Origin of the sequence: Nocardia harenae NBRC 108248 (genome assembly GCF_001612885.1) — a bacterium.
In the GTDB taxonomy this organism is placed as follows: domain Bacteria; phylum Actinomycetota; class Actinomycetes; order Mycobacteriales; family Mycobacteriaceae; genus Nocardia; species Nocardia harenae.
The window spans coordinates 55893-112113 of sequence record NZ_BDBH01000001.1 but is presented as its reverse complement, the minus strand read 5'-3'; the positions used below and the strand labels follow the sequence as shown (position 1 = coordinate 112113).

Sequence of the window (56221 nt, the reverse complement as noted above, 5' to 3'; positions counted from 1 at the left end):
CGGAATTCCGGCCACCCGGTCCAGGTACGCGGCGAGCACGCTGCCATCGGCGGGGGCGACCGCGGCGCGCGGGATCGGCTCGGTGACGGCCTGGATGGCCCGCTCGATCTCGGCGTCGGCCGGGGCCACCAGCTGGGCGCCACCCTCCAGGTACACCTTGTAGCCGTTGTCGCCGGGTGGGTTGTGCGATGCGGTGATCTGCACCCCGGCCACCGCGCCGGTCGCGCGCACCGCGTGCGCCAGCACGGGGGTGGGCAGCGGCTCTGGCAGCAGCGTCACCGGGAATCCGGCGGCGGCGAAGATCTCCGCGGTCACGGTGGCGAACTCCGCCGACCCGTGCCGCGCGTCCCGGCCGACCACCACCCGCCCGCCGCCCAGGCAGCGCTCGCGCAGCCAGGCGGCGAGCCCGGCGGTGGCGCGCGCGACGGTGACCGCGTTCATGCCGTCCGGCCCGTCCCGCAGCGGGCCGCGCAGCCCGGCCGTGCCGAAGCGCAGCATCTAGAGCCGCTCCAGGATGCCGCGCAGCAGCTTGCCGAGCCGCGGCGCGGCGGCATTGCCCTCGGCCAGCACCTCCGCGTGCGAGAGGTTGGCCCCGGTGACCCCGGCGGCCAGATTGGTGACCAGCGAGATGCCGAGCACCCGGACGCCGAGCGCCCGCGCGGCGATCGCCTCCAGCACGGTCGACATGCCCACCAGGTCCGCCCCGATGGTGCGCAGCATCCTGATCTCGGCGGGCGTCTCGTACTGCGGGCCGATGAGCCCGGCGTACACCCCGTCGGCCAGCGCCGGGTCGACCTCGCGGGCCAGCGCGCGCAGCTCGGGGTCATAGGCGTCCACCAGGTCGACGAAGGCCGGGCCGGTGAGCGGGGTGCGGGCGGTGAGGTTGATGTGGTCGGCGATGAGCACCGGCTCACCGACGGCCATGCCGTCCCTGATCCCGCCCGCGGCATTGGTGAGCAGCACGATCTCCGCGCCCGCCGCGACGGCGGCGGTCAGCGGAACCACCACCTCGGCGGGGGAGTAGCCCTCGTAGAGGTGCTGGCGGCCCATGAGCAGCAGCACGTCGGTGCCGCCGACCGGCACCGAGTGCACGGTGCCGACGTGGCCCTGCGCGGTCGGGGTGCCGAAGCCGGGTAGCTCCGGCATCGGCACCGACGCCCGCGGCGTGCCGATCTCCGCGGCCGCCTCCTGCCAGCCCGACCCGAGCACCACCGCGACGCGGTGGCGCGCTACCCCTGTCCGCTCGGCGATCGTCGCGGCGGCCTCTTCGGCAAGCATGGGGTCACGATAGTCGTGGGCGGTACGGGCTTCGCGCGGGTGTGGCCCCGGTCACCGACCGGCCTCGGCTACCCGTCGGTAGGATCGCCCGGCTACGCTGCCCGCATGCCGTATCTGGAGCGCCGGGGTGACGTGTTCGTGCTGTACCTGGGATCGGAGGAGCAGCACGCGGCGGACGAGGAGAACCGCTTCCACCCGGACGTCCTCGCCCGGCTGAACGCGCTGCTGGACGAGGTCGAGGGCGCCGAGGGCCCGGCAGCGCTGGTCACCACCGCCACCGGCAAGTTCTTCAGCAACGGCCTGCACACCGAGTGGCTCTTCGCGAATCCCGGCGAGATGCACGGCTACCTGGACAGCGTGCACGCGCTCTACGCGCGGCTGCTCACCTTCCCGCTGCCCACCGTCGCCGCGGTGAACGGCCACGCCTTCGGCGCGGGGGCCATGCTCGCCACCTCGCACGACTTCCGTGTCATGCGCGCCGACCGCGGGTACTGGTCGCTGCCGGAGATCCACCTCGGCATGCCCTTCACCGTCGCGATGAACGCGCTGCTCACGCACCGGCTCACCAATCAGGTCGCGGTCAAGGCCATGACCACCGGGCACCGCTTCGGCGCCGACGAGGCCATCTCGGCCGGGATCGTCGATGCCAAGGCGGGGGCGGACAGCCTGCTCGATGTGGCGGTCGAGCAGGCCGCCGGGCTCGCCGCCAATCGCAAGCCCAACCTCGCCGTCATCAAGCGCGCCCTGCACGGCGCGGTCCTGCCGGGGCTGACCACCCCCACCACTCCCGAGAACCTCGCCTTCGGTGTTTGATTGTCGCGCCTTCGGCGCGACGGGTTGCGCGCCCTTCGGGGGCTCGCCGCCGCGCGGTCGAGACTCGCGCCTGCGGCGCGTGCGCTTCGACCGCTCGGAGACGAGCCGGGCGCGCAACCGTGGTGCTCACGTTGGGTTGAACGGGCAGTAACCACCGGGGTAATGCCAGACTGGTCGGCATGCCCGCGATCGAGATGCCGACCGATGGCTCCGTCGCGCGGGTACACGCGGCGGTCGAGGCCGCGAAGGACGGGTTGATCGGGCTCTCGCACGCCCTGCACGCGGAGCCGGAGCTCGCCTTCGAGGAGTTCCGCGCCGCCGCGCGGACCATCGAGCCGCTGCGCGAGCGCGGCTTCGCGGTCACCACCGGCGTCGCCGGGCTGCCCACCGCCTTCCGCGCGGTGTACGGCAGCGGCGAGCTGACCGTCGGGCTGTGCGCGGAGTACGACGCGCTGCCCGAGATCGGCCACGCCTGCGGGCACAACATCATCGCCGCCGCCTCGGTCGGCGCGGGGCTCGCGCTCGCCGATGTCGCCGACGAGCTCGGGCTCACCGTGGTCGTGCTCGGCACCCCGGCCGAGGAGAGCGGCGGCGGCAAGGTGATCATGCTCGACCACGGCGTCTTCGACGACCTGGCGCTGGCCATGATGGTGCACCCGGGCCCGTTCGACGTGGCAGGCGCGCGCTCGCTGGCGCTCAGCGACCTCTCGGTGCTCTTCCACGGCCGCGCGGCGCACGCCAGCGCGGCGCCGGAGCGCGGCCGCAATGCCGGCGACGCCGCCACCGTCGCCCAGGTGGCGCTCGGGCTGCTGCGCCAGCACCTCGCGCCCGGCCAGCAACTGCACGGTATAGTCAACGACGGTGGCGTGGCCCCCAATATCGTGCCCGGACGTGCGGAATTGCTGTATTACCTACGCGCAGCGGATTCCGCATCCCTCGACGATCTGACGCGACGGGCGTCCGATTGCTTCGCGGCGGGCGCCCTTGCGACCGGCTGCACCCACGAGATCCGGACGCTCGCGCCGACGTACACCGAGCTCACGCCCGATCCGGCCCTGCTCGCGGTCTACCGCGAGCAGATCACCGGGCTCGGGCGGACGCCGCTGCCGCCGGAGTTCGAGGCGCAGCGGCCCCTCGGCAGCACCGACATGGGCAACGTCACCAATATCGTCCCGGGCATCCACCCGGTGATCGGCATCGAGGCAGGCGGTGCGGTGACGCACCAGCCGGAGTTCGCCGCGGCGAGCGTCACCGCCTCCGCCGATCGCGCGGTGCTGGACGGCGCGGTCGCGCTGGCGTGTACCGCCGTGGCCGTCGCCCGCGATGAGCAACACAGGAGCAGTCTGTTGCAGCGATTCGTTCGACGACAGGAGGACATTCGGTGAGCACGAGCGGTCATCTGGTGCGGTCGGGCCGGCACGTGGTTGACACGTGGCTGGCCGAGCACCAGGTGGACCTGGTCCAGTGGCGCAGGCACATCCACGCGAACCCGGAGCTGTCCAGGACCGAGTTCGCGACCACGGAGTTCGTCGCCGCGTGGCTGACCAAGGCGGGGCTGGCGCCCCGGGTCCTCCCCGGCGGCACCGGGCTGATCTGCGACATCGGCCCGGACGGGCCGCGGATCGGGCTGCGCGCCGACATGGACGCGCTCCCGCTGCAGGAGTTCACCGGGCTGCCGTTCTCCTCCACCGTGCCCGGCGTCGCGCACGCCTGCGGGCACGACGCGCACACCGCCATTCTGCTCGGCGCCGCGCTGGCGCTGGCCGATGCCGACCTGCCGGTCGGGGTGCGGTTCATCTTCCAGCCCGCCGAGGAGGTCATGCCCGGCGGGGCGATCGACGTGGTCGCGGCCGGTGCCATGCAGGGCGTCGAGCGGATCTTCGCGCTGCACTGCGACCCGCGGCTGGAGGTCGGGCGGGTCGGGATCCGGGTCGGGGCGATCACCTCGGCCGCCGACACCGTCGAGCTGGTGCTCGACTCACCCGGCGGCCACACCTCGCGGCCGCACCTCACCAGCGACCTGGTCTATGCCATCGGCACCGTCATCACCGGGCTGCCCGGCATGCTCAGCCGCCGGATCGACCCGCGCACCAGCACCGTCATGGTGTGGGGCGCGGTGAGCGCGGGCAAGGCGCCGAACGCCATTCCGCAGACCGGCATGCTCACCGGCACCGTGCGCACCGGCGACCACGCCACCTGGGAGCTGCTGGAGCCGCTGGTGCGCGAGATCGTGGACGCGCTGCTCGCCCCCACCGGGGTGCGCTACCAGCTCAACTACAAGCGCGGCGTGCCGCCGGTGGTGAACGACGAGCGCTCCACCCGGATATTCGAGGCCGCCATCGGCGAGCTCGGCCCCGGCGCGCTCGCCGACACCCCGCAGTCCGGCGGCGGCGAGGACTTCTCCTGGTACCTGGAGGAGGTGCCCGGCGCCATGGCGCGGCTCGGCGTCTGGTCCGGCCAGGGCGAGCAGCTCGACCTGCACCAGCCCACCTTCGACATCGATGAGCGCGCGCTCGCCGTCGGCGTGCGAGTGCTCACCGATATCGTGCTGCGGGCCGGGCGCTAGACCGAGAAGTTGCCGGGGCCCGGCCCCACGTTGCGGCTGTTCCTGGTCCGCAGCGCGTGCACGTAGTCGCCGGGGGCGCCCGCCTTCTCCGCCGCGTCGGCCATCACGCCGAGGTAGCGCGCGGAGGGCAGGCCGCCCTCGTAGGCGTCCAGCACGTAGAGCCAGGCGAGTACCGGCTGCGAGCCGCTGCCCGCGGTGGGGGTGACGCGCAGCCGGATCTTCTTGTGGATGCCGAAGTCCGAGCCCTCCCAGCGGTCCAGCCGGTCCTCGTCCTCCGGGGAGACGTCGTAGAGCACGACGAAGACCCGCTCGCCGGGCTCCTCGACGACCGTGGCCAGCGGCCCCTCCCAGCCGATGTCGTCACCGGCGAAGGTCAGCCGCCACCCCTCCAACCAGCCCGTTCCCGACATCGGGGAGTGCGGACAGCGCTCGAGCATCTGTGTGGAGTCCATGTTGGATCCGTAGGCGGCGTATATCGGCACCCGAAGAGCGTATCCAATGATTGCGCCGCGGCCACCGGCTCCCGCCGGACCGGCGCACCACCCGGCGCGGCGGGCGCGCCACGCGGGCTGGCGAGCCGGTCCGAGCTCGGCCGATTACGGTTGACCCGGACGTCCGGAGATCCCGGGACCCGCACGAGCGAGAGGTGACCCATGACCCGCATCGCGATCATCGGCGGCGGCCCGGCCGGCTACGAGGCCGCGCTGGTGGCGGCGCAGCACGGCGCGGCGGTGACGCTGATCGACTCGGACGGCATCGGCGGCGCCTGCGTGCTCTGGGACTGCGTCCCCTCCAAGACCTTCATCGCCTCCACCGGCATCCGCACCGACCTGCGCCGCGCGCGCGACCTCGGCATCACGCTCGACCCGGACCAGGCCGGGGTGCGGTTGCCCGAGGTGAACCAGCGCGTCAAGGCGCTGGCGCTGGCGCAGTCGTCGGACATCCGCGCCAAGCTGCGGGCCGCCGGGGTCACGGTGCTGCCCGGGTACGGCTCGCTGCTGGAGCCGGTCGGCCGGGCCGAGCACCGGGTGCTGGTCAGCGACGGCGACGGCGCCGAGCAGACGGTGGACGCCGAGGTGGTGCTGATCGCGACCGGCGCGAGCCCGCGGGTGCTGCCCGGCGCCGAGCCCGACGGCGAGCGCATCCTGACCTGGCGCCAGCTCTACGACCTGGCCGAGCTGCCGGAGACGCTGGTCGTGGTCGGCTCCGGCGTCACCGGCGCCGAGTTCGTCTCCGCCTACACCGAACTCGGGGTCCGGGTGACGCTGGTCTCCAGCCGCGACCGGGTGCTGCCCGGCGAGGACGCCGACGCCGCGCTGGTGCTGGAGGACGCGCTCGCCGAGCGCGGCGTCGAGCTGGTCAAGCACGCGCGCGCGGACGCCGTGGAGCGCACCGCCGACGGCATCGTGGTCACGCTCTCGGACGGGCGAACGGTCGCCGGGTCGCACGCGCTCATGACCGTCGGCTCCACCCCGAACACCGGCGGGCTGGGGCTGGAGAACGTCGGCATCGAGCTCGACCGCGGCGGCTACCTGCGGGTGGACCGGGTCTCCCGGACCGCCGTCACCGGGATCTACGCGGCGGGCGACTGCACCGGGCTGCTCCCGCTCGCCTCGGTCGCCGCCATGCAGGGCCGGATCGCGATGTACCACGCGCTGGGCGAGGGCGTCAGCCCGATCCGGCTCAAGACCGTCTCCTCCGCGGTGTTCACCCGGCCGGAGATCGCCACCGTCGGGGTCAGCCAGACCGCGATCGACAATGGCGAGACGCCGGCCCGCACGGTCATGCTTCCGCTGAACACCAATCCGAGGGCCAAGATGTCGGGGCTGCGCCGCGGCTTCGTGAAGATCTTCTGCCGGCCCGCCACCGGCGTGGTGATCGGCGGCGTGGTGGTGGCGCCGATCGCCTCGGAGCTCATCCTGCCGATCGCGCTCGCGGTGCAGAACAACCTCACCGTGAACGACCTGGCCCAGACCTTCTCGGTCTATCCCTCGCTCACCGGATCGGTCATCGAGGCGGCGCGACAGCTCATGCGGCACGACGATCTGGACTGAGCGGCAGGCGAAAAGCAGGTGTCACCTGCGTGAACGCTGTTGTGCGGCAGCGCGGTTGAGGCGGCGGGCAGCGTACTCTCCACATTGCCCCTGTCGGACAACTGTGGTTCACTCCGTTGCGGAGACGTGATCGGCGGGTTGGTCGCGGGCGTTTCGGGGTTTGGGGGGTTTCCTCCGGGAACGGCCGTGTGCCTCCCGCACGGAAAGGGATAAGCGAAAAGTGAAACATCGTAAGCCGACCCGGGCGCAGCGAGCGATGGCGAGCACCTCGCTGCCGCTGGCGACAGCGGCAGCCGTGGCAACTTTCTTCGCGGCGCCGGCGGGGGCAGTACCGAACGATCAGCCGACAACTCCGGCGACGCCCGCCCCGGTCCAGCCGGGTACCAACACGACGCCCGAGCAGCAGCCGCAGACGCCGCAGCAGGGCCCCACCCAGCCCGGCACCGGCCCGCAGAGCGAGCAGCCGGAGACACCGGAGACGCCGGAGAGCAGGCCGACGCCGAGCCAGCCGGGTGTGACCACGCCCGAGCCGGATCAGGCCATGCCGGAGAAGAGGGATCCCAAGCTCAACCGGCCGACCCAGCCCGGTGTGACGACGCCGCGCGTCGCGCCGCTGCCGGTGCCCGGCCAGGAGGGCCAGCCCGCGCCGGGCCAGGCCGCGCCGGGCGCGGCGGCGCCGGACCAGGCCGCGCCGGGCACCCCGCAGCAGCCGGACGCCCAGGATCAGCCCGCCGCCACGCCGTCCACCCCGGGCGGCGGCACCCAGGCCGACCCGGGCACCGCGCCGCAGAGCCAGGCGCCGCAGGCCGACTCGTCGCCCTCGCAGACCCTGGTGCAGCCGCGCTGGGAGGCGCCGCGGGTGGATGCCGCCCCGGCCGCGCCGGTGGTCGAGATGACCGGCCCGCACGCCGAGGTCGGCGCCGCGGTGGACGGCGGCGCGCTGCTGCCCGGCTACGTGGCCAACACCCACCACTTCAGCAACGAGGCCGGGTACGTCGGCACCGTCGGCTACTCCACCCCGACCGGCTCCGGCGAGGCCGGGGTGTCGGTGGAGTTCGTGGACAGCAATACGATCCACGTCTCCAGCTTCACCGGTGGGGAGGGGCTGGCGGACGCGAAATCCAGCGTCGTGCTCGACACCACGCAGGTGAACCTGGCCAAGGCGGCGGTCGAGGACTGGATCAAGGCCCAGCCGGGCGGCACCGCCGCGCTGGATGCGGCCGCGCAGGTTAAACTTCCGCCGATCGTGCCGCCGGGCGATACCGCGCCGACGACGGTCAACGTGGGTGGCGTCACCACGCAGTGGGGTGGTTCACTCCAGTACTGACACGTACCGATTGACGGGGTGGGGCGGTCGTTCGCGGCCGCCCCATTTCGTGCGTTCGAGAGGATTGGTGTGGGCTCCGAGGGTGATGCCAGAGGCAGCGATTCCGGCCGCGGGGCCGGCTTCGGCCCGCCGGTGGACGGGAGCGACGGCGCCGGTGAGAACGGCGTCGGCGCTTCCGGTTTCGGGCCTCCGGTAGCGGGCGGCCAGGACGAGCCGACCACCAGGTCGGGCAGCGCCTTCGGCGCCCCGATCGGGCCGGGGCACATCCCGGGCTGGCAGCCGCCCGCCGGGTCGCGTCCCGAGGTCGGCTGGCGCCCGGCGGGCGGGCTGCTGCCTGCGGGCGGGAGCACCGACGCCGCCCCGCCGCCCGCGGGGATGTCCGCGCCGTTCGGCACGAGCGTCACCGGCGCCGACCCGGAGCCCCCGACGGTGCGGCACCAGGTGGCCCCCGCGTCCGCTCCCGCGCGGACGCCCGCTCCCGCTGCCCCCGCGCAGCCGGATGCCGAGCCGCCGCAGTGGTGGAACCAGTCGGACGAGGCGGGCGGGGTGCCCAAGCCGCCGCCGGTCGCCGATGGCGGCCTGGCCTGGAACGACGACCCCATCGCGCGCCGGCTCGCGCCCGGCGGCTCGGCGGTGGCCGAGCGGGTGCCCGCCCCCAACCGCGGCACCCTCTACGGCGCGCTCGCGGCCGCGGTGGCGCTGCTGATCGCGGTGGTGGTGATCGTGGTGACGGTGCGCGGCGGTGGCGACGACGATCCGGCGGTGGCCGCCCCGGTACCGAGCACCGCCGCGCTGAGCTGCCCGGCCAGCGAGGACGGCACGGTGACGGTCGGCAACGGCACCGGCTCCACCGAGGACGGCGCGGGCGCCATCCTCGGCTTCCAGTACGCCTTCTATGTCGAGCGCAACGGCGAGCGGGCGCGCAGGTACGTCGACCCGGACGCCGCCAACATCTCCTCGGCCCAGGTCATCCAGAGCGCCATCGACGAACAGATCCCGGTGGGCACCACGCACTGCCTGCGCGTCACCGAGCTCGCCACCGACACCTTCGAGGTCGACCTCACCGAGCACCGCCCGGACGGCGCGACCACCGTCTACCAGCAGACCGTCGCCACCGTCGTGAAGGACGGCAGGCACCTGGTGCACTCCATCGACAACCGCCCGTAGCTCTCACCATGTGAGAAGTAGTTTCATATTCTGGTAATCCGTGCGAAGGTGGGGGTACATCGCACGGAGGTATCGCCATGTCGCCAACCGCTCCGCCGCTGGCCGGGAAGCTCGCCGGGCTGCGCAGCTCCGCTATTCGTGACCTGCTGGAACTCACCGAGCGGCCGGATGTGCTCAGCCTGGCGGGCGGGCTGCCGGACGCCGAGCTGATGCCGAGGGAGCGGATCGCGGCGGCGACCGACGCGGCGCTCACCGACGCGCGCAGCCTGCAGTACACCGGCTCGCCGGGCTGGGGCCCGCTGCGCGAGGTGCTCGCCGCGCGCGAGTCGGCCAAGCTGGGCCGGGCGGTGCCGACCGCCGAGGTCTTCGTGACGCACGGCTCGCAGCAGGCGCTCGCGCTGCTGGCCGAGGTGCTGCTCGACCCGGGCGCGCTGGTGGTGGTCGAGGACCCGGCCTACGTCGGCGCGCTGCAGGTGTTCCGCGCGGCGGGTGCGCGGATCGCGGCGATTCCGCTGGACGACGATGGCATGCGGCTGGACCTGCTCGCCGAGCTGCTCGCCCGCGGCGAGCGCCCGGCCGTGGTGCACACGGTGAGCACCTTCCACAACCCGGGCGGGGTCACCATGAGCGCCGCGCGCCGGGCCGAGCTCGCGGAACTGGCCGCCGCGCACGGCTTCTGGGTGATCGAGGACGACCCCTACGGCGAGCTCTGGTTCGACGGCCCGCCGCCGGCGCCGGTGGCCGCGCACGGCGCGAACGTCATCCGGCTCTCCAGCGCCTCCAAGATCCTGGCGCCGGCGCTGCGGGTGGGGTGGATGGTCGCGCCGGTCCGGGTGGCGCGCGCGGTGGAGCTGCTCAAGCAGGGCGCCGACCTCTGCGGCTCGGCGCTCACCCAGCAGGTCGCGGCCGAGCTGCTCGCCGACGCGGGCTGGCTGGCCGGGCACGTCGACCGGGTGCGCGCGGCCTACGGGCAGCGGGCCAAGGCGCTGGTCGGCGCGGTGCGCGACGAGTTCGGCGCCCGAATGCGCTGCACCGACGCGGCGGGCGGGATGTTCGTCTGGGCCGAGTTCACCGACGGCACCGACACCGGGGCGCTGCTGCCTGCCGCGGTCGACCGGGGCGTCGCCTTCGTGCCGGGCGCGGCCTTCGCGGTCGAGGCGGGGTACCGCTCGGCGCTGCGCATGTGCTTCACCACCTCGGACGCGGCCACGCTCACCGAGGCGGTGGCGCGGCTGGGCCGCGCGGCCGGCGTCGCCGCGGAGTGACCCGCTCACCGAGGCGGTGGCCCGGGCTGCTCAGTCGACCCAGCCGTAGGTGCGCTCGACCGCCTTGTTCCAGGCGGTGAGGTGCCCGGCCCGCTCGTCTTCGCCCATGGCCGGGTGCCAGGTGGTGTCGGCCGACCAGTTCGCCCTGATCTCGTCGGTGCCGGACCAGTACCCCACCGCCAGCCCGGCCGCGTAGGCGGCGCCGAGCGCGGTGGTCTCGGCCACCACCGGGCGCACCACCGGAACGTCCAGGATGTCGGACTGGAACTGCATGAGCAGGTCGTTGCGCACCATGCCGCCGTCCACCTTGAGCGTGGTGAGCTCCAGCCCGAGCCGCTGCGACTCGGCGTCGGCGCGCATGGCGTCCACCACCTCCCTGGTCTGGAAGGCGGTCGACTCCAGCACCGCCCGCGCCAGGTGCGCGCGGTTCACGAAGCGGGTGAGCCCGGCGATCACGCCGCGCGCGTCCGGCCGCCAGCGCGGCGCGAAGAGCCCGGAGAAGGCGGGCACGATGTAGGCGCCGCCATTGTCGGCGACGCTGCGCGCCAGCGGCTCGATCTCGTCGGCGGTGGCGATGATGCCGAGGTTGTCCCGGAACCACTGCACCAGCGAGCCGGTGACCGCGATCGACCCCTCCAGCGCGTACACCGCGTCCTGCTCGCCGAGCCGGTAGCAGACCGTGGTGAGCAGCCCGTGCGTGCTCACCACCGGCGTGGTTCCGGTGTTCAGCAGCATGAAATTGCCGGTGCCGTAGGTGTTCTTGGCCTCGCCCGGCTCCAGGCAGGCCTGGCCGAAGGTGGCGGCCTGCTGGTCGCCGAGGATGCCCGCGATCGGGACACCGGCCAGCGGACCGGATTCCGGCACCCCGTACACCTCCGACGAGCTGCGGATGGCAGGCAGCATCGCGGCCGGAATGCCGAAGTCAGCGCAGATTCCGGGGTCCCACTCCAGCGTGCGGAGGTCCATGAGCATGGTGCGCGAGGCATTGGTGACGTCGGTGATGTGCTCGCCGGTCAGGTTCCACAGCACCCAGCTGTCGATGGTGCCGAAGCACAGCTCGCCCGCCTCGGCGCGGGCCCGCGCGCCCTCGACATTGTCCAGGATCCAGCGCAGCTTGGGCCCGGCGAAGTAGGTGGAGAGCGGCAGCCCGGTACGCTCCCGGTAGCGGTCCGGCCCGGCCTCGCCGCCGAGCTCGACGCAGAGCTTGTCGGTGCGGGTGTCCTGCCAGACGATGGCGTTGTGGATCGGCTTCCCGGTCGCGCGCTCCCAGACCACGGTGGTCTCGCGCTGGTTGGTGATGCCGACGGCGGCCAGGTCGCCCGGGCCGAGCTCGAGCTCGCGGAGCACCTCGGTGACCACGAATTCGATATTGCGCCAGAGCGTTTCGGCATCGTGCTCGACCCAGCCGGGGTGCGGGAAGAGCTGCTCGTGCTCGCGCTGGGCCACCCCGATCACCGCGCCGCCGCGGTCGAAGACGATGCACCGGCTCGATGTCGTTCCCTGATCGATGGCGGCCACGTAGCGACGCATCCCCGCAGGCTACTGGATGCGCGGCGCGCCGCGCATCACATCGCGAGGGGCGGCGGGGATGGCTAGGGTGGGTCTTGTTACCGGTGGGTAGTGGCCTGAGCCGGGTGGCGCGGCACCGCCGGGGCGCCGCGAACTATTCGCCGCGCTCGCATAGCCTGAACCCGCAGGCAGCGGGTAACACCGCCCGCAGGACGACGCCGGCCGAAGGAGTCGAGCATGACCATCACCCCGGATTCGCAGTTCCTCGGCCCCGACCAGCGCCGGGACGCCTGGGAGCGGCTGGGCAAGGACCACTTCGACATCGTCGTGATCGGCGGCGGCATCGTCGGCGCAGGCATCGCCCTCGACGCCGCGACCCGCGGGCTGCGGGTGGCGCTGGTGGAGGCGCGCGACCTGGCCTCCGGCACCTCCAGCCGCTCCTCCAAGATGTTTCACGGCGGGCTGCGGTACCTGGAGCAGCTGGAGTTCGGGCTGGTGCGCGAGGCGCTGCGGGAGCGCGAGCTCTCGCTCGCCACCCTGGCCCCGCACCTGGTGAAGCCGCTGCGCTTCCTCTACCCGCTCACCAACCGGGGCTGGGAGCGGCCGTACGTGGCCGCCGGGCTCATGCTCTACGACTCCATGGGCGGCGCGAAATCCGTTCCCGGCCAGCGCCACCTGACCCGCGCAGGCGCGCTGCGGCTGGCGCCGGGGCTGCGCCGCTCCGCGCTGATCGGCGGGGTCAGCTACTACGACACCGTGGTGGACGACGCCAGGCACACAATGACCGTCGCCCGCACCGCCGCGCACTACGGCGCGGTGCTGCGCACCTCCACCCAGGTGGTCGGCTTCCTGCGCGAGGCCGACCGGGTGGTCGGGGTGCGGGTGCGCGACACCGAGGACGGCCGCACCGCCGAGATCCACGCGCACGTGGTGATCAACGCGACCGGGGTGTGGACCGACGAGGTGCAGGCGCTCTCCCGCAACCGCGGCCGGTTCCACGTGCGGGCCTCCAAGGGCGTGCACATCGTGGTGCCGCGGGACCGGATCATCAGCGACACCGCCATCATCCTGCGCACCGCCACCTCCGTGCTCTTCGTCATCCCGTGGGGCGCGCACTGGATCATCGGCACCACCGACTCCGACTGGAACCTCGACCTGGCGCACCCCTCGGCGACCAAGGCCGATATCGACTACCTGCTGGAACGGGTGAACGAGGTGCTGGTCACCCGGCTCACACACGCCGATATCGACGGCGTCTACGCCGGGCTGCGCCCGCTGCTGGCCGGCGAGAGCGACGAGACCTCCAAGCTCTCCCGCGAGCACGCGGTGGCCCGCACCGCGCCCGGGCTGGTCGGGATCGCGGGCGGCAAGTACACCACCTACCGGGTGATGGCCGCCGACGCCGTCGACGCGGCGGCCGAGGACATCCCGGCCCGGGTCTCGCCCTCGATCACCGAGAAGGTGCCGCTGCTCGGCGCCGACGGCTACTTCGCGCTGGTCAACCAGACCGTGCAGCTGGCGGAGGCGTACGGCGTGCACCCGTACCGGATCAAGCACCTGCTCGACCGCTACGGCTCGCTGATCGACGAGGTGCTCGCGCTCGCCGACGGCAAACCCGAGCTGCTGCAGCCGATCACCGACGCCCCCGCCTACCTCCAGGTCGAGGCGGTCTACGCGGTCGCCGCCGAGGGCGCGCTGCACCTCGACGACATCCTGGCCCGGCGCACCCGCATCTCCATCGAGTACCCGCACCGCGGCGCCGCCTGCGCCGAGCAGGTGGCCCGCCTGGTCGCCCCGATCCTCGGCTGGGACGAGGCCGAGGTCGACCGGGAGATCAGCACCTACCAGGCCCGCGTGGACGCCGAGATCCGCTCCCAGACCCAGCCCGACGACGGCTCCGCCGACGCACTGCGCGCCGCCGCGCCCGAGCCGCGCGGGGAGATCCTGGAGCCGGTGCCGAGCGAGGGGTGAGCCGAACCTGCCGGTTCGCGCGCGGAGCGGGTCGACGGCCACGGCGGTTCCGATCCCGGGCGCCCGGCACGGCCACGCTCCTCATCGAGTAGCTGCGCGGTGAATGGGTCCCGTCGACCTCTGCTCGCCTCGTACGAGCAGAGGGTGGGTTTCCTTCCGGGGGCTGGTCAGGGTTGGGGCAGGGTGATGAGTTCGATGGCGGTTCCGCGGGGGGCGCCGTGGCTGGTGTCGGTGAAGGTGAGGTCGCCGCTGCAGCCGGGGATGTGGAAGGCGCTGTTGATGTTGTTCAGGGCGATGAGGACGTTGCCGCGTTGGGGGAGGTGGCGGTCGTTGCCTGCGCTGGACATGCGGGTGGCCAGGGCGGTGGCGAAGACCGCGTCGTGGGTCAGGCAGGTGTAGGCGTCGGTTTCGGCCAGCGGGAAGCCTTGGGCGGTGACGGCGTCGGCGTAGGGCTGGTAGGCCGGTGGCGCGGCGACGGTGGCGTGGGGGCGGGTGTGGGGGTTGGTGACCCCGGCGTAGACGATGGTGAGGTTGGCTTCGCGCAGTGTGTGGGGGTCGAGGCGTTCGACGGCGGTCAGGGCGGCGGCGCCGGTCATGATGGTCAGCGGCCGGTTGCGGCAGATCCGGTCTTTCATGGCGTTGATCAGTTCGGGCAGGTCGGCGACGCGCCCGGCGAAGAGCACGACCTGGACGTCGGATTGGCCGGCGTCGGTGTGGCAGATGTTGACGATGGGGTCGCGGAACATCTGTGGGCGGGCTGTGTCGGTGGGGATGCTGACCCCGATGAATCCCTGCGCGGGGCGGGCGTCGATCCAGGAGGCGAAGCGCTGCTCGAAGGCTTGTTTCAGGGCTGCGGTGTAGAGATCGCCGCGTTGTTCGGAGTTGGTGTCCCACATCGTGATCGCCTGGGTGAGGCCGGGGTTGGCGGTGAGGTGGCCTGCCATGGCCTCGACGTATTGGCTGGTGGTGGGTGAGACGCGGAACATTCCGGGGATGTCGGTGCTGTTGAACTGGTCGGCGGAGGTGATCGCGCCCATCATCGGGATCTCGGCGCGGCTCAGCTCCATGGCCGCGTCCCGGGTGAGCGCGAGGCTGGTGCCCAGGACCACGACCGCCACCAGCCGCCGCGGCGCGGCTTCGGCGCGGGCGATGATCTGGGTGACCGGGAGCTGCCATTGGTCCTGGTAGCTGCCGGTGTTGGCGAGCAGCAGCCGGATCCGGGGCAGCGGGTCACCGACCAGGGTGGTGGTGTTGGCGCGGTGCTGGGCCACCGCGGCGCCGATCAGCATCTGGCGCACCTGGTCGGTGTCGAGCTGGCCGGGCGGGTCCGAGCGGGTCAGCGGCCCGAGCAGCGCGATCTCGACGTAGTCGTCGCCGACCTGCTGGTTCTGCTCTCCGATCCGGGCCGCGATCTCACTCACCCGCGGATCCAAGCCGGGGAAGGCGGTGTCGGTGAGGCCCACGCACTGCTCCTGCACCAGGCTCAGGCCGCCGGTCCCGCAGCGGGGCGGCTCGGTGGGCGCGGGCGGCGCGGGCCACCACGCCCACACCGCCAGCGCGCACACCACGACCAGCACCGTGATGATTTCCGTGGCCAGCAGCGGATTGCGCAACCGTTCACCGGCGCGGTGCATCACCCGCACCGCCGGGCTCGGTGCCGGAGCCCGCTGCGCCTGGCATGCACGCTGGTGCTCGTGTTCCCACTGCCGCAGCTGCGCTGCCAGGGCCTCGGGATCGAGGTCCGGGGTGCTGCGCTTCAAGCTCTCGGTCACCACGTGGCTGAACAGGCCCCACGCCGGCATGTCGGGACGGTCGGGATCGGCGGCCTTGGACAGGGTCGACTTGCCGATATTCGACGCTTGGGCCACCGCGGCGTCGGTGGAACCGGTGGTCTGGAGCAGCTCCCGCACCCGAGTCTTGAACCGGCGCATCCGGGGATGGACCCAGTCCTTCTTCGCGGTGGTCATCGCTGCTCCCCGCGCACCCCGCCGGGCAGCAGGCGAGCCGCGGTCTCCGCGCCCGCCAACCCCGCCGCGGCCACCACCGCCACCGCGGTCTCGGGAGCGATCCCCCGCACGACCAGGACCACCACCGCGACCATCACGACCAGCAGCACCAGCAGCCTGTGCGGTGCGCGATCCCGATCCCCCGCCCTCCGCGAGGACATCTTCTGCCCCATCGACCTACCTCTTTCGGTTCCCCTTCGGCCCGGACACGCCGGATGAACATCGACCCCGACTGCCGACCGGCCCTCGACCGGATCGCCTGCAAGCGAACCGGTCACCACCCAGCAGCGGGAACAACGTCAGCGTGGCAGCCGGATCCCAAGCCCGCCAAGAGAACCGGCGGTGACGATCGAACCCGAAACCCCTCTCCCCGATTCCCGCCCCGCCCCGCCTCCGCACGAAACGACCCCCACCCTTCGGCGGGGCGCCCGCGTCGGGCCCCCGCTCGGGCGCCCGAGCTCCGGAAACACCACGGGTTGCCCCATCACCTCACGGAAACCAGCAGCTCAGCCCCGAGAAACGCTGCGGAAAGCCCGCGGAAACACCCAGCCGGTAGACGGCCCCGGCCCACCACCGCGACGCGGGAACCGGCAGCCCGACCACGGTGCCGCGTCACGGCCCCCGCCCATTCCCCTTCCGGCTCGGACACGCCGCGACGCGAGCGGGTCCCCGCTGAAACGAGGGACCCACTCCCCGGACTGCTCACCCCGAGTCCCCGCCCCGCAATCCAGCACGCCCGTCGCCCGTGGATCCGACCTCCGACAAGGGGTTCGGGTAGTAGCTGCCGAAATCGGGCAGATATGGGGTAGAGACCCTGCTCAGAACGGTGCGGTGGTCACCGATGCGGACCACGGATATCGGGGCCCGCAGGGGTGGGCATCAGAGGATTTCGAGATCGGGCGGCGCGGCGAGGTCGCGGTACGGGGCGGCGTTCGCGGTGAGGACCGGGTAGCCGGTGGCCCGAGCTTCCCAGGCGATGTGGGCGAGTTCGGGGCCGATGTGGGCGAGGGCGCTGCGCCCGAGGAGCACGAGGCCGGGCACGATGGCTTGGCTCAGCGCGATGACGGTGAATCCGGCTGCGTCGAAGTCGGCGGGGTCGGCACCGGCCAGGGCCGCGGTGTAGAGGCTGGCGGCCGGGATGACCAGGGGGCGGTGCTCGCGCACGCTCATCTCGATCAAGACCTGGCCGTAGATGCTGCGGGGGAGGGCCAGCAGCGCGGAGGCGTCGAGGATGGTCCCGGCTGCGGCGGGTCTCACGCGGCGCCGGGACCGCGCAGCCGGTCGTCGGCGCGGTCGAACAGCGCCCGGGCGCGGGCCTCGGCGTCGGCGCGGTCGGTGGCGGAGGGCTCGCCGTGCTCGGTGCGCCAGCGCGCGATCACCTCGGTGACGGTGCTGCGGGTCTCCCCGGAACCGGCCGCGGCGGCGATGTAGGCCGACACCGAGCGGGCCTGCCCGGCCGCGACGGCCTTCTCGGCCCGGGCCAGCAGTTCCTCGGGCAGGGTCAGGGAGACCTTCCGCGTGCTCATGCCGATTATCCTACCTTTGTCGCCTATGGGTCCGGAGTGGCCGCCGCTATCGCGCGCGATGTCGCCCGCCTCGGCGAGCCGGTCCGCGGCGGCGGAATCCGTCACGATGCCGCGGGCTCGGGCTGGCAGCGCGGGCAGAACCAGATGCCGCGCTCGCGCTGGGCGATTCGGTCGTTCTCCGGGCCGGTGTCGCCGAGCACCCGGCGCACGATGCGGGTGCCGCAGCGGCGGCAGCCCCAGTTGTGCCGGTTGTAGGCGAGCGGCACGTAGCGGTCGTGCGCGGCCTTGCTCAGGATGCGCTGGGCCTCGTTCACCATGGCCAGCAGATCGCCTGCCGCGCGCACCGGGGTCGCCGGGTGCACCTTGCGCAGGTAGCAGACCTCGCTGCGGTAGATATTGCCGATGCCGGCCAGGTTGCGCTGGTCCAGCAGGGCGACGCCGATGGCCTGCTCGGGGTAGCGCGCCAGCCTGCGCACCGCCTCGGCGGGGTCCCAGTTGGGGCCGAGCAGGTCGGGGCCGAGGTGGTCGATCACGGTGTGCTCGTCGGAGAGCGGGAGCACCTCGACCTTGCCGAGCGAGAAGCCGACCGCCTCCACGTCCTCGGTGCCGAGGACCAGCCTGGCGGTGGCCCTGGGCTGGGTCCAGCGCTGCCCGCAGCGGTAGGTGCGCCACAGCCCCTCCATCTTGAGGTGGGTGTGGATGGAGGCGGTGGGGGTGCGGACGAAGAGGTGCTTGCCGTAGGAGCCGACGCTCTCGACCGGCTGGCCGCGCAGGTCGACGGTGGCGTAGCGCGGGACGCGGAAATCGCTGCGGGTGAGGATCTTCCCGGCCAGCGCGGTGCGCAGCCGGGCGGCGGCGCGGTAGACGGTGTCACCCTCGGGCACCGCTGGCCTCCCTTCGCCGCATGCCCGTCCCGGGCTCAGCTGCCACGGTCATGGCGCGCGCCGAGGTCACCGGCGCGTGGCTGCCCGGCCCCGACCGCTGCCGGTCGGCCCGCGCTGCCTGCTGCCGGTCGTCGCGCACCATCCGCTGCCGACCGCCCGGCGTCGGCCGCTGCTGCCCGATCCGGCGGCTCCGCATCCCCGTCACCGGCCGAACTCCGGGCGGCGCACCGCGCGTTGCGGCCGCTCCTCCCGGCGCGCCGCGCCGCGGCGCAGCCGGAGCCCGCCGGGGGTGGCGGCGAAGCCGGCGGCGGTGAGGAAGCCGGCGAAGGTGTGGCCGTGCACGGTCTCGCCGTCGACCCGGTCGATGACCAGCGCCTCCACCCCGCCCCCCTGCACCAGCTCGGCCAGCGCGTTCGCGGCGGCCTGCCTGGCATCGGGATCCTCGGTGAAGGTGAGCAGCGTCTTCCCGCCGCGCTCCAGGTAGGCCACCAGCTCGCCGTCGAGCAGCACCACCATGGCGCCCGCCTTGCGGCCCGGCCGGTGTCCGCCGTCGACCTCGCCCTTCGGCCATGGCAGCGCCGCGCCGTACGGATTCGCGGGGTCGGTGGCGGCCAGCGCGAGCGCGGTGGCGGTGCTGCGCCTGCCGTCGTCGGGTTCGTGCGCGCGCAGCCGGTCGACCACGTCGGTGGTGGAGAACTGCGCGCCGCCCAGCGAATCGACGAAGTAGCCGCGGCGGCAGCGGCCCCGGTCCTCGAACTCGGTGAGCACCCGGTACATGAGCGCGAAACCGCCCGGCACCCCCTCGTTCTGCACCGAGCCGCGGGTCAGCACGCCGTACCGCTCCAGCAGCTGATCGGCGGTGGCGTGCGCGCGCACGGTGTTGTCGGCGGCCCGCTCGGGCAGCAGCGACCAGCGCCCGGCCACCGTCGGCGGGCCGCTGCGGAGCGGCAGCGCGGGGCGCGGCAGGTAGGCGCGGGCGCGCGGCGCCCGGCGCGGGCTGCGGTGCGCGGTGGTGGCGCGCGTCGTGCCGCCGAGCAGCGCGCGGACCGGGGCGAAGGTGTCGCCGGAGACCAGCCCGGCCCAGACCAGGTCCCAGAGCGCCGCGGCGACGGCAGCGTCGTCGAGCAGCCCGGTGGCGTCGGAGAGCTGCCGGAAGAAGTAGGCGCCGCCGCTCTGCGGCATCGCCCCGTCCACCGCGCCGAGCGCGGTGAGCAGCCGCAGGTGCGGTTCGGTGAACTCCGGTTCGTCGGCGGGGGGCAGGGTGAGCGGCGCCTGCTCGGCCAGGTGCAGCGCCACCCAGCCGTCCTTGCCGGTGATCGAGCCGTGCCCGGACCACAGCACCTCGCCGGTGGCCGTGAGCTCGTCCAGCATGGCGGGCGCGTAATCGCGCACCCGAGCAGGCAGCACCAGCGATTCCCACGCCGACGCCGGGATCGGCACCCCCGCCAGCTGCTCGACCACGGTGGCGACGCCGTCCACCCCGCGCAGCGTGCGGGTGCGCACGTGCTGCCAGGCGGGCAGGAAGCGGCCGAAGGCGGCGGTCGGCACCGGCTCCACCTCGTGCCGCGCGGCCGCGAGCGAGCGCCGCCGCAGCCGCCGCAGCACCTGGGTGTCGCACCACTCCGATCCCGCGGCCGTCGGCGTGAATTCGCCCTCGACCACCCGCTTCTCGGTGCCGAGGCGGTGCAGCGCGGCGGCAGCCACCGCGCTGCCGAGGCCGAACCTGGCCGCCACCGCCGCGGTGTCGAAGGGGCCGTGCGTGCGGGCGAAGCGGCCGACCAGATCGCCGAGCGGGTCCGGCACCTGCTCCACGAAGGCGGCCGGGGTGCCGATGGGCAGCGGAACGCCGAGCGCGTCGCGCAGCCGCGCCGCGTCCTCCACCGCGACCCACCAGGTGCGCCCCGCGAAGCTCACCTCGAGCGCCCGCCTGGCCACCCGCAGCTCGGCGAACCAGTCGAGCGGGTCGGCGGTGCAGCGCGCGGCGGCCTCGTCGGCGGTGAGCGGCCCGAGCAGCCGCAGCAGGTCGGCCAGCCCCTCCAGATCCCGCGCGTGCCGCTCCGGGGTGAGCCGCTGCAGCTCGAGCTCGATCTGCTCCAGCACCGCGGCGTCCAGCAGCTCGCGCAGCTCCACCCGGCCGAGCAGCTCGGCGAGCAGCCCGGAGTCCAGCGAGAGCGCGGCGGCCCTGCGCTCGGCCAGCGGATTGTCGCCCTCGTACATGAACTGGCCGATGTAGTCGAAGAGCAGCGCGTTGGCGAACGGCGACGGGGTCGGCGTCTCCACCTCGACCAGCCGGACCTGCCTGCGCGCCACCCGCCCCAGCAGCTCGGTGAGCGCCGGCAGGTCGTAGACGTCGCGCAGGCACTCCCGCGCGGTTTCCAGCAGGATCGGGAAGTCGGGGAACTTGCGCGCCACATCGAGCAGCTGCGCCGAGCGCTGCCGCTGCTGCCAGAGCGGCGCGCGCTTGCCCGGGTCGCGGCGCGGCAGCAGCAGCGCCCTGGCCGCGCACTCGCGGAAGCGCGAGGCGAAGAGCGCCGAGGTGCCGACCTGCTCGGTGACGATCTCGTCGATCTCGTCCGGCTCGAAGACGAAGAGCTCGCTGCCCGGCGGCTCGTCGGTGGTGTCCGGCAGCCGGACCACGATGCCGTCGTCCGACGCGGTCGGCGCGGCGTCCACCTCGAACCGCTCGCGCAGCCGCGCCCCGATGGCCAGCGCCCAGGCCGCGTGCACCGGCATCCCGTACGGCGAGTGCAGCACCAGCCGCCAGTCGCCCAGCTCGTCCCGGAATCGCTCCACCACCAGCGTCTTGTCGGTGGGCAGGCGGCCGGTGGCGGTGCGCTGCTCGGTGAGCAGCGCGGCGAGGTTGTCCCTGGCGAAGTCGTCCAGCCCGGCCGCGCCGGTGAGCTGCTCCAGCCCGCCGTCGTCCAGGTGCCTGCCCGCGCTGCGCACGAACTCGCCGACCGCCTCGCCCAGCTCGGCCGGGCGGCCGAGCCCGTCGCCGTGCCAGAACGGCAGCCGCCCCGGCTGGCCGAAGGCCGGCGTCACCAGCACCCGGTCATAGGTGATCTCCTCGATCCGCCAGCTGGTGGCGCCGAGCGCGAAGACATCGCCGACCCGCGACTCGTAGACCATCTCCTCGTCCAGCTCGCCGACCCGGCTCGCCTTCTCGCCGACCATGTACACCGCGAACATGCCGCGGTCCGGGATGGCGCCGCCGGAGGTCACGGCGAGCCGCTGCGCACCGGGGCGGCCGGTGAGCGTGCCCGCGTCCCGATCCCAGACCAGCCGCGGCCGCAGCTCGGCGAACTCGTCCGATGGATAGCGCCCGGCCAGCAGGTCGAGCACCGACTCGTAGGCCGAGCGCGGCAGCCCGCCGTAGCTGCCCGTGCCGCGCACCAGCTCGAACCAGGCGTCCACGTCGATGGGTTCCAGCGCGCAGGCGGCGACGGTCTGCTGGGCCAGGATGTCGAGCGGGTGCGCGGGCATGCGCAGCGCCTCGATCTGCCCGGAGAGCATGCGGTGCGCGGTGACCGCGGTGTGCACCACGTCGGTGCGGTGCTTGGGGAAGAGCACCCCGCGCGAGACCTCGCCCACCTGGTGCCCGGCCCGCCCGACCCGCTGCAGCCCGCTCGCCACCGAGGGCGGCGCCTCCACCTGGACCACCAGGTCGACCGCGCCCATATCGATGCCGAGTTCCAGGCTGCTGGTGGCGACCACGCAGCGCAGCCTGCCGCTCTTGAGATCATCCTCGATGAGCGCCCGCTGCTCCTTGCTCACCGAGCCGTGGTGCGCCCGCGCGAGCAGCTGCCCGGCGCCGTGCACCACCTCGGTCGAGGCGCCGAGCTGGGCGGGCGGGCCGTGCGCGGTGTCGACGGGCTCGCCGAGCCGCTCGGCGTAGGTCTCGTTCAGCCGGGCGGTGAGCCGCTCGGCCAGCCGCCGGGAATTGGCGAAGACGATGGCGGAGCGGTGCTCGAGCACCAGGTCGACGATGGCCGCGTCCACGTGCGGCCAGATCGAGCCGGGCTGGTCGGACTCGCCGTCGGCATCCGGCTCGGTCATATCCGCGATCGGGACCCGCACCGAGAGGTCGAAGGTCTTCGGCGCAGGCGGCGCCACGATGGTGATCGGGGCCGGGCCGACCAGGAAGCGTCCGACCTCCTCCGGCGGGCGCACGGTGGCGGAGAGCCCGATGCGCTGGGCCGGGCGCTCGGCCAGCGCGTCCAGCCGGGCCAGCGAGAGCGCCAGGTGCGCGCCGCGCTTGCCGCCCGCGATGGCGTGCACCTCGTCCACGATCACGGTGTGCACCTCGCGCAGCGTCTCCCTGGCCGCCGAGGTGAGCATGAGGAAGAGCGACTCCGGGGTGGTGATCAGGATGTCCGGCGGGGTGCGCTGCATGGTGCGGCGCTCGCCCGCCGGGGTGTCGCCGGAGCGCACGCCGACGGTGATCTCCGGCGGGTCCAGCCCCAGCTTGGCCGCGGTGCGGGCGACCCCGGCGAGCGGGGCGCGCAGGTTGCGCTCGACATCCACCGCGAGCGCCTTGAGCGGGGAGACGTAGAGCACCGAGGTGCCCGCCGGGGGCTCGCCGCGCTTGCGTACCTTCTCGGCCGGGTCGCGGGTGGCCAGCCGGTCGATGGCCCAGAGGAACGCGGAGAGCGTCTTGCCCGAGCCGGTCGGGGCGATGACCAGGGTGTGCGCGCCCTCGGCGATCGATTCCCAGGCACCCAGCTGCGCGGCCGTCGGCGCCGGGAAGGCGCCGTCGAACCACTGCCTGGTCGCGGGGGAGAACCGATCCATGGCCCCAGTGTGCACCGGGGTACCGACAGGGTGGTTAACCTGCCGGTATGGCGGGGATGGTGCGGCTCGATCTGGTGAGCCACGGGATCACCGGGGCATTGCGGGCGGGGCTGTTCCCGGACGACGAGCCGCTGGTCGATTCCTGGGCCGCCGAGCCGATCGCGCGCCCGCCCGCGGTGGTGCTCAGCGGGCCGGAGCGGCGGACCCGGCAGACCGCCCGGCTGCTCGGTGTACGGGCCGAGGTCGATCCGGCGCTGCGGGATCTGGACGCCGGGGAGTGGCGGGGGCTGGACATGGGCGAGCTGCCGCCCGAGCAGCTGCACGCCTGGCTCACCGACCCGGCCTTCGACGGGCACGGGGGTGAATCGGTGGTCGCGGTGCTCGCGCGGGTCGGGGAGTGGATGCGCGGTGTCGCCGCGGCCGGGGAGCCGGTGCTCGCGGTGACGCACCCCGCTGTGGTGCGCGCGGCCGTCGCGGTCGCGCTTGCCGCGCCGCCTCCCGCGTTCTGGCGGGTGGACGTTCCGCCCGGCTCCCGCACCCGGCTGCACTTCCGGGGCGCGTGGACCCTGCGCCTCCCGGTGTGATCCGCCCCGGCGCGAGCCGTCACTCGAAGCGAATCCCCTGCGCCAGCGGCAACTCCGCGGAGTAGTTCACCGTATTGGTGGCCCGCCGCATGTACGCCTTCCAGGAGTCCGACCCGGACTCCCGCCCGCCCCCGGTCTGCTTCTCCCCGCCGAAGGCGCCGCCGATCTCCGCCCCGGAGGTGCCGATATTGACATTGGCGATCCCGCAGTCCGACCCGTCGGCGGCCAGGAACCGCTCCGCCTCGCGCTGGTCGCCGGTGAAGATCGCCGACGAGAGTCCCTGCGGCACCGCGTTGTGCAGCTCGATGGCGGTGTCCAGGTCGTCGTAGGTGAGCACGTAGAGGATCGGCGCGAAGGTCTCCTCCCGGACGATGGCGGTCTGCGCGGGCATCCGCACCACCGCGGGCCGCACGTAGTAGGCATCCGGCCCGAAGCCGTCCACCCGGGTGCCGCCGCAGACGATCTCGCCCCCGTCGGCCACCGCGCGCTCCAGCGCCGCCGTCATGGCGCGGTACCCGCGCTCGTGGATCAGCGGCCCGACCAGCACGCCGGGCTCGGCGGGGTCACCGACCCGCAGCTGCTCGTAGGCGGCCGCCAGCCTGCCGACCAGCTCGTCCGCGATCGAGCGGTGCGCGATCAGCCTGCGCAGCGAGGTGCAGCGCTGCCCGGCGGTGCCCGCCGCCGCGAAGACGATGCCGCGCACCGCGAGCTCGAGATCGGCCGACGGGGTGACCACGGCGGCATTGTTGCCGCCCAGCTCCAGCAGGCAGCGGCCGAACCGCGCGGCCACCCGCGGCGCGACCGCCCTCCCCATCGGCACCGATCCGGTGGCGCTGAGCAGCGCGACCCTGGCATCGTCCACCAGCACCGCGCCGTTCTCCGCGCCGCCGAGCACCAGCTGGTGCACCTCGGGATCCGCGCCGACCTCGGCGGCGGCCCGGCGCAGCAGGGTGTGGCAGGCGAGCGCGGTGAGCGGGGTCAGCTCGGAGGGCTTCCAGACCACGGTGTCGCCGCAGACCAGCGCGAGCGCGGTATTCCATGCCCACACCGCGACCGGGAAGTTGAACGCCGAGATCACCCCGACCACCCCGAGCGGATGCCAGGTCTCCATCAGCCGGTGCCCCGGCCGCTCCGACGGCATGGTGCGCCCGTACAGCTGCCGGGAGAGCCCGACCGCGAATTCGCAGACGTCGATCATCTCCTGCACCTCGCCGACCGCCTCCGCCGGAATCTTCCCTGCCTCCAGCGTGACCAGCCCGCCCAGCTCCTCCCGGTGGGTCACCAGAAGTTCGCCGAGCCGCCGCACCACGGCCGCGCGCACCGGCGCGGGCACCGTGCGCCAGCTCCGGAAGGCGTGTGCGGCGCGCTCGATCGCGGCCTCGGTCTCGGCGGGCGAATCGGTGCGCACGCCGAACAGCACGGCGCCGGTGATCGGGGTGCGGGCGCCGAGCTCACCCGGCTCCGGCGCGGGCACGCCGAGCGCGGCGAGCAGGCCGAGCGCGCGGGCGGCGATCGGATCGGTGGTGACGGTATTTGTCACGGGGTCCTCCCTGGAGAGCGGGAATGCGAACATCGTTGGGTCCGAACGCGATGCGGCCGGTGCGGCGGGCCTGCCCGACCGGAACTTCGGCGCACCTGCGCGGTTCCGCTGGGTTAGCCTTCGGTGATGGCGGATTCACCTGCACGACCCGTTCTCGACGACATCGATCGTCTGCTGATCCGTGAGCTGATGGCCGACGGACGGGCCACGCTGTCGAATCTCGCGGAGAAGGCCAGCCTCTCGGTCTCGGCGGTGCAGTCGCGGGTGCGCAGGCTGGAGGCGCGCGGCGTGATCCGCGGGTACACCGCCAAGGTCGATCCGGAGGCGCTCGGGCAGCTCCTCTCCGCATTCGTCGCCATCACCCCTCTCGATCCATCGCAGCCGGACGACGCGCCCGCGCTGCTGCAGAGCATCCCCGGAATCGAGGCATGCCACTCGGTTGCCGGCGACGAGAGCTACGTCCTCACCGTCCGGGTGGCCTCGCCGCGGCACCTGGAGCAGTTGTTGCAGGAGATCCGGGCGACGGCCAATGTTCGCACCCGGAGCACCATCATTCTGCAGACATTCTATGACAAGTAGGCTTGCGCAGTAATTAATACTGATCTGTGTGGAGATTCCGCAAATTTTCCTTACAGTTGAGGGGTGACCCTCGAACTCGAACGCCCCGGCATCGCTCCGGCCGACGTCCGCGAGCTGCTCGCGGGCAGCATCCTCGCCGATGGCTTCGACCTCGTGCTCGACCTGCGGCGCTCCGCGGGTAGGCGGCTCGTCGACGAACGGGACGGCACCGCCTACCTGGACATGTTCGGCTTCTTCGCCTCCAGCGCGCTCGGCATGAACCACCCCGCGCTCGCCGCCGACCCGGACTTCCGCGCCGAACTGCTTGCGGCGGCGCTGAACAAGCCGAGCAACTCCGACATCTACACCGTCGCCATGGCCCGCTTCGTGCAGACCTTCGTCCGGGTGCTCGGCGACCCGCGGCTGCCGCACCTGTTCTTCGTCGACGGCGGCGCGCTGGCGGTGGAGAACGCGCTGAAGACCGCCTTCGACTGGAAGAGCAGGCACAACGAGGCGCAGGGGCGCGCCGCCCCCGGCTCGCGGGTGCTGCACCTGACCGGCGCCTTCCACGGCCGCTCCGGCTACACGCTCTCGCTCACCAATACCGATCCGGTGAAGACCGAACGCTTCCCCAAGTTCGACTGGCCGCGCATCGAGGCGCCGTACCTGCGTACCGGCCGCGATGTGCGGGCCGCCGAGGAGCGGGCGCTGGCCGCCGCGCGGCGCGCCTTCACGGAGTACCCGCACGACATCGCCTGCTTCCTCGCCGAGCCCATCCAGGGCGAGGGCGGGGACCGGCACTTCCGCCCCGAATTCCTGCTGGCCGTGCAGGAGCTGTGCCGGGAGCACGATGCCCTGTTCGTGCTGGACGAGGTGCAGACCGGGGTGGGGATCACCGGAAGCACCTGGGCGTACCAGCAATTGGGGTTGACGCCGGATGTGGTGGCGTTCGGGAAGAAGACCCAGGTCTGCGGGATCATGGCAGGCGGGCGGGTTACCGAGGTGCCGGAGAACGTGTTTCGGGTCGGCTCGCGGCTGAACTCCACGTGGGGCGGGAACCTCGCGGACATGGTGCGGGCGCGGCGGATTCTCGAGGTGATCGAGTCGGAGGGGCTGGTCGAGCGGGCCGGGGTTGTCGGGGCGCATCTGCTCGATCGGCTGCGCGGATTGGTTCCGCTGGTGAGCGAGCCGCGCGGGCGCGGGCTGTTCTGCGCGGTCGACCTGCGCTCCGGGGAGTTCCGGGACGAGGTGGTGCGGGTGCTGCGCGAGCGCGAGCACGTGCTGGTACTCGGGACCGGGGAGCGCGGGATTCGCTTCCGTGCGCCGCTCACCGTGACCGTGGCGGAGCTGGACGAGGCCGTTGACGCGCTGGGACGGGTGCTGGTGCAGCTGGGCTGAAAGGGTGGCCGAGCGGTTCGGCGCGTGGACCGGAGCCCGAAGCTGAGCGGGTGCCGATCGCGGGAGCGGCGGGTGCCTGTCGAGTGGGGCGCCTCGGCGACGTGCGCCGTCCTCCTCAGCGCACCCGCAGGTCCAGTGCGCCCTCGGTGAAGCGGGTGACCGCGGCCCTGGCGGTGGCCAGCGCCTCCTCGAAGCCCGGCCGCGCCCAGCCCGCCACCACGGCGGTTCCGTCCGCGGCGGGTGTCACCCCGATCTCGGCGACCAGCTCGGCGGTCGTCGGCTCGCACACCGCCCAGGAGAGGTGGGTGCCGTCGGCCCACTGCGCGGCGCGATCGCTCACATGCGCGGGGTCGGTGACGCCGCCCGCGCGCAGGGCCGGGCGGTCATCGATCCGGTCGTCGGCGCGGAGCGCGCGCAGGTACCAGGAGCCCGCGTTGATCTCGACGGGTTCCATCAGCGCGTGCCGTGCCGGGGCGGGGTTCGCATGGGGCAAGGGTAGGGGGTCGGCCGGGTCACAGGAATCGGCACTGGGCGGCGCGCCGGTCCGGGGTTACGCTGCGTTCGGGGGTGGGGATCGGATTCCCGAGCTCCGATGCCGCCTTTCGACGGCGACGGGAGGTACGTGATGGGACCCGTGCGAGCGGGCTGCGACCGGCTGCCCGGCGGGCACCGCTGATGGCGGCCGCGCGCTTCGGCCGCTACCGGCTGGACCGGCTGCTCGGCAGCGGCGGCATGGGCCAGGTCTGGCTCGCGCACGACACCGAGGCGGGCAGGCGCTGCGCGCTGAAGCTGCTCTCCGCCGAACTCACCGCCGACGAGACCTACCGGCGCCGCTTCGAGCGCGAGGCGCGGGTGATCGCCGGGCTGGACAGCCCGCACATCGTGCCCATCCACTCGCACGGTGCCGTCGACGGGCGGCTCTTCATCGAGATGGCGTATGTCGACGGCACCGATCTGGGCGCCAGGCTGGCGTCCGGGGGGCCGCTGCCGGCCGGGGTCGCCGTCGCGGTGATCGCGCAGGTGGCGCGGGCGCTCGACTGCGCGCACGCGGCCGGGCTGGTGCACCGGGATGTCAAGCCATCCAATATCGTCGTGCGGCCCGACGGGTTCGCGGTGCTCATCGACTTCGGGATCGCGCACGGGGTCGGGCACACCCAGATGACCACCGCCGGGATGGCGATCGGCACCTGGGCGTACATGGCGCCGGAGCGGTTCTCCGGGCACGCCGACGCCCGCGCGGATGTGTACGCGCTGGCCTGCGTGTTCTACGAGTGCCTCACCGGGAAGCGGCCGTTCGGGGACACCGATCCGGCGCGGCAGATGCACGGGCACCTGATGACGGTGCCGCCGAGCGTCGCCGAGGTGCCCGGGGTGCCCGCGGAGTTCGACGCGGTGCTCGCGCGCGGGCTGGCGAAGGAGCCGGGCGACCGGTATCCCTCGGCCGGGGAGTTCGCCGCCGCGGCACTGCGGTTGCTGCCCGGTTCGGGCGGGCCGATGCCCACGCTGTCCATGCCCGTTCCCGGGCCGGAGCCGACGCTGGTCGCCACGCGGTACGAGACCGGGCACGCCGGAGTTGCGGTCGGCGGTGTCCGGGCGGGTTCGGCCGGTGGTGCAGGGCAGGCCGGAGTCGTGGGTGCGGCGGCCGCTGTCGCCGCACGCCCCCGGGTGGCGCCGCGCAGTGCCGCACCCGTACCGCCCAGTGCCGCACCCGTGCCGCGCGGTGCCGCCGCACCCGCGCCGCGCAGTGCGGCACCCGCGCCGCCGCGGCCGGTGCCCGCTGTCGTGCCTCGGCCCGCCGCGGCCGGATACCCGGTGCCCGGCCGCGCGGTAGCCCACGCAGGCAGCCGCCCCGCCCCGGCGCCGGACCGCAAGTGGTACCTGCGCCGCCCGGCGCCGGGCGCGACGCGCCCACCGGCGGCACCCGCCACCCGGGCACGCCCCTTTCAGGACTACGCCCGCTCGTTCCGCCCGGCCGGCTGGAACGCGGTGCGGCCCCGCCGCCCGGCGCACGGCCCGGTCTGGCCATCCCGCGGCGGCGGCGCCCCGGCGTACCCGGCACCCCCGGCCAGGGCCCCGCGCCGCAGGCGCAAGCGCGGCGGCCTGCTGCGCCGCCTGATCCTGGCGACCATCGTGATCGTCGTCGCCCCGTTCGCGGTCGCCGCGGGCTGCCTGGCACTGATCGCCGCCGGTACCCCGGACGATGCCGAGCGCACCCCGCCCGCGGTGCAGGAGTCGCTCGGCCCGGCCCGGGACGGCAAGTTCGAGTTCCTGGTCACGAAGGTGGAGTCCGGGGTGGCGCGGATCGGGCTGGAGACGGCCTCCGGCGCGTACACCGTGGTCCGCATGGACGTCCGCAATATCTCGGACGAGCCCAAGTGGTACACCCCGTTCGGGCAGAAGCTGATCGACAGCACCGGGCAGGCGCACGACCAGGACGCCACCGCCACCGCCTGGCACAGCACCCAGCAGGGGTACGGCCACTCCTTCGAGCTGGCGCCCGCCGCCTCCGGCTCCACCATCCTGGTCTTCGACCTGCCCGACGGCACCGCCCCCGCCTACCTGGAGCTGCACGACTTCGCGTTCTCCGGCGGCGTCACCGTCGGGCTCTGAGACCAGGCATCGACGCGCGCGAGGGCGGCGTGCACGGCGCGCCGCCCTCCGGGGCCGGGGGCCGAAGCCCCCGGCCTTACTCCTACTTGATCTCCGCCAGCACAGTGCCCTGGGTAATGGCAGCCCCGGCCGCGACAGCGAGCCCGGTCACCACCCCCGCCTTGTGCGCATTGACCGGATTCTCCATCTTCATCGCCTCGAGCACGGCGATCAGATCCCCGGCCTCGACCGACTGCCCCTCCTCGACCGCGACCTTCACCACGGTCCCCTGCATGGGCGCGGTCACCGCGTCACCGGAGGCGGCGCCGCCCCCGGCCCCGCCCCGCTTGCGCGGCTTGGGCTTCTTGCGGATGACGCCGTTACCGCCGGCGGGAGTGCCGCCACCGCCGATGGAGAAGCTCCCGGGCAGCGAGACCTCGACCCGGCGCCCGCCGACCTCGACGACCACCTTCTGCCGCGGCTCCTCCTCGTCCTCCTCGGCGGGGGCGCCGGGGGTGTAGGGCTCGACGGTGTTGTTCCACTCGTTCTCGATCCACTTGGTGTAGACGTCGAACGAGGTGCCGTCGCCGATGAAGGCGGGGTCGTCGATCACCGCGCGGTGGAACGGGATGACCGTGGCCAGCCCCTCGACCTGGTATTCGGCCAGCGCCCGGCGGGCCCGCTCCAGCGCCTGGGTGCGGTTCTCGCCGGTGACGATGAGCTTGGCCAGCATCGAGTCGAACTGGCCGCCGATCACGCTGCCCGCCACCACGCCGGAGTCGACGCGCACGCCGGGGCCGGTGGGCTCGCGGTACACCGCGACCGGGCCGGGGGCGGGCAGGAAGCCGCGCCCGGCGTCCTCGCCGTTGATCCGGAACTCGATGGCGTGGCCGCGCGGGGTCGGGTCCTCGGTGATCTCCAGCGCGTCGCCGTTGGCGATGCGGAACTGCTGGCGCACCAGGTCGATGCCCGCGGTCTCCTCGGTGACCGGGTGCTCCACCTGCAGGCGGGTGTTCACCTCGAGGAAGGAGACGGTCTCGCCCTGCACCAGGTACTCCACGGTGCCTGCGCCGTAGTACCCGGCCTCCCTGCAGATCCGCTTGGCGGACTCGTGGATCTCCGCGCGCACGGCGTCCGAGAGGAACGGCGCCGGGGCCTCCTCGACCAGCTTCTGGAAGCGGCGCTGCAGCGAGCAGTCGCGGGTGCCCGCGACCACGACATTGCCGTGCGTGTCCGCGATGACCTGCGCCTCGACGTGCCGCGCCTTGTCCAGGTACTGCTCGACGAAGCACTCGCCGCGGCCGAAGGCGGCAATCGCCTCGCGGGTCGCCGACTCGAACAGCTCGGGAATCTCCTCGATGGTGTGCGCGACCTTCATGCCGCGCCCGCCGCCGCCGTACGCGGCCTTGATGGCCACCGGCACGCCGTGCTTCTGCGCGAACTCCACGACCTCGTCGGCGTTCTTGACCGGGTCCTTGGTGCCCGCCGCCATCGGCGCGTTGGCGCGCTCGGCGATGTGCCGCGCGGTGACCTTGTCGCCGAGGTCGCGGATGGACTGCGGCGAGGGGCCGATCCAGATCAGCCCGGCGTCGAGGACGGCCTGGGCGAAGTCGGCGTTCTCCGAGAGGAAGCCGTAGCCGGGGTGGATGGCGTCGGCGCCGGAGCGGGCCGCCGCGTCCAGGATCTTGTCGAACACCAGGTACGACTCGGCCGAGGTCTGGCCACCGAGGGCGAAGGCCTCGTCGGCGAGCTTCACGAAGGGCGCGTCGGCGTCGGGTTCCGCGTAGACAGCGACGCTGCCGAGGCCGGCATCCTTGGCCGCCCGGATAACGCGCACCGCGATCTCGCCTCGATTGGCGACGAGTACCTTCGAGATCCGCGCGCTGGCATGGCTGGGCACTGAGCCTCCTGTGTGCATTCTTCTGGTCGCTTCGCGGGGTAGGGTTCTTTTCGCTCCCGTGGGTCGCAACCTACGTTCTCGGGCGAGTGTAGGCAGTGTGCCAACACGGGCGGAACCCGGCCAGCCCTACTGGACGGTAGGCCGCAGATCACAATCTCCCCGCTTTCCCCGCGCGGACCGCCGTTCGTGCACGCGACGGGCTTTCGAGTGCCATCGGCCGAGGTCGGAAAGGTCTCTGGATTATCGCTGGGCGCTGGCCGGAAGGGTATGCGTCAGCGGCGATTACGGCGGGCTCCGGCGAGCGGGGCAGCCCCTGGCTCGGCACCGCGTGCCACCGGCATCCGGACCGCGCTGCCCCACTCCAGCCAGGAGCCGTCGTAGTTGCGCACCGTGCGGACGCCGAGCAGCTTCGCCAGCACGAACCAGGTGTGCCCGGCGCGCTCGCCGACCCTGCTGTACACCACCACGTCGTCGGCGCCCGCCACCGCGGCGTAGGCGCGGTCCAGCTCCGCGCGCGGCCGGAAGCGGCCGTCGAGGCCGATCGCGTCGGTCCACGGGATGTTCACCGCGGTGGGGATGTGGCCGCCGCGCGGCGCGGTCTCCCGCGAGCGGTCCGGCTCGTGCGGGTCCTCGCCCGCGTACTCGGCGGGCGAGCGCACGTCGAGCAGGGGCAGCCCGAGGTGGCGAAGCACGTCGTCGCGGAAGGCGCGGGCGGTGCCGTCGTCGCGCTCCACCGCCGGGTAGCCGACGGCGGGAATGATCGGGGCGTCGAAGGTGGTGTCCCTGGCCTCGGAGATCCAGCTGTCCCGGCCGCCGTCGAGCAGCCGGACGTCGGGGTGGCCGAAGAGCCCGAAGAGCCAGGCGGTGTGCGCGGCCGGCGCGTTGCCGCGGTCGCCGTACAGCACCACGGTGTCGTCCCGCGCGATGCCCTTGGCGCGCATGAGCTCGGTGAACCGGGCGCCGTCGAGGTAGTCGCGGCTCCGTTCGTCGCCGAGCTCGGCGCGCCCGTCGATCTTGACCGCGCCCGGGATGTGCCCGATGTCGTAGAGCTGCGGGTCCTCGTTCACCTCGACGATCCGCAGGCCGCGCGCCCCGAGGTTTGCCGACAGCCATTCAGTGGTTACCAAGTGTTTCGGGTGTGCGAACGAAGCGAAGGCCGGGTTCGGGTCCGGGGCGAGTGGCACGATCTGTTCCCTCCACACTCGATCGAGAAGTGGTAACGGTGAGGTGGTCGCGCGCGGTGAAACCCGTGTGGGTCGGTGAACTCGTTTCAGATCACGATCGGATGAATGGTGATTTCGCCGCACCCCCATCCGATAAAGTCTCCCGGGAGGAGGGGTGAGCTATGTCCGATTCTTGGCCGCGGCGGCGACTGCTCGCGATCCTACGTGGCGCGGAGGAGCCCCTCGACGCCCAGGAGCTGGCCCGGATCACCGGCCAGCACGTAACCACGGTTCGTTTCCACCTGGATGTGCTCACCCGGGAGTCCCTGGTCCGGCAGTTCCAGCAGCCGCCGCGCGGCCGCGGCAGGCCGCGGATCGGCTACTCCGCGGTACAGCGATCGGTGGGCTACCAGGATCTCGCGCAGGCGCTCGCCGATCAGCTCGGCCCTGACCGCAGGGCCCGCACCGAGGCCGGGATCGCGGCCGGCCGCGCCTGGGGCGCCAAGCTGGACGCCGGCGAGGAGCGGGTGGAGACGCTGGACGGCGCCAAGGACCTCTCCATGACGCTCTCCTCGGAGCTCGGCTTCGCGCCGGAGCGCGACCCCGGCGCCGACACCGCGGAGCAGGTGCAGATCCGGCTCACCGCCTGCCCGCTGCGCGAGCTCGCGCGCACGCACTCCGATGTGGTGTGCGGCGTGCACGTCGGGCTGCTGCAGGAGGTGCTCGACCGCGGCGGCGCGCGCGACCGGGTGAAGGTGCGGATGCGGCCGTTCGTCGAGCCGGAGCTCTGCCTGGCCCGGCTGGAGCTGGTGCGCGGCCGCCCGGAGCCGAGCGCGCGCTCGGAGGAGCCGCGCGAGGTGCCGACGCTGCCCATCGTGGACAGCCCCGTCGTGGCCGAGCCGCTGATCGCCCCGCCCTCAGCCGGGCGGATCCCCCCACAGCTGCGCAATGGAGAGACCGACGTCGTGAAGGAGTCGGCGAAGCAGTGGTAGCCCGATCCCGATGACGCTGGAGGGATCGCCCTCCAGCCGCTCCACGAACCAGCCGCCGCGGCCGTCCAGGGTGAAGGCCCCGGCCACCTGCAGCGGCTCGCCGGTGGCGATATAGGCATCCAGGTCGGCCGGGTCGGGGTCGGCGAAGTGCACCGTCGTGGTGCTGCAGTCGACCGCCGACGCGGTGACCGCGCCGTCGATCAGCCGCAGCACGCAGTGCCCGGTGAGCAGGTCGGCGCTGCGCCCCGCCACCGCCTTCCAGCGCTCGCGGGCCACCTCGGGGGCGTACGGCTTGCCCTGCAGCTCACCGTCGACCAGCAGCATGGAATCGCAGCCGACCACGACGCAATCCGCGGGCAGCTCGCCCGCTGCCACGATGGCGTTCGCCTTGGCCTCGGCCAGCTTCTCCACCACCGTGCTCGGCGCGGAGTCCGGCGGCAGCGCGGCGGCCACCGCGTCCTCGTCCACATCGGAGATCCGGACGACCGGCTCGATGCCCGCGGCGCGAAGCACCGCCCGGCGGGCTGGTGACGCCGAGGCCAGGACCAGAACGGGCACGGTCAGTCGCGGCCGTACGCCAGCGCCGGGAAGGCGTAGGGCGAGAACGGCGCGGCGCCGCGGTGCAGCAGGGCGGGCCTGCCCCACCGGTCGAGCGGCCCCTGCTCGCCCGGCGCGGCCGCACCGGCGGCCGCGGCCGCGGTGAAGACGCAGACCAGCGCGGCGATATCGGCGTCCGAGGGGTTGCCGCGCTCGACCCGGATCAGCGGGGCGGTGCTCGCCTCGGCCGCGGCGGGCTCAACGCTCGCCGCCTCGGCATCGTCGGTGATCGAACCGGCCGTGAGGTCCAGTTCGACGGCGGACAACACCTCGTCTTCTGCCACGGTCGTCACAGTGCAGATCCTCTCTCTACCTCGGGCGGGTGCACCCTTCCTGGGCATACCCGGCCGAGCGCCGGCGGCACCGGCGAATGTGAAGGCAGCTGCCTCCGCATCCACCAGTGTGCGGTCTCATCGTTACCAGTGTGCGCGGCCTACGAAGGGTATCGCGCGATCAGAGCGGGATGTTGCCGTGCTTCTTGGGCGGCAGGCTGACCATCTTGCGCTCCAGCAGCCGCAGCGCGGAGACGATCTGGCCGCGGGTGTGCGAGGGCGGGATGACCGCGTCCACGTAGCCGCGCTCGGCCGCCACGTACGGATTCACGAGCGTGTCCTCGTACTCGTTCTGCAGCTCAATCCGCAGCGCATCGACGTCGGCGCCCTCCTTCGCGGCGTCCTGGAGCTTCTTCCGGTAGACGAAGCCGATCGCGCCGGAGGCGCCCATGACGGCGATCTGCGCGGTCGGCCAGGCCAGGTTCACATCGGCGCCGAGGTGCTTGGAGCCCATGACGTCGTAGGCGCCGCCGTAGGCCTTGCGGGTGATGATGGTGATCTTCCCCACAGTGGCCTCGCCGTAGGCGTAGAGCAGTTTGGCGCCGCGCCGGATGATGCCGTTGTACTCCTGGCCGGTGCCGGGCAGGAAGCCGGGGACGTCGACCAGGGTGATGATCGGGACGTTGAAGGCGTCGCAGGTGCGGACGAAGCGCGCCGCCTTCTCCGAGGCGTCGATGTCGAGGCAGCCGGCGAACTGGGTGGGCTGGTTGGCGACGATGCCGACGCTGCGGCCGTCGACCCGGCCGAAGCCGACGATGATGTTCATCGCGCGCTCGGCCTGCACCTCGAGGAACTCGTCGTCGTCGAGCAGGCGGCGGATGACCTCGTGCATGTCGTACGGCTGGTTCGGCGAGTCCGGGATCAGGGTGTCGAGCTCCAGATCCTCCTCGGTGAGCGACTCCTCGATGGCGCCGGTCACCGGGTCGGTCGCGGGGAAGCGCGGTGCCTCGGCGCGGTTGTTGCTCGGCAGGTAGGAGAGCAGGTCCTTGACGTAGTCCAGCGCGTCCTGCTCGCCGGAGGCGACGTAGTGCGCGACACCGGACTTCACCATGTGCGTGTGCGCGCCGCCCAGATCCTCCATGGTGACGTCCTCGCCGGTGACCGTCTTGATGACGTCGGGGCCGGTGACGAACATCTGGCTGGTCTGATCGACCATGACCACGAAGTCGGTGAGCGCGGGGGAGTAGACGTGCCCGCCCGCGGCCGGGCCCATGATCAGCGAGATCTGCGGGATCACGCCGGAGGCCTGGATATTGCGGTGGAAGATCTCGCCGTAGAGGCCGAGCGAGACGACGCCCTCCTGGATGCGCGCGCCCGCGCCCTCGTTGATGCCGACCAGGGGGCGGCCGGTCTTCAGCGCGAGATCCATGACCTTGACGATCTTCTCGCCGTACACCTCGCCGAGGCTGCCGCCGAAGACGGTGACGTCCTGGCTGAAGATGCAGACGTCGCGGCCGTCGATGGTGCCGTAGCCGGTGACGACGCCGTCGCCGAGCGGGCGGTTCTTGTCCAGCCCGAAGTTCACGCTCCGGTGCCTGGCCAGGGCGTCGAGCTCGACGAACGAGCCCTCGTCCAGCAGCGCGAGGATGCGCTCGCGGGCCGTCATCTTGCCCTTGGCGTGCACCTTGTCCACGGCGGCCTCGCCCACCGGGTGCTTGGCCTCGTCCAGCCGGTTGCGCAGGTCAGCGAGCTTCCCGGCGGTGGTGTGGATATCGGGTTCGCCCGCCGATCCGGATGCGGGCTGCTGCTGGACACTCGTCATGGGTTCGGAGTGTAACCAGTGCCACCGGTACCGGGTAACACCTCCTCCGCTACTCATCGGTAGAAAAGCCCTGGTCGCCGTCGGATTTCTGGAGTTGTCCACAGCTGGCGCAAGGGGTCTGCCCACCCCGGAATCGCAGGTAGCGGGGTGCGGCCGAGTAGCCTGCCGCTGTGCAGCGGACACCCCTTGACGCCGAGCGGCTGCGCCGCGAACTCACGCCCCCCTTCACCCGGCTGGATGTGGTCGAGACCACCGGCTCGACCAATGCCGACCTGATCGCGCGGGCCGTCGCCGAGCCGGGCGCCGACCGGCAGGTGCTGCTCGCGGAGCTGCAGGAGAGCGGCCGCGGCAGGCACGCGCGGGCGTGGAGCAGCCCGCCGCGCACCCAGATCTCGGTCTCGGTCCTGGTCCGGCTCGACGGGGTGAACCCCGAGGTGCTCGGCTGGCTGCCGTTGCTCACCGGGATCGCCGTGGTGGACGCCGTGCGCACCGCGGCCGGGGTGCCCGCTGAGCTCAAGTGGCCGAACGACGTGCTGGTCGGGGGACGCAAGCTGGCAGGCATCCTGGCCGAGGTGGCCGTCGCGGGTCCCGACCCGGCGGTGGTGGTCGGCGTCGGGCTCAATGCCGAGCTCACCGCGGACGAGCTGCCGGTGCCGCACGCGACCTCGCTGGTGCTGGAGGGCGCCACCGTCGACCGCACCACCATGGCCGCCGCGCTGCTCACCGCCTTCGCCGCGCGCTGCACGGCCTGGCGGGACTCGGCATGGGACACCGCCGCGCTGGCCGCCGCCTACCGTGAGCGCTGCGGCACCCTCGGCGCCCGGGTGCGCGCCGAGCTGCCCGGTGGCCGGGCGCTGGTCGGGATCGCCACCGACATCGATGCGGCGGGCAGGCTGCTGGTCGGCTCCGAGGCGGTCTCCGCGGGCGACGTCACGCACCTGCGCCCCGACGCCTGACGGCGGCGATCGGCGAATCGCGCTGCGGCCGTTCCGTCCCCGGCGCGCGGTACTCTGCCGCCATGGGTTATCCGGAGGACGTGCTGGCCCCCGACGAGCACCTGCTGCTGCATCGCCACCCGCACTGGAAGATGTTGTTCTGGCCGATCGTCATCCTGGTGGCCGGTACCGCGCTCGCCGGGTTCGGCGGCGGCGTGATCTCCCGCAATGTCACCGACGAGACGGTGAGCCTCGGCTTGCTCGCGGTGGTGCTGGTGGTGTGGGTGGTGCTGCTCGCCTGGCGCGTGATCGGCCCGATCATCAGCTGGAAGTCCACGCACTTCATCGTCACCGACCGGCGGGTGCTGGTGCGGCAGGGCGTGCTCACGCACTCCGGCATCGATATCCCCATGAGCCGGATCTCCAGCGTGCAGTTCCGGCACGGCCTCTTCGACCGGCTGCTCGGCACCGGCACCCTGATCATCGGCTCCTCCTCCGACGAGCCGCTGGAGTACGACGACATCCCGGCGGTGCAGCAGGTGCACTCGCTCCTCTACCACCAGGTCTTCGAGGTGGAGCACCGGCACGAGCGCTGGGACAACTGAGCCGGGCCCGCGCCCGTAATCTGGGCGCATGACGGCGGTACTGCTCGGAGAGGACGACGAGGCGATCGCGGCGCCGCTCTCGCGCGCACTCGGCCGCGAGGGCTACACGGTGACCGTGGAGAGCTTCGGCCCCGCGGTGCTGCGCCGTGCCCTCGAGGGCGGCCACGACCTGCTCATCCTCGACCTCGGGCTGCCCGGCATGGACGGGCTCGAGGTGTGCAGGCAGGTGCGGGCCAGCGGTGCCGAGCTGGCGGTGCTCATGCTCACCGCGCGCACCGACGAGGTGGACTTCGTGGTCGGGCTGGACGCGGGCGCCGACGACTACGTCGGCAAGCCGTTCCGGCTGGCCGAGCTGCTCGCCAGGGTGCGCGCGCTGCTGCGCCGCAGCGGCCTCGGCGACGACGCGGTGGAGGTCGGCGGCATCCGGCTGGAGCCGGCCGCGCGCCGGGTGCTGGTGAACGGCGTCGAGGTCGGGCTGGCGAACAAGGAGTACGAGCTGCTCAAGGTGCTGATCGACCGGGCGGGGCAGGTGGTGGCGCGGGAGACCATCCTGCGCGAGGTCTGGGGCGATGCCGAGCTGCGCGGCTCCAAGACGCTCGACATGCACATGTCCTGGCTGCGCCGGAAGATCGGCGACGAGGGGCCGATGGCCGAGCGCCGGATCGTCACCGTGCGCGGTGTCGGCTTCCGGCTGAACACCGACTGACGTGCGGCGCCGCATCCTGCGCTCGATGCTCACCGTGCTGACGCTCACCACGGTGGTGCTCGGGTTGCCGCTGGTCTACACCGCGTGGCTGTGGGTGGAGGACATCACCCGCAACGACCTGCGCGACCGGCTGGACCGGATGGCGACCGAGATCATCGCGCAGGAGCAGGAGTCCGGGATCGTCCCCGGCGAGCTGGATACCAGGGCGGTGGGGACGCTGGTGCCGGACGGCGGCAAGCTCACCATCGTCTACCCGGCCCCGCTGGACAGCGCCGTTCGCATGGACATCGGGGTGGACCGGGTGAACGACCCGCTGGTCGAGTCGCTCTCCATGGGCGAGCGCGGCTCGTTGCGGCTGGAGGTGCCGTCCGGGCCCATGCACTCCATCCAGCGGCAGGCGGTCGGCGCGGTGGCGCTGGCGGTCCTGGCCTCGCTGACCGCGGCGGTGACGGTCGCGGTGGTCACCGCGCGCCGGGTCGCCGACCCGCTCAGCGATGTCGCCGCGCGCGCCGCCCGGCTGGCCGAGGGCGATTTCCGGCCGGACAACCGGCGGCACGGCATCGCCGAGCTGGACCGGGTCTCCGACGTGCTGGACGCCGCCACCGTGGAGATCGCCCGGCGGCTGCAGCGCGAGCACGCGCTGGTAGCCGATGTCTCGCACCAGCTGCGCAGCCGGCTCACCGCGGTCCGGCTGCGGCTGGACGAGCTCTCGGTGCACGCCGACCCGGACGTGGTGCAGGAGGCCGAGGCGGCGATGGCCCAGGTGGACCGGCTCACCGGCGCCATCGACGACCTGGTCCGCGCCTCCAGGGACGACGACGCCGCCGACCGCGACCCGGTGCCGGTGATGGACGAGCTGCGCGGCGTGATCGCGGAGTGGGCACACCCGTTCCGGGATGCGGGGCGGCTGCTCACGCTGCTCGGCGACGAATCGCTGCGCGCCCCGATCACCGGCTCCCGGCTGCGCGAGGCGCTGGCGGTGCTGCTGGACAACGCGCTCAACCACGGCGACGGCACCTGCACCGTCTCGGTGCGGCTGGTGCACGGCGGCAGGGCCAGGGTGCCGCTGGTCTGCGTGGAGGTGGCCGATCAGGGCGACGGGGTCAGCGACGAGCTGGCGCCGCACATCTTCGACCGCGGCTTCTCCGGGGCGGGCTCGACCGGGGTCGGGCTGGCGCTGGCGCGGGCGCTGGTCGAGGCCGACGGCGGCCGGCTGGAATTGCAGCGCAGGCGCCCGGCGCTGTTCGCGCTCTTTCTCGGCGCGCCGACGCCGAATCGGGTCCCCGCCGGGGCAGGCGCGGAACCGCGCTGACGGTCAGGGGCGCACCGTCGGCGGCTCGGTGCTGCCCAGATTCTCGACCTCGATGAGCTCCTCCAGCTCCTCGATGATCACGTCCACTTCGTCCGGGAAAACCCAGCGCCGCATCGCCCAGAAGCGGAACGCCATCTGCAGCAGATTGCCGATCAGGAACGCGCTCACGAAGTCGGCGATGTTCTCGGTGGCGAAGCTCACGTCCGGCTGGCGCAGATGGAAGACGTAGCTGGAAATCCACAGCGGAATATTGCTCAGCGCCACCCCGACGCCGCTGACCGCGAAGAACAGCAGCGCCTCGTGGTGCTTCTCCCGCCCGCCGCGGTTCTTGAACGACCACTCCCGATTGAGAATGTAGGAGGCGATCACCGCGATCACGCCGGAAATGATCTTCGCCGTCACCGGCTTCTCCGCGAGCACCGTCCACTTCAGCAGGTAGAAAATGCCGCTGTCGATCACGAAGGTGGTGGCGCCGACGATCGCGAACTTGATCAGCTCACGGTTACGGAGCGCCAGCTCCCGTGCGGTGGGCGGGAGTGCGCGGACCACGTCGTCGACGATAGACACAAGGCCCGAGTGTAGCGCCGGGTCGCGCGCGCCGATTTCGCGCTCCATGACAACATTGTCCGACGTGAGCGCACGTTCCTTCGATCCAGCGGCGATGCCGACCGTCACCATGGTCGGTGGCGGGCAACTCGCGCGGATGACGCACCAGGCCGCGATCGCCCTCGGGCAGCGGCTGCGGGTACTGGCCGAGCGGGCGGACGACCCGGCCGCACAGGTCAGTCCGGACGTGGTCTTCGGCAGCCATGCCGACCCGGTTGCGCTGCGCAGGGCCGCGGTCGGGTCGCACGCGCTGACCTTCGACCACGAGCACGTGCCGACCGAGCACCTGGAGGCGCTGGTCGCCGAGGGCGTCAATGTGCAGCCGCCGCCCGCGGCGCTGCGCTACGCCCAGGACAAGCTGGCCATGCGGACCAAGCTCGCCGAGCTCGGACTGCCGGTGCCCGCCTTCACCGCGGTGGCGACGGCGGCCGACGCCGAGCGGTTCGGGGACGAGCACGGCTGGCCGGTGGTGCTGAAGGCGATCCGCGGCGGTTACGACGGCCGCGGGGTCTGGATGCCCGCCGAAGCCGACGAGGCGCGCACCGTCGTCGGGGAGCAGCGGGCCCGCGGGGTGCCGCTGCTGGCCGAGGCCAGGGTGGCGTGGGTGCGCGAGCTCTCCGCCATGGTGGCCCGCTCGCCGTTCGGGCAGGCCGCCACCTGGCCGGTGGTGGAGACGGTGCAGCGCAACGGGCAGTGCGCGGTGGTGCTCGCGCCCGCGCCGGGGTTGTCCGAGGAGCTCGCCGCCAGGGCCGAGACGCTGGCGCTGCACCTGGCCGCCGAGCTCGGCGTGGTCGGCGTGATGGCGGTCGAGCTGTTCGAGACCGCCGACGGCGAACTGCTGGTGAACGAGCTCGCCATGCGCCCGCACAACAGCGGGCACTGGGGCATGGACGGCGCCCGCACCGGCCAGTTCGAGCAGCACCTGCGCGCCGTGCTCGACTACCCGCTCGGCGACACCACCCCGCTCGCGCCGGTCACCGTGATGGCGAACATCCTCGGTGCGCCCGCGGCGCCCGCCATGGCGATGGACGAGCGGCTGCACCATCTCTTCGCCCGGCTCCCGGAGGCCAAGGTGCACCTCTACGGCAAGGGCGAGCGGCCGGATCGCAAGATCGGCCACGTGAACATCCTCGGCGACGACGTCGCCGTGGTGCGGGAGCAGGCGGAGCGGGCGGCGCACTGGATGTCGCACGCGGTATGGACCGACGGATGGGATCCGCATGAGTGAACCGCAGGTCGGCCTGATCATGGGCAGCGACTCGGACTGGCCGGTCATGGAGGCCGCCGCCGAGGCGCTCGCCGAGTTCGGCATCCGCTTCGAGGTGGGCGTGGTCTCCGCGCACCGCACCCCGCAGCGCATGCTCGACTACGCCGGTTCCGCGGCCGAGCGCGGAATCAAGGTGATCATCGCGGGCGCGGGCGGTGCCGCCCACCTGCCCGGCATGGTCGCCTCCGCCACCCCGCTCCCGGTGATCGGCGTCCCGGTGCCGCTGAAGTACCTCGACGGCATGGACTCCCTGCTCTCCATCGTGCAGATGCCTGCGGGCGTCCCGGTCGCCACCGTCTCCATCGGCGGCGCCCGCAATGCCGGGCTGCTCGCCGCCCGCATCCTCGGCGCCGCCGATCCGGCCCTGCGCGCCCGCATGGAGACCTTCCAGGCGAATCTCGAGAAACTCGTCCTCGGCAAGGACGAAGCGCTGCGCGCCAAGCTGCTCGGCTGAGCTTCTCGATACGCTCGAGTCCGTGACCATCGACGAATCCGCGCGAATCCGCGCAGGCGCCGACACGGCTCGATTCCGGCTGGCCGTGGTGGAGCAGGCGCTGCTGCTATTCGCCGAGAAGGGGTACGAGGCCACGACCGTGGACGAGATCGCCGAGGCGGCGGGGATCTCGCGGCGGACCTTCTTCCGGCAGTTCCGGTCCAAGGAGGACGTGATCTTCGCCGACCACGAGTCGCAGCTGGCGCAGGCCGCGGCCTTCCTGGACGGCTCGGACGGCGACCCGTGGGAGCTGGTCTGCTCCGCGGTGGTGCAGGTGTTCGAGCGGTTCACCCAGTGGCGGGAGATCGCGGCGCGGCGGTACCGGGTGGTGCGGCAGGTGCCCGCGCTGCGCGAGCGCGAGATCGTCACGGTGTTCCGGTACGAGCGGCTCTTCACCGACTTCCTGCGCGAGCGGCTGCCCGAGGTGCCCGATCTGAGCCGGGTGCAGTTCACCGCCGCCGTCACCGCCACGCACAACTACCTGCTGCGCCGCATGGTGCGCGGCGAGTCCGACGCGGGCGCCGCCGACCTGCGCCAGGAGCTGGCGGCGATCCCGCGCGGGGCGCCGGGCGAGGAGATGGTGGTCGCGGTGTTCCCGCGCGGCATGGCGCCGCGCCGGGTGGCCGACCTGGTGACCCGGCAACTCGGTAGCCTGTGACTCGGGTCACCATTTGCGGCTCTGCCTGGCACTGAGTGCCACTCGCAGCGGTCAGGTGACCGAGAAGCGCTCTATACTGAGAGACAAGCGTGGCACGCAGTGCCGTGGGCACCGACAACCAGGAGTGGAGCCGTCATGGCGGGTAACCCCGATTTCGACCTGTTCAAGCTGGAGGACTTCCACGACGAGCTGCGTGCGGCCATCCGCGCGCTGTCGGAGAAGGAGATCAGCCCGCACGCCAAGGACGTGGACGAGCGGGCCCGCTTCCCCGAGGAGGCGTTGACCGCGCTCAATGCCTCCGGTTTCAACGCGGTGCACGTGCCCGAGCAGTTCGGCGGCCAGGGCGCCGACTCGGTGGCCACCTGCATCGTGATCGAGGAGGTCGCCCGGGTCTGCGGCTCCTCCTCGCTCATCCCGGCGGTGAACAAGCTCGGCACCATGGGGCTCATCCTGAACGGCTCGGACGAGCTCAAGCAGCAGGTGCTGCCGGACATCGTGAACGGCGAGATGGCCTCCTACGCGCTCTCCGAGCGCGAGGCCGGCTCGGACGCCGCCGCCATGCGCACCCGCGCCAAGCGGGACGGCGACGACTGGGTGCTGAACGGCTCCAAGTGCTGGATCACCAACGGCGGCAAGTCCTCCTGGTACACCGTCATGGCGGTGACCGACGCCGAGAAGGGCGCCAACGGCATCTCCGCGTTCCTGGTGCACTCCGACGACGAGGGCTTCGTGGTCGGCCCGCTGGAGCACAAGCTCGGCATCAAGGGCTCGCCCACCGCGGAGCTGTACTTCGAGAACTGCCGGATCCCGGGCGACCGGATCGTCGGCGAGCCCGGCACCGGCTTCAAGACCGCGCTGCAGACCCTCGACCACACCCGCCCGACCATCGGTGCGCAGGCCGTCGGTCTTGCCCAGGGCGCGCTGGACGCCGCGATCGCCTACACCAAGGACCGCAAGCAGTTCGGCACCAGGATCGCCGACTTCCAGAACACCCAGTTCATGCTGGCCGACATGGCGATGAAGATCGAGGCCGCGCGGCTCATGGTGTACACCTCCGCGGCCCGCGCCGAGCGCGGCGAGCCCAACCTCGGCTTCATCTCCGCCGCCGCCAAGTGCTTCGCCTCCGACGTCGCCATGGAGGTCACCACCAATGCCGTCCAGCTCTTCGGCGGCGCGGGCTACACCACCGACTTCCCGGTGGAGCGCATGATGCGCGATGCCAAGATCACGCAGATCTACGAGGGCACCAACCAGATCCAGCGGGTCGTCATGTCGCGCGCCCTGCTGCGCTGATTCAACCGACTCCGGCGCCGAACCCCGGTACCGTTCGGGTATCGGGGTTCACGCGTGCGCGCGGCCGTATCCGAACTCAGGGGTGTCGGGTGACCGCGCACAGGAGGACGATTTCAGGCATGAGCGGGGTGGAAATAACGGACAGATACGTCCGGCGCACTCTTCCCGGCGGGCGGGTCGAGGAAGTGAGCTGGGCGGATCTCGCGGAGGTGCGCATCATCACCAGCACCGACGGACCCTTCGCGGACGACGTGTTCTTCGTGCTGATCGGGGCGCGGGGCAATGGCTGCGCGGTGCCGCAATCCGCGGGCGGCAAATCGCTGCTGCACCGGCTCCAGGCGCTGCCCGGCTTCGACAACGAGGCCGTGGTGGCGGCGATGGGGTGCACCACCGATCACCAGTTCCTGTGCTGGCGGCGGGCGAACTGAGTCAGGACGCGACGAGGTCGCGGTACTCGCCGTGCGCGGCGATGAACTCGTCGACGTACCAGCAGGTGGGCAGCACGGTGAAGCCGTGCGCGCGGGAGTCGCGCAGCGCGTACTCGACCACCTCGGCCGCCACCCCGCGGCCGCGGAATTCGGGGAATGTCACGGTGTGGTTGAAATCCCGGACGGTGCCGCGCTCGGCGTAGTCGGCGTACCCGGCCAGCACCTCGTCGACGTAGATCTCGTACCGGGTGTCCTCGGCATTGTGTTTCAGCCTGGTGTTCATAACCGGTAGAACCCCGCTGCGAACCCCGATGTTCCGGCGTCTACAGAATGGCGCCCGGATTGAGGATGCCGCCGGGGTCGAGCGCGTCCTTGATCCGCCTGGTCAGCGCTATGACGTCCGGTCCGACCTGATCCGGCAGCCACGCCTTCTTCAACCGGCCGACGCCGTGCTCGCCGGTGATGGTGCCGCCGAGCGCGATGGCCAGGTCCATGATCTCGCCGAAGGCACGGTGCGCCCGCGCGGTCTGCTCGGCGTCGGCCGGGTCGTGCACGATGAGCGGGTGCGTATTACCGTCCCCGGCGTGCGCGATCACCGAGACCGTCACCGCATTGCGCTCGGCGATCTCGGCGATCCCGGAGACCAGGTCGGCGAGGCGCGGCAGCGGCACCCCGACGTCCTCCAGCAGCAGCGGGCCGAGCCGCTCCACCGCCGGGATGGCGAACCGGCGGGCCGCGGTGAAGGCCTCGCCCTCCTCGGCGTCCGCGGTGCTGAAAACCTCGGTTGCCCCGGCCTGCCTGCAGGCGGCGACCATGAGCTCGGCCTCGTGCGCGGCGAATTCGCCGGGCGCGTCGGAGCGCGCGACCAGCAGCGCGGCGGCCGCGCGGTCCAGCCCCATGCGCAGCTCGTCCTCGACGGCGTTGACCGCCACCGCGTCCATGAACTCCAGCATGGCCGGGCGCAGCGCGCCGGTGATGGCGAGGATCGCCGCGGTGGCGGACTCCAGGTCGGCGAAGCTCGCGACCACGGTGCTGAGCGGCGGCTGCGCGGGCAGCAGCCGCAGCGTGAGCTCGGTGATCACACCGAGCGTGCCCTCGCTGCCGACGAAGAGCTTGGTGAGCGAGAGCCCGGCGGAGTCCTTGAGCCGCGCCCCGCCCAGCCGCACCGGGGTGCCGTCGGCGAGCACCACCTCCATGCCGAGGACGTAGTCGCTGGTGACGCCGTACTTCACACAGCAGAGCCCGCCCGCGTTGGTGGCCGCGTTCCCGCCGATCGAGCAGATCTCGAAGGACGACGGGTCCGGTGGGTACCACAGCCCGTGCTCCGCCACGGCCCGCTTGACCTCGGCGTTCAGCAGCCCCGGCTGCACCACCGCGGTGCGCGTCACCGGGTCGACGGTGATGCCGCGCATCCGCTCGGTGCCGAGCACGATGCCGCCCGCCACCGCGGTCGCGCCGCCGGAGAGCCCGGAGCCGGCGCCGCGCGGCACCACCGGGACCCCGTGCGCGCTCGCCCAGCGCAGCGTGGCCGCGACATCGGCGGTGGCGGTGGCCCGGACGACGGCGAGCGGGGTGCCCGCGCCGGGATCCTTCGCCCAGTCGTGGCGGTACCCGGCCAGCACGTCCGGATCGGTGACGACGGCGCCCGCGGGAAGCGCGGCGATCAACTCCTGTAGCTGCACGCTAGCCACGCTAGCCAACCGAAACAGCGATTTCACCGCATCGGGTTGGTGGTACGGCCGGTGCGGGGCCACAATCGTCCGACAGGGGTCGCGGAGTTCGGGGCGTAGACCCGTAAAGGTTCGGTGCAGGAGGGATTTCAGCATGACCGCAGTACCGGACTACCACGAACTCGTGACCGCGGTGATCGGCCCCGAGGTGGCCGAGGCCGGGCTGGACGACGAGACCGTGCGCCGGATCGAGGCGGGCGAGATCGACGACTGGCTGGCCGCGCTGGCGAGTTCGGGGCTCTTCGACAAGCCGACGCTCGCCACCATCGGCGCCCGCTGGCGGCGGGATCCACGGCAGCTGGTCGAGCTGCTGCTGGAGCACGCCGACGATCTCACCCGACGCAGGCTGGCCGCGCTGCGCCCGGCCGGCGTGCGCAGCAGCCGGATCGGCTGACGGCGGGTTCGCCCGCCGCTCATCTGGCCGACACCTGCCGGTGGCATCCTGCGGGCGTGGGCGAACCGGCGGACCTCCGCGACGAAGCAGGCACGGCACCCGATTCGACCGTCGACGGCATCGCGGACCGATTCGGCCGGTGGTGCGAACGGGCGGTCGCGCTGCTCCCGCTCGGCCTCGACCGGCTGGTCCCGCCGACCTTCCTCGGCTTCGCGCTGATCAACAGCTTCACCTTCGGGGTGGATCTGCTGCTGCTGACCATCCTGTACGGCGGGCTCGGGCTGCCGATCTGGTTCGCGGTGAGCGTCGCCTACGCCTGCGCGTTCGGGCTGGCCTTCGTGCTGAACCGGACCTTCAACTTCCACTCGCACGCGCCGGTGGCCGGGCAGGCGGCGGTGTACACGGTGGTCGTGGTGATCAACTACGTGGCCTTCATCCTCGGTGTCGGCGGCGGGCTGGCCGCGCTCGGCCTCGACTACCACCTGTCCCGGATCCTGGCCGGCGGCTGCGAGGCCGTCTACATGTACAGCGCCATGCGCTGGGTGGTGTTCCGCCGCCGCTGAGCTGCGGGCCACCGGTCCGAAAGCCGCCGGCCGCGCCGGTTCAGTTCAGCAGCTCCGGCGCGCCGCCGTCGACGATCACCGCGTCGTCGTCGGTGAGCGCCCAGTGCGGCCTGCCCTCGGCGCGGAAGCGGGTGGCCAGCCGCGTGCAGATGCCGTCCGGGTCGGTGGGGGAGTCGATGTGCGGCACGATCGCGCGGTCGACCAGCCCGAGCCCGTCCCACCGCGGGTCGACGCCGGTGGCCGGGCGCACCTCGGCCGGGTCGTCGGCCTCCTCGATGCCGTGCAGGTCCGGGCTCAGCAGGCAGGCGCCCGCGCTGTACCCGGCGTAGACGAGGGCGTCCGCGGCGAGCAGCGCGGGCAGGACGGCGTCCGCGCCGCTGCGGGCGAACTGGGCGCGCAGCACGAAGGTATTGCCGCCGCGCACCCAGAGCAGCGGGAATCCGGCCAGGGTGGCCCGCAGCCGCTCCGGCGCGCCCGCGTACTCGCGCAGATCCACCACCTCGGGGCGGAAACCGAGCCGCCGCAGCGGCACCTCGTCGCTGGTCACCGCGGATTGCCAGGCGGCGGGCCAGGCATCGCAGGCATTCGGGATCAGTGCGACCCGCCCCGGCGTGCCGACCAGCTCCAGCAGCCGGTCGGCGTGCGCGCCGAAGCGGTAGCTGGAGAGGAAGAGCCGCATCAGATGGTGAAGGCGAGCGAGCGCACCAGTCGTTCGCCCAGTTCGGTGTCGCCGCGCACCGCGATCTCGCCGATGTGCTCGGCGGCCGCGGTCCGGCCGCCGCCGAGCCGGGTGAAGAGCCCGGAGTCGAGCGCGATCGCGGTGTCCGGCGGGCCGTCCAGCTCGTCCACGAACCCGGCCCTGCCCTGCACCGCGACCCGTAGCGTGCGGGCCAGCGCGCCGCTCAGGTCGATCTCGATCCGCGCGCCCTCCGGCGCCTGCCCGCGCTTGACCAGCACCCGGGGAATGGAGCCGAGGAACTCCTGGAACGCCACCTCGCCGCGGCGGCCGCCCTCGGCGACGGTGACGCCGAGCGCGTCCGCGATATCGATCTCGTGCATCCAGCAGTCGAAGAGCCGCACCCGCATGAAGCGGCCGTAACTCACCTCGCCGATCGGCGACGGGGTCTTCGCCGCCCAGGCGTCGGCGTCGAGGGCGCGCAGCGCGGCGGCGCGGCGCTCGGTGACCGAGGCGAAGAGTTCGCGCAGCCGGGCCGGCGGCAGCGGGCGCAGCCGGTCCACCCAGATCTCGTTCAGCACGCCGGTCTCGTTGCGCACGTGCGGCAGCTCGCGCGCGTCGACCTTGGGGCGCAGCGGGTCGGCGGCGGGCGGGCGCTCGCCGAGCAGCCAGGACTCGGTGCCGATCACGTGCGCGAGCACGTCGAAGACGGTCCAGCCGGGCAGCGTCGTCGGGGTGCGCCAGCCGGGCTCGTCCAGGTCGGCGACGAGGCGGTCGAGCGCCTGCCACTGCTCGGTCAGCAGCTCGATCAGTTCGGCCTGCTCGGGTTCGCTCACCGGTGTGCTCCCTCGTGCCCCGGTCTCGGTCATCGGTCCTCGCCCGCCGGGTCGAGCGCGGCCAGCCCCGCGCGGAGCGCGGCGGCGGTGGATGCGGTGTCGTGCGGGCGGCGCAGCAGGAAGCCGGCGGCGAAGCGGGCCCTGTCGCCCGCGTGCCGCGGGATGACGTGCAGGTGCACGTGCCCGACGGTCTGGAAGGCGGCCCTGCCGTCGTTCAGCACCAGGTTCGCGCCGTCCGCGGCGAGCCCGCCGCGGCGGGCGGCGCGGGCCAGCCGGTGCCCGGCCCGGAACACGGTGGCGCCCAGCTCCGGATCCAGCTCGTCGAGCTCGGTGGCGTGCCGCTTCGGGATCACCAGGGTGTGCCCGCGGGTGATCGGACGGATGTCAAGGAACGCCAGCACGTCCGCGTCCTCGTGGACGACGGTCGCGGGGGCGGTCCCGGCCACGATGGCGCAGAAGACGCAGTCGGTCACATCCAGCGACCTTACGGCGTACGGGCCGCGGGGGACACCCGCGATATGACACGCGTCACTCGTGTCGCACACCCGTGTCGTGGCCGGATTCGCCGACCGCCGGGGTACTGCGCGCCCGGCTGCCCTTTCTCGTCCGGTTTCACCTGCGGTGACGGCGGGCGGCGCGGACCGGCGAATCCGGCGAAGCCGCGGGCACCGGGAAGACGCTGCGGAAATGCAAATTTGTGAAACCGGCGAAACAACAGTTGCGAACTTCGCCACGTGATCGGCATCTCAGCTACGCTCACCGCGGTCCGGGTACAGTTGCGAGGATTCGACCTAACTTACTCGCCAGTAACTTAGGGCTCGCTGCCAGCACGAGAAGGAAACTGACAAGTGGAGACAACGCAGAGCGCAGGCGACCCGTCGCCGCGCGGCGCGCGTGTCGGGGTCGTACGTGAGACCGGCACGGGCGAGCGGCGGGTGGCCCTGGTGCCGAAGATCGTCCCGAGTCTGCTCGCGAAGGGCGTCGATGTCGTGGTGGAGGCGGGCGCCGGAACGGGCGCGCTGATTCCCGACGCCGCCTACGAGGAGGCCGGCGCGACCATCGGCGACCCCTGGTCCGCCGATGTGGTGGTGAAGGTGGCCCCGCCCACCGACGCCGAGGTCGGCAAGCTGACCGGCGGGCAGTCGCTGATCGGGTTCCTCGCCCCGCGCAACGCCGAGAACCAGATCGGCGCGCTGAAGACCGCCGGGGTGCAGGCCTTCGCGGTGGAGGCGATCCCGCGCATCTCGCGCGCGCAGGTCATGGACGCGCTGTCGTCGCAGGCCAATGTGGCGGGGTACAAGGCCGTGCTGCTGGCCGCGTCGGAGTCGACCCGGTTCTTCCCCATGCTGACCACCGCGGCAGGCACCGTGAAGCCGGCCACCGTGCTCGTCCTCGGGGTCGGTGTGGCCGGGCTGCAGGCGCTGGCAACGGCCAAGCGCCTCGGCGGCCGCACCACCGGCTACGACGTGCGGCCGGAGGTGGCCGACCAGGTCCGCTCGGTGGGCGCGCAGTGGCTGGACCTCGGCATCGACGCGGCCGGTGAGGGCGGCTACGCCCGCGAGCTCACCGACGAGGAGAAGGCGAAGCAGCAGCAGGCGCTGGAGGATGCCATCAAGGGCTTCGACGTGGTGATCACCACCGCGCTCGTCCCCGGCCGCCCCGCGCCGCGGCTGGTGACCGCCGCCGCGGTGCAGGGCATGAAGCCGGGCAGCGTGATCATCGACCTGGCGGGCGAGACCGGCGGCAACTGTGAGCTGACCGAGCCCGGGCAGACCGTGGTGAAGCACGACGTCACCATCGCCTCGCCGCTGAACCTGCCCGCCACCATGCCGGAGCACGCCAGCGAGCTGTACTCCAAGAACATCTTCGCGCTGCTCGACCTGATGCTGGTGGACGGCAAGTTCGCGCCCGACTTCGACGATCAGGTCCTCGCCGATTCCTGCGTCACCCGTGAGGCGGTCTGATGTACACCGAACTGCTCGCGAACATCGCGATCCTGGTGCTCTCCGGGTTCGTCGGGTTCGCCGTGATCTCCAAGGTCCCGAATACCCTGCACACCCCGCTGATGTCGGGCACCAACGCCATCCACGGCATCGTGGTGCTCGGCGCGCTGGTGACGCTGGGCAGGATGGAGGACCCCTCGATCGGCATCCAGATCATCCTGTTCGTCGCCCTGGTCTTCGGCACGCTGAACGTCATCGGCGGGTTCGTGGTGACCGACCGCATGCTCGGCATGTTCAAGGGCAAGAAGGCCGCCCCGAAGGCTGGTGAGTGAGTCCGATGGACAATCTGGTCAATATCCTCTACATCGTCTCCTTCGCGCTCTTCATCTACGGCCTGATGGGGCTGACCGGCCCGAAGACGGCGGTGCGCGGCAACTGGATCGCCGCCTTCGGCATGGGGCTCGCGGTGGTCGCGACGCTCATCGCGGTGCGCGACACGAACAACTGGATCCTGATCGTCGGCGGCCTCGTGGTCGGCGTCGTGCTCGGCGTCCCGCCGGCGAAGTACACCAAGATGACGGCGATGCCGCAGCTGGTGGCGGCGTTCAACGGCGTCGGCGGCGGCACGGTCGCGCTCATCGCGTGGGCCGAGTTCCTCGACACCACCGGGTTCTCGAACTTCAAGCACGGCGAGGAGCCGACCGTCCACATCATCGTGGGCTCGCTCTTCGCGGCGATCATCGGCTCGATCTCGTTCTGGGGCTCGCTCATCGCCTTCGGCAAGCTGCAGGAAATCCTGCCGGGCAAGCCGATCGGCGTCGGGAAGCTGCAGCAGCCGCTGAACCTGCTGCTGCTCATCGTCGCGGTGGCGGCCGCGGTGGTCATCGGGCTCGGCGCGAGCGACGGCGGCGCCGAGTGGTGGTGGATGGTGCTGCTGCTGGTCGCGGCGGGCATCCTCGGGCTCATGGTGGTGCTTCCCATCGGCGGCGCGGACATGCCGGTGGTGATCTCGCTGCTCAACGCGCTCACCGGGCTGTCGGCCGCGGCGGCCGGGCTGGCGCTGAACAACACCGCCATGATCGTGGCGGGCATGATCGTCGGCGCGTCGGGCACCATCCTGACCAACCTCATGGCCAAGGCCATGAACCGCTCCATCCCGGCGATCGTCGCCGGCGGCTTCGGCGGCGGCGGGACGGCGCCCGGCGCGGGCGGCGGGGCTGAGCAGAAGTCGGCCAAGGCCACCAGCGCCGCGGATGCCGCGATCCAGATGGCCTACGCCAACCAGGTGATCGTGGTCCCCGGCTACGGCATGGCGGTGGCGCAGGCGCAGCACGCGGTCAAGGAGATGGCGGCGCTGCTGGAGGCCAAGGGCGTCGAGGTCAAGTACGCCATCCACCCGGTCGCGGGCCGGATGCCGGGGCACATGAACGTGCTGCTGGCCGAGGCCGAGGTCTCCTACGACGCCATGAAGGAGATGGACGACGTCAACGGCGAGTTCAACCGCACCGACGTCGCCCTGGTGATCGGCGCGAACGACGTCACCAACCCGGCTGCCCGCGAGGACACCGCCAGCCCGATCTACGGCATGCCGGTGCTCAATGTCGACCAGGCCAAGAGCGTCATCGTGCTCAAGCGCTCGATGAACTCCGGCTTCGCAGGCATCGACAACCCGCTGTTCTACGCCGACCACACCTCCATGCTGTTCGGCGATGCCAAGAAGTCCGTCGGTGCGGTCACCGAGGAACTCAAGGCGCTGTAATCGCTCCGCCAGGAACGCCCCCGCTCACTCGCGAGCGGGGGCGTTCCGCATGTCGGGGGCATTCCTGGTGTCGGGGGCATTCGGTGTGTCGGGGGCATTCGGTGTGTCGGGGGCATTCGGTGTGTCGGGGGCGACCATGCCCGCGAACCAGGAGCACGCCAGCACCAGCACCAGCGGCACCGCGAGCGCGGTGGTGAGCGGCACCAGCTCGGTGAGCCAGCCGATAACGGCGGGCCCGGCAAGCAGCCCGACGTAGCCGATGGCGAAGACCCGGGACATATCGGTGCCCGCCGACCCGCCGGAGCCCAGGTTGCCCGCGGCGGTGAAGATCTGCGGCACCCCGCCGGAGAGCCCGATCCCGCAGAGCGCCCAGCCGAGCAGGGTGGCGGGCAGCCAGCCCGAGAACACCACCAGCGCCAGCCCGAGCCCGGCCGTCACACAGCCCCAGCGCACCACGAAGACCGGCCCGAACCGGCCGCTCACCCGATCGGCCACCAGCCTGCCCGCGGTCATGGTGCCGGTGAAGGCGGCGAAGGCGAAGGCGGCGGTGGACTCGGTGGCGCCGAGGTGGTCGCGGGCCTGCAGCGCGCTCCAATCGGCCGCGGCCCCCTCGGTGAGCAGCAGCACGAAGGCGATGGCGGCCAGCGCGAAGACCTGGAGCCCGCGGGCCCGGCGACGCGCCTGCTCCGGCGCGGGAGCCGCCGCCTGCTCCGGTGCGGGCAGCTCGCGCAGCAGCCGCGGCACCAGCGCGGCGGTGAGCAGCAGCCCGGTGGCGCCTGCCAGCACCAGGGTGAGCCGCAGGTCGAGCCCGGCGCGCTGGGTCGCGGCGCCGACCAGCGAGCCGAGGAAGCCGCCCGCGGAGAAGAGCGCGTGGAAGGCGGACATGATGGGACGGCCGTAGGCCCGCTCGACATGCACCGCCTGGGTGTTCATCGAGACGTCGAGCGCGCCGTTGCCGAAGCCGAAGAGGGCGAGCGCGAGCGCGAGGGTGAGCGGCCCGGTGGCGAAGCCGGGGCAGGCGATGCCGAGCGAGATGAGCGCCGCCGCGGCCGCGACCAGCGCCCGGCTGCCGAACCGGTCGGCCAGCGGCCCGGTGATCCGCATGCCGACGATGCCCGCACCGGCCAGCAGGAAGATGAAGGTGCCGAGCTGGGCGGGGGCCACCCCGGTGCGATCGGTGATCGCCGGGATGTGCACCACCCAGAGCGCGAGCAGGAAGCCGTTGAGCGCGAAGACCGTGAACACCGCGGCCCGCGCGGCGCGCACCGGGGGCGCCGGTGTCGTCGTGAGCACCGTCCGACGGTACCGAAGCCGGGCGCGGCCGGAAAACCCTTTCCCGCAGCGCTGTTCCGTGCCGCAATCGTGCTCGACCGGGCGGCGCGGCGCCGTCTACCCTCGAACGGTGGACGCACTCGCCAGTCTGCTGGAGGGGCCCCGGGCCCGCGGCGCCTTCCTCATGTGCTCGCTGCTGGACCCGCCGTGGTCGCTGCGGATCCAGGACGAGGCGCCGCTCACCGTGGTCGCGATGGTGCGCGGCCACGCCTGGTTCCTCACCGACGACGGCGAGCGGCGGCGGCTCGGCGCCGGTGATGTCGCGATCGTGCGCGGCCCCGACCCGTACACCGTGGCCGACGACCCGGAGACCCCGCCGCAGATCGTCATCCACCCCGGCCAGGTCACCACGACGCCGCAGGGCGAGATCCTCTGCGAGACGCTGAGCCTCGGGGTCAGGCAGTGGGGCACCGACCCGCACGGCGCCACCGCCATGGTCACCGGTACCTACGAGTCGGTCGGCGCGGCCAGCCGCAGGCTGCTGCGCGCACTCCCGCCCGCCATCGTGCTCGGGCCGGGCGAGGTGGACACCAGGCTGCTCGCCCTGCTGGTCGACGAGGTCACCGAGGATCGCCCGGCCCAGGGCCCGGTGCTGGACCGCGTGCTGGACCTGGTCCTCATCGCCGGCCTGCGGTCCTGGTTCGCCAGGGCCGAGGCCCCCGCCTGGTACCACGCCTACGGCGACCCCCTGGTCGGCCGCGCACTGCGGCTACTGCAACACAACCCCGCGCACGGGTGGACGGTGGCCGGGTTGGCCGAGGCGGTCGGCGTCTCGCGAGCGGCACTCGCTCGGCGCTTCACCGAGCTGGTGGGCGAGCCGCCCATGGCCTTCCTCACCGAGTGGCGGTTGGCGCTCGCCGCCGACCTGCTGCAGGAGAGCGATGCCACCATCGAGGCCATCGCCAGGCAGGTCGGGTACGGCAGCGCCTTCGCGCTGAGCACCGCGTTCAAGCGGCAGTTCGGTGTGAGCCCGCGCGACCACCGGCAGGGCGCGGCCCCCGCTGAGCTATCGTCGGCCGGGTGACGCAGCAGTATCCCGTGCTCTGGCCGATGCCGACCCGGTGGGCGGACAACGACCACTACGGCCACGTGAACAACGTGACCTACTACTCGTACTTCGACACCGCGGTGAACGCCTGGCTCATGGCGGCCACCGGCACCGATATCCGCGAGCTGCCCGCGCTCGGCGTGGTCGCGCAGACCTCCTGCCGCTTCCACGGCTCGGTCAGCTTCCCGGACCTGCTGCAAGTAGGCATCCGGGTCGCCCGGCTCGGCAACTCCAGCATCACCTACGACCTCGCCATCTTCCGGGAGACCGAGGGCGAGCCGGAGCTCGCCGCCACCGGCAGCTTCACGCACGTCTACGTGAACGAGGAGACGCGCAAGCCGGTGCCGATCCCGGACGTCATCCGGGCTGCGGCGGCCACGATCGTGGCGGCGGAGCTACCCGCGTAGCGCGGCCTGGTAGCGGCGCATGCCGCCGATCCAGCGGTCGTAGTCGGCGCCCTTGTGCCGGTACATCTCCAGCACCTCGGGGTGCGGCAGGATCAGGAACCGCTCGGCCGCGACGCCGGCCAGGATGTCGTCGGCGACCTGCTCCGGGGCGAGCACCGCGCCCGCCGCGGTGACCGCCTTGATCGCGAGCTGCCCGTCCGCCTCGGCGCCCTCCGGCACCATGCCGGTGTGCAGCAGCTGGGTGTCCACGCCCATCGGGCAGACGCAGCTGACCTTGATGCCCTGGTCGCCGTAGGTCACCGAGAGCCACTCGGCGAAGCCGACCGCCGCGTGCTTGGTGACCGCGTACGGGGCCGAGCCGAGCTGGGTCAGCAGCCCGGCCGCCGAGGCGGTGGTCACGAAGTAGCCGGCGCCGCGCGCCAGCCAGCCGGGGACGAGCAGCTTGGCCGCGCGCACGTGGGCGAGCACATTGACGTCGAGCGCCGCCGCCCACTGCCGCTCGGTGGCGTCCAGTCCGCCACCGCCGCCGATGCCCGCATTGGCGAAGTACAGCTCGACCGGGCCGAACTCGCGCTCGGCGGTCTCGATCGCGGCCCGGATCACGGCCTCGTCCGCCACGTCGCCCGGCACCGAGACCGCACCCGCCGCCGCGGCCACC

Annotated in this window: 54 protein-coding genes (2 of these 54 only partly in view); 29 read left to right on the top strand and 25 right to left on the bottom strand. The window is 72.7% G+C overall.

Annotation, left to right across the window (positions count from 1 at the left end; translation table 11 throughout):
• Both NH2_RS00550 and NH2_RS00545 read right to left on the bottom strand, forming a co-directional pair.
• On the bottom strand, window positions 1–498 hold the start of the coding sequence (locus NH2_RS00550) for a phospho-sugar mutase (RefSeq protein WP_067646452.1). The gene continues 996 nt to the left of window position 1, outside the view; 498 of the gene's 1494 nt are visible here — the first part of the coding sequence; the start codon lies at window positions 496–498; the stop codon falls past the left edge of the window.
• The gene (locus NH2_RS00545) at window positions 499–1278 is read right to left on the bottom strand and encodes a purine-nucleoside phosphorylase (protein WP_067646449.1); all 780 of its coding nucleotides are present in this window, start codon (window positions 1276–1278) and stop codon (window positions 499–501) included.
• Window positions 1279–1383: 105 nt separating this feature from the next.
• Here NH2_RS00545 and NH2_RS00540 point away from each other — a divergent pair, with 105 nt between their 5' ends.
• The 3 genes from NH2_RS00540 (at window position 1384) to NH2_RS00530 (ending at window position 4657) form a co-directional block, all read left to right on the top strand.
• Complete coding sequence (locus NH2_RS00540) at window positions 1384–2091, top strand: enoyl-CoA hydratase-related protein (RefSeq protein ID WP_067646446.1); 708 nt, start codon at window positions 1384–1386, stop codon at window positions 2089–2091.
• Between the two features lie 179 nt (window positions 2092–2270).
• Window positions 2271–3476, top strand: coding sequence for a M20 family metallopeptidase (locus NH2_RS00535; protein WP_245650363.1), 1206 nt, complete (start codon window positions 2271–2273; stop codon window positions 3474–3476).
• Between the two features lie 35 nt (window positions 3477–3511).
• On the top strand, window positions 3512–4657 hold the full coding sequence (locus NH2_RS00530; protein ID WP_067647563.1) for a M20 family metallopeptidase: 1146 nt from the start codon (window positions 3512–3514) through the stop codon (window positions 4655–4657).
• Here the strand turns inward: NH2_RS00530 and NH2_RS00525 are convergent.
• A complete protein-coding gene (locus NH2_RS00525; protein ID WP_067646444.1) occupies window positions 4654–5139 on the bottom strand; it encodes a gamma-glutamylcyclotransferase family protein in 486 nt (161 codons plus the stop codon). The two genes, NH2_RS00530 and NH2_RS00525, sit on opposite strands and share 4 nt — an antisense overlap.
• A 171-nt stretch (window positions 5140–5310) precedes the next feature.
• Here NH2_RS00525 and NH2_RS00520 point away from each other — a divergent pair, with 171 nt between their 5' ends.
• The 4 genes from NH2_RS00520 (at window position 5311) to NH2_RS00505 (ending at window position 10470) form a co-directional block, all read left to right on the top strand.
• Window positions 5311–6711, top strand: a complete 1401-nt coding sequence (locus tag NH2_RS00520) for an NAD(P)H-quinone dehydrogenase (protein WP_067646441.1) — start codon at window positions 5311–5313, stop codon at window positions 6709–6711.
• A gap of 295 nt (window positions 6712–7006) precedes the next feature.
• Entirely contained in the window at window positions 7007–8038 is a 1032-nt protein-coding gene (locus NH2_RS00515; RefSeq protein WP_067647560.1) for a hypothetical protein, read from the top strand.
• A gap of 69 nt (window positions 8039–8107) precedes the next feature.
• The gene (locus NH2_RS00510) at window positions 8108–9205 is read left to right on the top strand and encodes a DUF8176 domain-containing protein (protein ID WP_245650362.1); all 1098 of its coding nucleotides are present in this window, start codon (window positions 8108–8110) and stop codon (window positions 9203–9205) included.
• A 77-nt stretch (window positions 9206–9282) separates the two neighbouring features.
• Window positions 9283–10470, top strand: a complete 1188-nt coding sequence (locus tag NH2_RS00505; RefSeq protein WP_067646438.1) for an aminotransferase-like domain-containing protein — start codon at window positions 9283–9285, stop codon at window positions 10468–10470.
• Window positions 10471–10500: 30 nt separating this feature from the next.
• Here the strand turns inward: NH2_RS00505 and glpK are convergent, their stop codons facing one another.
• Window positions 10501–12000, bottom strand: a complete 1500-nt coding sequence (gene glpK, locus NH2_RS00500) for a glycerol kinase GlpK (protein ID WP_067646436.1) — start codon at window positions 11998–12000, stop codon at window positions 10501–10503.
• A 216-nt stretch (window positions 12001–12216) separates the two neighbouring features.
• Between glpK and NH2_RS00495 the strand changes: the two genes are divergently transcribed.
• Window positions 12217–13950, top strand: coding sequence for a glycerol-3-phosphate dehydrogenase/oxidase (locus NH2_RS00495; protein WP_067646433.1), 1734 nt, complete (start codon window positions 12217–12219; stop codon window positions 13948–13950).
• A 167-nt stretch (window positions 13951–14117) separates the two neighbouring features.
• On the opposite strand, the gene NH2_RS00490 is transcribed toward NH2_RS00495, so the two are convergent.
• The 6 genes from NH2_RS00490 to NH2_RS00460 all read right to left on the bottom strand — a co-directional run bounded on the left by NH2_RS00490 (window position 14118) and on the right by NH2_RS00460 (window position 23157).
• Window positions 14118–15917 carry an ABC transporter substrate-binding protein gene (locus NH2_RS00490; protein ID WP_067646430.1) on the bottom strand — a complete coding sequence of 600 codons (1800 nt, stop codon included), beginning with the start codon at window positions 15915–15917 and terminating at the stop codon, window positions 14118–14120.
• A complete protein-coding gene (locus NH2_RS00485; protein ID WP_067646427.1) occupies window positions 15914–16129 on the bottom strand; it encodes a hypothetical protein in 216 nt (71 codons plus the stop codon). The genes NH2_RS00490 and NH2_RS00485 overlap by 4 nt, the downstream gene beginning before the upstream one ends.
• Before the next feature lie 706 nt (window positions 16130–16835).
• Entirely contained in the window at window positions 16836–17213 is a 378-nt protein-coding gene (locus NH2_RS00480) for a hypothetical protein (protein WP_067646424.1), read from the bottom strand.
• Window positions 17210–17482 (bottom strand): hypothetical protein, encoded by a 273-nt coding sequence (locus tag NH2_RS00475; protein ID WP_067646421.1) that lies wholly within the window; start codon window positions 17480–17482, stop codon window positions 17210–17212. The genes NH2_RS00480 and NH2_RS00475 overlap by 4 nt, the downstream gene beginning before the upstream one ends.
• A 101-nt stretch (window positions 17483–17583) precedes the next feature.
• Window positions 17584–18366, bottom strand: a complete 783-nt coding sequence (locus NH2_RS00470; RefSeq protein ID WP_067646418.1) for a DNA-formamidopyrimidine glycosylase family protein — start codon at window positions 18364–18366, stop codon at window positions 17584–17586.
• A gap of 201 nt (window positions 18367–18567) precedes the next feature.
• Window positions 18568–23157 (bottom strand): ATP-dependent helicase, encoded by a 4590-nt coding sequence (locus tag NH2_RS00460; RefSeq protein ID WP_067646413.1) that lies wholly within the window; start codon window positions 23155–23157, stop codon window positions 18568–18570.
• A 47-nt stretch (window positions 23158–23204) separates the two neighbouring features.
• On the opposite strand from NH2_RS00460, the gene NH2_RS00455 reads away from it, so the two are divergent.
• Complete coding sequence (locus tag NH2_RS00455; protein ID WP_067646409.1) at window positions 23205–23741, top strand: histidine phosphatase family protein; 537 nt, start codon at window positions 23205–23207, stop codon at window positions 23739–23741.
• Window positions 23742–23760: 19 nt separating this feature from the next.
• Here the strand turns inward: NH2_RS00455 and amaB are convergent, their stop codons facing one another.
• On the bottom strand, window positions 23761–25314 hold the full coding sequence (gene amaB / locus NH2_RS00450) for an L-piperidine-6-carboxylate dehydrogenase (protein ID WP_084505103.1): 1554 nt from the start codon (window positions 25312–25314) through the stop codon (window positions 23761–23763).
• A 93-nt stretch (window positions 25315–25407) separates the two neighbouring features.
• Here amaB and NH2_RS00445 point away from each other — a divergent pair, with 93 nt between their 5' ends.
• Together NH2_RS00445 and lat are read left to right on the top strand one after the other, a co-directional pair.
• On the top strand, window positions 25408–25860 hold the full coding sequence (locus NH2_RS00445; RefSeq protein ID WP_067646402.1) for an Lrp/AsnC family transcriptional regulator: 453 nt from the start codon (window positions 25408–25410) through the stop codon (window positions 25858–25860).
• 63 nt (window positions 25861–25923) lie between these two features.
• Window positions 25924–27237, top strand: a complete 1314-nt coding sequence (gene lat / locus NH2_RS00440) for an L-lysine 6-transaminase (protein ID WP_067646399.1) — start codon at window positions 25924–25926, stop codon at window positions 27235–27237.
• Window positions 27238–27352: 115 nt separating this feature from the next.
• Here lat and NH2_RS00435 read toward each other — a convergent pair whose 3' ends face one another.
• Entirely contained in the window at window positions 27353–27691 is a 339-nt protein-coding gene (locus NH2_RS00435) for a hypothetical protein (protein WP_067646396.1), read from the bottom strand.
• A 221-nt stretch (window positions 27692–27912) separates the two neighbouring features.
• Between NH2_RS00435 and NH2_RS00430 the strand changes: the two genes are divergently transcribed.
• The gene (locus tag NH2_RS00430; RefSeq protein WP_067646393.1) at window positions 27913–29847 is read left to right on the top strand and encodes a serine/threonine-protein kinase; all 1935 of its coding nucleotides are present in this window, start codon (window positions 27913–27915) and stop codon (window positions 29845–29847) included.
• A gap of 82 nt (window positions 29848–29929) precedes the next feature.
• Here NH2_RS00430 and NH2_RS00425 read toward each other — a convergent pair whose 3' ends face one another.
• Window positions 29930–31726, bottom strand: coding sequence for an acetyl/propionyl/methylcrotonyl-CoA carboxylase subunit alpha (locus tag NH2_RS00425; RefSeq protein ID WP_067646390.1), 1797 nt, complete (start codon window positions 31724–31726; stop codon window positions 29930–29932).
• A gap of 272 nt (window positions 31727–31998) precedes the next feature.
• On the bottom strand, window positions 31999–32910 hold the full coding sequence (locus NH2_RS00420) for a sulfurtransferase (RefSeq protein WP_067647554.1): 912 nt from the start codon (window positions 32908–32910) through the stop codon (window positions 31999–32001).
• Between the two features lie 161 nt (window positions 32911–33071).
• On the opposite strand from NH2_RS00420, the gene NH2_RS00415 reads away from it, so the two are divergent.
• Window positions 33072–33881, top strand: a complete 810-nt coding sequence (locus tag NH2_RS00415) for a helix-turn-helix transcriptional regulator (protein WP_067646388.1) — start codon at window positions 33072–33074, stop codon at window positions 33879–33881.
• Here NH2_RS00415 and NH2_RS00410 read toward each other — a convergent pair.
• The 3 genes from NH2_RS00410 to NH2_RS00400 form a co-directional block, all read right to left on the bottom strand.
• Window positions 33807–34439: a Maf family protein gene (locus tag NH2_RS00410; protein ID WP_067646385.1), complete on the bottom strand. Its 633-nt coding sequence runs from the start codon at window positions 34437–34439 to the stop codon at window positions 33807–33809. The genes NH2_RS00415 and NH2_RS00410 overlap by 75 nt on opposite strands.
• A 2-nt stretch (window positions 34440–34441) precedes the next feature.
• Entirely contained in the window at window positions 34442–34771 is a 330-nt protein-coding gene (locus NH2_RS00405; protein ID WP_067646383.1) for an acyl-CoA carboxylase subunit epsilon, read from the bottom strand.
• Between the two features lie 160 nt (window positions 34772–34931).
• Window positions 34932–36572: an acyl-CoA carboxylase subunit beta gene (locus NH2_RS00400; protein WP_067646380.1), complete on the bottom strand. Its 1641-nt coding sequence runs from the start codon at window positions 36570–36572 to the stop codon at window positions 34932–34934.
• Between the two features lie 170 nt (window positions 36573–36742).
• Here NH2_RS00400 and NH2_RS00395 point away from each other — a divergent pair, with 170 nt between their 5' ends.
• The 4 genes from NH2_RS00395 to NH2_RS00380 all read left to right on the top strand — a co-directional run bounded on the left by NH2_RS00395 (window position 36743) and on the right by NH2_RS00380 (window position 40130).
• Entirely contained in the window at window positions 36743–37528 is a 786-nt protein-coding gene (locus tag NH2_RS00395) for a biotin--[acetyl-CoA-carboxylase] ligase (RefSeq protein ID WP_157103542.1), read from the top strand.
• Between the two features lie 62 nt (window positions 37529–37590).
• The gene (locus tag NH2_RS00390; protein ID WP_067646377.1) at window positions 37591–38112 is read left to right on the top strand and encodes a PH domain-containing protein; all 522 of its coding nucleotides are present in this window, start codon (window positions 37591–37593) and stop codon (window positions 38110–38112) included.
• Window positions 38113–38140: 28 nt separating this feature from the next.
• On the top strand, window positions 38141–38818 hold the full coding sequence (locus NH2_RS00385) for a response regulator transcription factor (protein WP_067646374.1): 678 nt from the start codon (window positions 38141–38143) through the stop codon (window positions 38816–38818).
• A gap of 1 nt (window position 38819) precedes the next feature.
• A complete protein-coding gene (locus tag NH2_RS00380; protein WP_067646371.1) occupies window positions 38820–40130 on the top strand; it encodes a sensor histidine kinase in 1311 nt (436 codons plus the stop codon).
• Between the two features lie 3 nt (window positions 40131–40133).
• Here NH2_RS00380 and NH2_RS00375 read toward each other — a convergent pair whose 3' ends face one another.
• A complete protein-coding gene (locus NH2_RS00375) occupies window positions 40134–40697 on the bottom strand; it encodes a GtrA family protein (RefSeq protein WP_067647548.1) in 564 nt (187 codons plus the stop codon).
• Between the two features lie 46 nt (window positions 40698–40743).
• On the opposite strand from NH2_RS00375, the gene NH2_RS00370 reads away from it, so the two are divergent.
• The 5 genes from NH2_RS00370 (at window position 40744) to NH2_RS00350 (ending at window position 44875) form a co-directional block, all read left to right on the top strand.
• Window positions 40744–41964, top strand: coding sequence for a 5-(carboxyamino)imidazole ribonucleotide synthase (locus tag NH2_RS00370; RefSeq protein WP_067646368.1), 1221 nt, complete (start codon window positions 40744–40746; stop codon window positions 41962–41964).
• Window positions 41957–42457 (top strand): 5-(carboxyamino)imidazole ribonucleotide mutase, encoded by a 501-nt coding sequence (gene purE / locus NH2_RS00365; RefSeq protein ID WP_067646365.1) that lies wholly within the window; start codon window positions 41957–41959, stop codon window positions 42455–42457. Before NH2_RS00370 ends, purE begins: the two co-directional genes overlap by 8 nt.
• A gap of 22 nt (window positions 42458–42479) precedes the next feature.
• A complete protein-coding gene (locus tag NH2_RS00360) occupies window positions 42480–43154 on the top strand; it encodes a TetR family transcriptional regulator (RefSeq protein WP_067646362.1) in 675 nt (224 codons plus the stop codon).
• Window positions 43155–43289: 135 nt separating this feature from the next.
• A complete protein-coding gene (locus NH2_RS00355) occupies window positions 43290–44447 on the top strand; it encodes an acyl-CoA dehydrogenase (protein WP_067646359.1) in 1158 nt (385 codons plus the stop codon).
• Between the two features lie 119 nt (window positions 44448–44566).
• Entirely contained in the window at window positions 44567–44875 is a 309-nt protein-coding gene (locus tag NH2_RS00350; protein ID WP_218021647.1) for a hypothetical protein, read from the top strand.
• 1 nt (window position 44876) lies between these two features.
• On the opposite strand, the gene NH2_RS00345 is transcribed toward NH2_RS00350, so the two are convergent.
• On the bottom strand, window positions 44877–45158 hold the full coding sequence (locus NH2_RS00345) for a GNAT family N-acetyltransferase (RefSeq protein ID WP_067646352.1): 282 nt from the start codon (window positions 45156–45158) through the stop codon (window positions 44877–44879).
• A gap of 40 nt (window positions 45159–45198) precedes the next feature.
• The gene (locus tag NH2_RS00340) at window positions 45199–46566 is read right to left on the bottom strand and encodes an FAD-binding oxidoreductase (RefSeq protein WP_439951722.1); all 1368 of its coding nucleotides are present in this window, start codon (window positions 46564–46566) and stop codon (window positions 45199–45201) included.
• Between the two features lie 133 nt (window positions 46567–46699).
• Here NH2_RS00340 and NH2_RS00335 point away from each other — a divergent pair, with 133 nt between their 5' ends.
• Both NH2_RS00335 and NH2_RS00330 read left to right on the top strand, forming a co-directional pair.
• Window positions 46700–46999 carry a hypothetical protein gene (locus tag NH2_RS00335; protein WP_067646346.1) on the top strand — a complete coding sequence of 100 codons (300 nt, stop codon included), beginning with the start codon at window positions 46700–46702 and terminating at the stop codon, window positions 46997–46999.
• Between the two features lie 56 nt (window positions 47000–47055).
• On the top strand, window positions 47056–47562 hold the full coding sequence (locus NH2_RS00330; protein ID WP_157103541.1) for a GtrA family protein: 507 nt from the start codon (window positions 47056–47058) through the stop codon (window positions 47560–47562).
• A 40-nt stretch (window positions 47563–47602) separates the two neighbouring features.
• Here NH2_RS00330 and NH2_RS00325 read toward each other — a convergent pair whose 3' ends face one another.
• Genes NH2_RS00325 through NH2_RS00315 form a run of 3 tightly spaced genes read right to left on the bottom strand, consistent with a single transcriptional unit; the run spans window position 47603 to window position 49547 of the window.
• On the bottom strand, window positions 47603–48241 hold the full coding sequence (locus NH2_RS00325) for a Type 1 glutamine amidotransferase-like domain-containing protein (RefSeq protein ID WP_067646343.1): 639 nt from the start codon (window positions 48239–48241) through the stop codon (window positions 47603–47605).
• Complete coding sequence (locus NH2_RS00320) at window positions 48241–49074, bottom strand: maleylpyruvate isomerase family mycothiol-dependent enzyme (protein WP_067646339.1); 834 nt, start codon at window positions 49072–49074, stop codon at window positions 48241–48243. Before NH2_RS00320 ends, NH2_RS00325 begins: the two co-directional genes overlap by 1 nt.
• A gap of 29 nt (window positions 49075–49103) precedes the next feature.
• Window positions 49104–49547, bottom strand: a complete 444-nt coding sequence (locus tag NH2_RS00315) for an HIT family protein (protein ID WP_067646335.1) — start codon at window positions 49545–49547, stop codon at window positions 49104–49106.
• Between the two features lie 375 nt (window positions 49548–49922).
• Here NH2_RS00315 and NH2_RS00310 point away from each other — a divergent pair, with 375 nt between their 5' ends.
• Genes NH2_RS00310 through NH2_RS00300 form a run of 3 tightly spaced genes read left to right on the top strand, consistent with a single transcriptional unit; the run spans window position 49923 to window position 52776 of the window.
• Entirely contained in the window at window positions 49923–51038 is a 1116-nt protein-coding gene (locus tag NH2_RS00310) for a Re/Si-specific NAD(P)(+) transhydrogenase subunit alpha (RefSeq protein WP_067646332.1), read from the top strand.
• Window positions 51038–51349 carry an NAD(P) transhydrogenase subunit alpha part 2 gene (locus tag NH2_RS00305; protein WP_067646328.1) on the top strand — a complete coding sequence of 104 codons (312 nt, stop codon included), beginning with the start codon at window positions 51038–51040 and terminating at the stop codon, window positions 51347–51349. Before NH2_RS00310 ends, NH2_RS00305 begins: the two co-directional genes overlap by 1 nt.
• 5 nt (window positions 51350–51354) lie before the next feature.
• The gene (locus NH2_RS00300) at window positions 51355–52776 is read left to right on the top strand and encodes an NAD(P)(+) transhydrogenase (Re/Si-specific) subunit beta (RefSeq protein WP_067646325.1); all 1422 of its coding nucleotides are present in this window, start codon (window positions 51355–51357) and stop codon (window positions 52774–52776) included.
• Between the two features lie 24 nt (window positions 52777–52800).
• Here the strand turns inward: NH2_RS00300 and NH2_RS00295 are convergent, their stop codons facing one another.
• Window positions 52801–54069, bottom strand: coding sequence for an MFS transporter (locus NH2_RS00295; protein WP_084505101.1), 1269 nt, complete (start codon window positions 54067–54069; stop codon window positions 52801–52803).
• Between the two features lie 109 nt (window positions 54070–54178).
• Here NH2_RS00295 and NH2_RS00290 point away from each other — a divergent pair, with 109 nt between their 5' ends.
• Both NH2_RS00290 and NH2_RS00285 read left to right on the top strand, forming a co-directional pair.
• The gene (locus NH2_RS00290) at window positions 54179–55132 is read left to right on the top strand and encodes an AraC family transcriptional regulator (protein WP_067646322.1); all 954 of its coding nucleotides are present in this window, start codon (window positions 54179–54181) and stop codon (window positions 55130–55132) included.
• A 26-nt stretch (window positions 55133–55158) separates the two neighbouring features.
• A complete protein-coding gene (locus NH2_RS00285; protein WP_067647545.1) occupies window positions 55159–55563 on the top strand; it encodes an acyl-CoA thioesterase in 405 nt (134 codons plus the stop codon).
• On the opposite strand, the gene NH2_RS00280 is transcribed toward NH2_RS00285, so the two are convergent.
• On the bottom strand, window positions 55552–56221 hold the 3' portion of the coding sequence (locus tag NH2_RS00280; RefSeq protein ID WP_067646319.1) for an SDR family oxidoreductase. 131 nt of this gene lie beyond the right edge of the window; only the last 670 of its 801 coding nucleotides appear in the window; its start codon lies off the right edge, out of view; its stop codon occupies window positions 55552–55554. The two genes, NH2_RS00285 and NH2_RS00280, sit on opposite strands and share 12 nt — an antisense overlap.

Excerpts from the sequence above, each read along its gene's own strand:
- NH2_RS00545 (WP_067646449.1), bottom strand. The coding sequence starts at position 1,278 with ATGCTTGCCGAAGAGGCCGCCGCGACGATCGCCGAGCGGACAGGGGTA.
- NH2_RS00540 (WP_067646446.1), top strand. The coding sequence starts at position 1,384 with ATGCCGTATCTGGAGCGCCGGGGTGACGTGTTCGTGCTGTACCTGGGA.
- NH2_RS00535 (WP_245650363.1), top strand. The coding sequence starts at position 2,271 with ATGCCCGCGATCGAGATGCCGACCGATGGCTCCGTCGCGCGGGTACAC.
- NH2_RS00520 (WP_067646441.1), top strand. The coding sequence starts at position 5,311 with ATGACCCGCATCGCGATCATCGGCGGCGGCCCGGCCGGCTACGAGGCC.
- NH2_RS00505 (WP_067646438.1), top strand. The coding sequence starts at position 9,283 with ATGTCGCCAACCGCTCCGCCGCTGGCCGGGAAGCTCGCCGGGCTGCGC.
- glpK (WP_067646436.1), bottom strand. The coding sequence starts at position 12,000 with ATGCGTCGCTACGTGGCCGCCATCGATCAGGGAACGACATCGAGCCGG.
- NH2_RS00495 (WP_067646433.1), top strand. The coding sequence starts at position 12,217 with ATGACCATCACCCCGGATTCGCAGTTCCTCGGCCCCGACCAGCGCCGG.
- NH2_RS00490 (WP_067646430.1), bottom strand. The coding sequence starts at position 15,917 with ATGACCACCGCGAAGAAGGACTGGGTCCATCCCCGGATGCGCCGGTTC.
- NH2_RS00485 (WP_067646427.1), bottom strand. The coding sequence starts at position 16,129 with ATGGGGCAGAAGATGTCCTCGCGGAGGGCGGGGGATCGGGATCGCGCA.
- NH2_RS00475 (WP_067646421.1), bottom strand. The coding sequence starts at position 17,482 with ATGAGCACGCGGAAGGTCTCCCTGACCCTGCCCGAGGAACTGCTGGCC.
- NH2_RS00460 (WP_067646413.1), bottom strand. The coding sequence starts at position 23,157 with ATGGATCGGTTCTCCCCCGCGACCAGGCAGTGGTTCGACGGCGCCTTC.
- NH2_RS00455 (WP_067646409.1), top strand. The coding sequence starts at position 23,205 with ATGGCGGGGATGGTGCGGCTCGATCTGGTGAGCCACGGGATCACCGGG.
- amaB (WP_084505103.1), bottom strand. The coding sequence starts at position 25,314 with ATGTTCGCATTCCCGCTCTCCAGGGAGGACCCCGTGACAAATACCGTC.
- NH2_RS00445 (WP_067646402.1), top strand. The coding sequence starts at position 25,408 with ATGGCGGATTCACCTGCACGACCCGTTCTCGACGACATCGATCGTCTG.
- NH2_RS00435 (WP_067646396.1), bottom strand. The coding sequence starts at position 27,691 with ATGGAACCCGTCGAGATCAACGCGGGCTCCTGGTACCTGCGCGCGCTC.
- NH2_RS00430 (WP_067646393.1), top strand. The coding sequence starts at position 27,913 with ATGGCGGCCGCGCGCTTCGGCCGCTACCGGCTGGACCGGCTGCTCGGC.
- NH2_RS00415 (WP_067646388.1), top strand. The coding sequence starts at position 33,072 with ATGTCCGATTCTTGGCCGCGGCGGCGACTGCTCGCGATCCTACGTGGC.
- NH2_RS00400 (WP_067646380.1), bottom strand. The coding sequence starts at position 36,572 with ATGACGAGTGTCCAGCAGCAGCCCGCATCCGGATCGGCGGGCGAACCC.
- NH2_RS00390 (WP_067646377.1), top strand. The coding sequence starts at position 37,591 with ATGGGTTATCCGGAGGACGTGCTGGCCCCCGACGAGCACCTGCTGCTG.
- NH2_RS00385 (WP_067646374.1), top strand. The coding sequence starts at position 38,141 with ATGACGGCGGTACTGCTCGGAGAGGACGACGAGGCGATCGCGGCGCCG.
- NH2_RS00370 (WP_067646368.1), top strand. The coding sequence starts at position 40,744 with ATGACAACATTGTCCGACGTGAGCGCACGTTCCTTCGATCCAGCGGCG.
- purE (WP_067646365.1), top strand. The coding sequence starts at position 41,957 with ATGAGTGAACCGCAGGTCGGCCTGATCATGGGCAGCGACTCGGACTGG.
- NH2_RS00355 (WP_067646359.1), top strand. The coding sequence starts at position 43,290 with ATGGCGGGTAACCCCGATTTCGACCTGTTCAAGCTGGAGGACTTCCAC.
- NH2_RS00350 (WP_218021647.1), top strand. The coding sequence starts at position 44,567 with ATGAGCGGGGTGGAAATAACGGACAGATACGTCCGGCGCACTCTTCCC.
- NH2_RS00345 (WP_067646352.1), bottom strand. The coding sequence starts at position 45,158 with ATGAACACCAGGCTGAAACACAATGCCGAGGACACCCGGTACGAGATC.
- NH2_RS00335 (WP_067646346.1), top strand. The coding sequence starts at position 46,700 with ATGACCGCAGTACCGGACTACCACGAACTCGTGACCGCGGTGATCGGC.
- NH2_RS00325 (WP_067646343.1), bottom strand. The coding sequence starts at position 48,241 with ATGCGGCTCTTCCTCTCCAGCTACCGCTTCGGCGCGCACGCCGACCGG.
- NH2_RS00305 (WP_067646328.1), top strand. The coding sequence starts at position 51,038 with ATGTACACCGAACTGCTCGCGAACATCGCGATCCTGGTGCTCTCCGGG.
- NH2_RS00300 (WP_067646325.1), top strand. The coding sequence starts at position 51,355 with ATGGACAATCTGGTCAATATCCTCTACATCGTCTCCTTCGCGCTCTTC.
- NH2_RS00285 (WP_067647545.1), top strand. The coding sequence starts at position 55,159 with ATGCCGACCCGGTGGGCGGACAACGACCACTACGGCCACGTGAACAAC.